The organism is Sphingomonas sp. BAUL-RG-20F-R05-02, from assembly GCF_022662305.1.
Taxonomy (GTDB): domain Bacteria; phylum Pseudomonadota; class Alphaproteobacteria; order Sphingomonadales; family Sphingomonadaceae; genus Sphingomonas.
In genome coordinates, this window is record NZ_JAKNQH010000006.1 from 115,343 (window position 1) to 173,013 (window position 57,671).

Here is a 57,671-nt window from a genome sequence, read left to right on the forward strand (position 1 = left end):
CTGTTGCCGGGGCAGTGCCATGCCGGCGGTGCCGGTCAGGTGTTCCGCACCAGCGCCTTGCGCGGCGCCGGCGGGTTCGATCCCACGCGCTGGAACATGGTGCTGGAGGATCATGAGATCATGCACCGCGTGCGCGATCACGGCCGGCTTGGCTATCACCCTGACCTGTGGTGCGCACCCGCCCCGCGTGACCGCGACCGCGCCAGCACGCGCTGGACGCTGGCCGAGCGGCTTTGCTACCACGCCACGACCGGCTGGGCAGGCGACTGGTTCTTCTACGGCTTCCTCGCCGATCGCCTCGCCGCGCGCCGCCTTTCGAGCGAACGGTTGCGCGAACGCGCCTATCAGGATTGCGCACCCGAAGCGCTGGCGGCTTGACCACGGCGGCGCGCCTTGTCCGGAACGGCTGCCTCGCCACGCTTGCAAGGCCGCGCGTTCGCGGACATGGCAAATGGCCATGGACTCAGGCCATTTCGGTTGACGCACGTGACGCAGGGCGGCGGACTGGCGGCGGCGTATCTGGAGCAGCGCCCCGCGCTGCTGCGGCTGTTGAGTGCCCGCCTCGGCTCGGTCAGCGAGGCCGAGGATGCGCTGCAGGACCTGTGGCTGAAGATCGAAGGCGGCACCACCGGCCCGGTCGAGCATCCCGCCGCCTATCTGTTCCGCATGGCCAGCAATCTTGCGACCGATCGGCGCGTGGCGGCGGTGCGGCGCGGCACGCTCGAAACCGCATGGGACGCGGTGCAGCCGCAACCGACCGAATTTCCCAACAGCGAACGCTTGCTGCTGTCGCGCGATGCGCTTGCCCATGTAGAGACGCGGATCGCGGCGATGCCGGAGCGGATGCAGGCCGCCTATCGCCTGTTCCGTATCGAGCAGGTGCCGCAGCGGGAGATCGCCACGCGGCTGGGGGTGAGCGTCAGCGCGGTCGAGAAGCTGCTGCACCGCGCCTATCTGCATCTGCACCGACCGGGAGGGTTGGACGATGACTGACCGATCTGTGCTCGAAACCGCCATCGACTGGCACCTGCGCCAGGAGACGATGGACGCGCATGACTGGCTGCGCTTCGTTGCGTGGCTGGAGGCCGATCCGTCGCATGCCGCCGCTTACGATCAGGTCAGCGTAGCCGACGTGCTGCGCCACGAAACCGCGCCGGAGGTGGTGGCGGCCAACGACAACCCGCCCCGGCCGCGGCGTTGGTGGCTCGGCGCCAGCGTGGCGGCCGCGGTGCTGGTGGCGGCGGTCTCGGCCCTGCACCCCTCGGGGCAGAGCCGCACGGTGGTGGCAGCGACGCCACAGTCGTTGCGGCTGGCCGACGGCAGCACGGTCGCGCTTGCCGCCAATACCCGGATGACGATCGGCACGGGCGGCCCGCGCGACGTGCGCCTCGATAGCGGTCGTGCGACCTTCCACGTCACGCACGACGCCGCGCACCCCTTTGCGGTTCAGGTCGGCCAATGGACGGTGCAGGATGTCGGCACCATCTTCACCGTCACGCACGCGAACGGCGGAGTCGATATCGCGGTGCGCGAGGGCGCGATCACCCTCGATCCGCAGGGCGCGGCGCTGCCGGTCCGCGCCGGGGAAGCGGTCTCGGTCGCCCGCGATGGCGCGACGCCGATCCGATCCGCCATCACGCAAAACGGCGAACGGACACTGCAAGTCGGCGGCGAGAACCTCGGCACCGTCGCCCGTACGGTCGCACTCGCGCTGAATGTGGGTATCGCCGTCTCGCCCGATGCCGCGCAGTCGCCCTTTATCGGCACGCTGCGATTGACGGGACGCGCGGCGAAGGACATTCCGCATCTCGCGGCGATGACAGGAATGCGCGCGACCAACGATGGGCGGACATGGACGATCGCTTCGGCGGAGACGGCGCGCTAGGCCGCTGATAACCGCGCTGGTTTGCCTTCTCGCCTGTCCTGCGGCAGCGATGGCGCAGCCGAAGCCACCGCACAGCAGGCCGTTGACCGGCGTCTTGCTCGACCTCGCTCAGCGGACCGGCACCGAGATTGTCAGCGTGGAGCCGGGCCTCGAAACCGTGCAGGTCACGCCTCCCAAGCCGACCGGATCGACCGAACAGATGCTGCGGCGCGTGTTGCGCGGCACCGGCTACCGCAGCGTTCGCGAAGGACCGCGCAGCTACCGCATCGTCCGCGCCGCCACGCCCCTGCCCCGCACGCAGCCCCACACCGCGCCGCCGCCGCTCCGGCAAGGCGGGGACATCATCGTCACCGCGTCCAAGCAACGCATCCCACTCGAACGTTTTCCAGGTACGATCACCACCCTTGCGCCGGACAGCGCCGTGCTCGGCCCGCCGGCCGGCCGCGACATGACCGCGATCGCCAGCGCGACGCCGGTGTTGCAGACCACGGCGCTCGGCAGCGGCCGCGACAAAGTCTTCATTCGCGGCATCGCCGACAGCAGTTTCAATGGCGCCACCCAATCGGCGACCAGTTACTATTTTGCCGACGTCCAGCTCGGCTATTCGACGCCAGAGCCGGCACTGGCGCTGGTCGACATGCAAAGCGTCGAGGTGATGGAGGGGCCGCAGGGCACGCTTTACGGCGCCGGTGCGATTGGCGGCGTGGTGCGGATGGTGCCTAATCCCGTCGACCTGAACCGCACCGGCGGCATGTTGTCCACCGCGATCGGCGCGACGGAACGCGGCCGCGCCAGCGATGCGCTCGCCGCCGCGCTCAATCTGCCGATCGTGTCGGGGGGAGCCGGTGTCCGAATGGTCGGCTATCAATCGCGTGACGGCGGGTATATCGATGCGCTTTCTCCACCCCGGCAGGCTATCAACGGCGTGACCCGGATCGGCGGCCGGCTGGCGGCGCGCTATGATCCGGGCGGTGGCTGGATGATCGACGCAAGCGCTCTCGCCCAGCGGATCACGGCGGACGACGGGCAATATGCCGATCGACTGTCCGGCGTGCTGATCCGCGACAGCCGGCTGACGCAACCGTATCGCAACAGCCTCGCGCTCGGCCGGTTGCTCGTCACCAAGCGGTGGGAGAGCGGGCTGGAACTGGTCTCAACCTCAAGCATCAGCCACTATACCGCCGAGGACACGTTCGACGCGAGCCGACGCCCGCCCGCACCGCTTGCCGAGTATCGCGATCACCGCTCCAACCGGTTGGTCACGCAGGAGGTGCGACTGTCGCACTCGCTGAGCCACGGCGCATCCTGGGTGGTCGGCGTCGCCGCGCTGAACAATCGCGATGCGCAGGACCGCACGTTTGGGCCGATCGCCAACCCCACCGACATCATCGCGGTCACCAACGTGTCGAGCAGCCAATCCGCGTTTGCCGAAATCACCGAACCGCTGTTCGCCAGGCTGTTCGTCACCGCCGGCGTACGCGCCACCTTCTCGCACGTCGACGGCACGCCATCGGTAAAGCCTCGCGCGGGCGATATCGTACGTGGCCGGCAGACCCACCGCGCCGACCCCACGGTTGCGATCGCCTGGGAGGTCGCACCAAGCGTATCGCTATACGCGCGCTACCAGTCCGGCTTTCGTACTGGCGGCCTCGCCGTCGCGCGCGGGATCGGACGGGTGGCGGAATTCGCGACCGACGATATCGGCATGGGCGAGGTGGGCTTACGCATGACCCGGCATGGCGCCACCGGCCTGTCGCTGTCGACGGCGGTATCCTATGCGCGCTGGACCGACATTCAGGCCGATCTCGTCGACCGGTCCGGCCAACCCTATACTGCCAACATCGGCGATGCGCAGATCCTTGCAGCCGAACTCAACGCCAACTGGGTGCCGGTCCCCGGCCTGACACTGAAGGGCGCCGCGCTGTATACCGACAACCGGGTCAGCGGCACGATCGCGGACAGCGCGCCGCGCGGCGACCGCCGTCTGCCCGATACGCCACCCTTCGCCGCACACGGCGGCGTGGACTATGGCTGGTCCGCCGGGCGCGACCGGCTGCGGGTCTCCGCAAGCATGGATTATGTCGGGCGCTCGGTCTTGGGCGTGGGCAACTACCTGGACATCGGACAAGGGCATTATGCGTGGGGATCGGCAGAGCTTGGCTGGCGCCGTGGCGCTTTGGACCTGTCGCTGACGATCGAGAACATCAGCGATACGCACGCAAACCGGTTCGCCTTCGGCAATCCGTTTTCACTCGCGAGCCGCGAGCAGATTACGCCGATGCGACCGCGAACGGTGCGCATCGGCGCGGGCATCAGTTTCTAATGAGTTGCGGCGTCACCAGTTGCCGCGATCGTCATCGCCGTTATCGTCGTCGTAGTTGTTGATCACCACATTTTCTTCCGGGCCGCCCATGAAGCCCTGACCGCCGCCGAATCCGCCACCCCGATGACCGCCGAACAGGTCCGACAACCCGCTGAACAGCATCTCGCCACCGGCGACACCCGCCGCCGTGGTCCCCGCCGTGCGCAGGAAGCTTCCCAGGCCACCACCGCCCGAGAAAATCCCCGGCCGCTCCTCGGGCGGTGGCGGCGCATAGGACGGCTGCGCCGCGCCGCCCCAAGGACCGGAACCGGGCGACAGAAAGCTGGTCGAGCTCTGCGGCTGGCTGACCTGCCGCTCCAGTTCGGCGATGCGCGCCTGCGCGGCGTGCAGCGACTGGTCCGCGACGATCGCGTGCTGGACGAGCAGATATATCGCATCAGGAGTGGCGGCGAGCGCCTGCCGGATCATGCCCTCCGCCTCGCCGTCCTTCGCGCCGCCGCGGGCGTTGGCCAGTTCGTTCAGGAAATTGGTAAGAAGGGCGCGTTCGTCGGGTGTCATGTCCGGTCCTCACGTTCAACGGCACCAGACATCGTTGGACGACCGCCCTGCTTCAAGCGGGTCACGCCTTCGTGACGGCAATTTCATGCGCGTGGCGTTCAACCGCCATGTCGGCGGAGGTGGCGGGCGTAGCAACGCGGATTTCACGGACGATCAAGGTTGCCGAAAGCGCCTGTCGTGCGGATCCCACCCCGCTCATTCCTCGGCCGATCCGAAATCCGATGGCGTCCGCCGCGCGGCGGTCTTGCCATGGTTGGCGAGTGCCTGTGCCACCCGGTTGAGCAGTTCATTGCGCCGGTACGGCTTGCCCAGTACGTCGCGGCCGTGGCGCTCCGGCCCCTCGGCGACGAGTTCCTCGTTATAACCGGTCGTCATCAGGATTGCGACGTTAGTGTCGAGCGCGGCGACCTCCTCGGCCAGTCGCAAGCCGTTCATGCTGCCGGGCATCACCAGATCGGTAAACACCAGATCCACCGGGTCGGTCGCGTGCAACCTCGTGAACGCCGCCAGGCCGGCATCGCCATCCTCGGCAGTCGAAACGCGGTAGCCGCTCGCTTCGAGGTTCTCGCGCGCCAAAGCGAGCACGTCGGGGCTGTCCTCCACCACCAGGATGTGCGCGGTGGGGGGCGGCGCCTGCGGTTCGCGTCGCGCTGGCGAGGTCGCCTCGTCCTCGACGTCAACGGCCGCAACCGGAAACAACATGCGCACCAGCGTACCTTGGCCGACGACGCTTTCGATCTCCAGCCGCCCGCGCGATTGCTGGACGAACCCGCTCGCCATCGCAAGGCCGAGCCCGGTGCCCTTGCCCGTACCCTTGGTCGTGAAGAACGGCTCGATCGCGCGCGCGATGACGTGGTCGGGCATTCCCTCACCCTCGTCCTTCAGTTCGATCGCGATATAGTCGCCAGAGGAAAGCTGTCGCGCCGCCGCATCGCCGTTGAGGTGAACCTTGGCGGTGGAGATCGTAAGCAGCCCCCCGTCCGCCATCGCGTCGCGCGCGTTGAGCGCGATGTTGAGCAGCGCCATCTCCAGTTGCTCGACATCCAGCACCGCCTTGGGGAGATTGCGCCGCAGCGACAGATGCAGCTCGACCTTTTTGCCGATTGAGCTTTCCAGCATCTCGGCGAACCCGTTGACACATTGGCTTACGTCGACCGCGCGGGGGTCGAGCCGCGTCTTGCGCGCGAAGGCGAGCAACTGCCCGGTCAGCCGCGCGCCGCGATCGGCGGCCCCGCGCGCGCGATCGAGATAGCGACGCTGACGCTCGTCGCCGATCTGCGACGCCAGCAGTTCGAGATTGCCGGTAACGACCTGCAGGAGGTTGTTGAAATCATGGGCGAGGCCGGCGGTCAGTTGCCCGATCGCCTCCATCTTCTGCGCCTGTTGCGAGGCCTGTTCGCTCTCGCGGCGCCGCGTCACGTCGAGCTGGCTTGCGAAGAAATAAACCAGCTTGCCGCTCGTGTCGTAAACCGGCCCGATGAACACCGCGTTCCAGAACGGTGTCCCATCGCGCTTGTAGTTCAAGATTTCGAGCGCGATCGACTCGCGCTCATGAACTGCCTCGCGAAGATCCGCGACCTGCTCGCGATCGGTCTGCGCGCCTTGCAGGAAGCGGCAGTTGCGGCCGAGGATCTCGCTCTCCTCATAACCGGTAAGATCGAGGAACGCCTTGTTGCCGAAGACGATTGGATTGTCGTCCTGATTGGGGTCAGTCAGGATCATCGGCATGCGCGTCATCTCGATCGCGGCGAAGTACACGTTGCCGCGATCCTCCAGACCGGGATTGGTGATCGTGCTTTCGCGCCAGTGCCGCCTGCCGACCTTGCCGAGCGGCTCGTGCCCCGGCGTTTCGGCGCGACCACCGGCGGGGATGCCTGAGCTTTGTCCGCCCTGTCCGACTTCGACGTCCTCCTCGTCCTGCCGCTTCACCCTCGGTTCGCTCCTAACATTCACCCTCCGCGTTCAACACGCGATTGCCGCAACGGTTGCCATGCCTCCCCCGGAACGGCGGTAGCTTACCCGGCGTGGCGAGTACACCGTTTGAGGACGGTCGCCGCTCCTGCCATAGGTGATGCGGTTCGACCAGTTCCGCCGCACATGCCGGGAGCATGGTTGCGCCCACGCCCGACAGAAGCAAGATCGTCAGACGCATGGACTGCGCGGCCGGTTCGACGAAGGTCGGCGAGCATGATATCTACCGCTCATGCTGACGACGTTCTCCACGACCGCGCCGCCGGTCGGCACGCACCGTGACGATGGCACCGCCCCCGATTTCCTCGTGATCGACGTAGAGACCGCCTGTTCCAACGTCAGCAGCATCTGCCAGATCGGCATTGTCGGCTTTCGGAACGGCGTGGAGGCGTTCGCCTACGAAACGCTGGTTGATCCATGCGATGATTTCTCACCGTTCAACATGCGCATCCATGGCATCAGCAGCGATCATGTCGCCGGCAAACCGACCTTTGCGCACGTCCACCCGGCAGTGGATGCGCATCTGTCAGGCAGGATCACCGTCGCGCACTCGGCATTCGACAAGGGTGCGCTCGCCGCCGCGTGCCGTGTGCATGACCGAACCGCGATCGCGACGACATGGCTCGACAGCGTTCGCGTCGCGCAGCGAGCATGGCCGGAACTGTCCAGCCACCGGCTCAACGTGCTCAGCAAGTTTCTTGGTTTCCGGCACAAGCATCATGATGCGCTGAGCGATGCACGCGCCGCCGGCATGGTGGTGGTCCGCGCGATCGATCACACCGGAATCGATCTCGCCGGCTGGCTCACCCCGCCGCTGCGGCGTGGCGGCAGCGCACCCAAACCGGCCAGCGACGGCCCCTTGAAGGGCGAGCGCATCTTCGTATTTGGCGCGCACCGCGACGGACCGCTCGCGTTGCGGCTTGCCAGTGCCGGCGGCCGCGTGGTGTCGTCGGTGGGGCGCACCACCACGATGCTCGTCGTCAGCCACGACCAGCCGTTCGGCCGCTACCCACAGTTCGCCCCCGCCTACCGCCGCGCCGAGGAACTCCGCCGCGACGGCGCGTCGATCACCATCCTCACCGAAGCGGAAATAGACGCCCGCCTCGTCGCGCCCGTCGGCTGATGTCGCCGCCACTGACGCCGGACCGCCGGTACATCGTCGTGCGCGGGCGGCTGTGGCGCGCGGCCAATCCGCACCTCACGCCCGAACGCCACGCGCAGTTGGTCGCCACGCTGATGGACGCGCGCCGCGCGGTCGGCCTAGCCAAACGCCGTGGCGACACCGCCGCAGAACAGACCGCCCACGCCGCGGTTGACGCTGCCAAGGTCGCGCTCGGGGAGCGGGGTGCGCCGTGGTGGTACGATGGCGCGCCCGATCTGAATCGTCATATGGTCAAAAACACGTCCTATGCGGTTTGGTACGACGCCCTGACGGCGGCCGAGACACGGTGCCGGATCGGCACTGCCGGCTGGTCGATCCCCAAGGCGGCGGCAGACGCTTTCCCCGCAGGAGCCTCGCACCTCGAACGCTATGCCGCCGTGCTGCCGGTGGCGGAGATCAATTCATCCTTTCATCGCCCGCACCGCCGCGCGACCTATGTGCGCTGGGCAGCAAGCGTGCCTGCCGCGTTCCGCTTCTCGGTCAAGCTGCCCAAGGAGATATCGCACACCCGCAAGCTGGTCGACTGCATCGAACCGCTCGATGCGTTTGTCGAACAGGCAGGCGGATTGGGTGACAAACTCGCCGTCGTTCTGGTGCAACTCCCGCCGAGCCTCGCGTTCGATCCCGTCGTCGCCTCGACCTTCTTCGCGATGGCCCGGCAGCGCCTCGGGCATGTCGTCGGCTTTGCGTGCGAACCGCGACACGCCACCTGGTTCGCGGCGGATGCGGACGCACTGCTTGTAGAACACCGCGTCGCCCGCGTGGCGACGGACCCGGTGCTCGCCCCCGGCGGCGAACGACCGGGCGGCTGGCCGGGGCTGCGCTATCGTCGGCTTCACGGTACGCCGCGCGTATATTACTCGTCCTATGAAGCCGATCGGCTTGGCGAGCTGGCGAAAACCCTTGCCGATGAGGACGACGGAGCGGCGCCCTCATGGTGCATTTTCGACAACACCGCATCAGGTGCGGCGACCCGTGACGCGGTGGACCTGCTTGCGCTGACATCCCCTGACGCTGCCTAGTCGGCGCAAGCGCGTGGCGACGACGCGGTCGCGGATGCCGCGTTCAACAATAATGCGGCCATCCGAGCCAGGCACTACAGCGGAATTTTTACCGAGCGGCGAGGACCGGCGACGTGCTAAACGAAGCGTCCGGCGCGACGGTCGCGTCCGGCGCGACGGTCGCGTCCGGCGTCAGCGTCGAATCGGGAAGCGGCACACCAGCTTCGGGCATATCGATCGGCGCGTCAGTTACGGTCACCTTCGCGCCGAGACGGGTCATGCCGAACAGCTTCTTGGCGAACGCCGTCGGCACACGCACGCAACCGTGCGACGCCGGATAGCCCGGATTGCGACCGGCATGAATGGCGATGCCGTCCCACGTCAGCCGCTGCATGAATGGCATCGGCGCATCGTTATAGAGGTTGGATTTATGCATCACCTGCTTTTGCAGGATGGTGAATTCCCCGGTCGGGGTATCGTGACCCGGCGCACCGGTGGACACCGCCGTGGCGCCGATCAACTGACCACCACGATAGACGAGCGCACGTTGTGACGCGATGCTCACCACGACGGTGATTCCGCCCGCCGGGGCGGCCGCATCGTCCCACACGAAGTGCCCTGGCGTCAGCGACTCCACCGCGTCCTCGGCGATCGCGCCCTTGGCAAACGCCGGCGGCGCGACACACGCCGCAAAGCCAAACATCGCGGCGCAGATCAGCGCCTGTTGACGAAGGTTTCGCATCGACATACCTCATCACCTTACGCACAACGGACAGAATCGCCCGGTTCGTCATCCTGTGAGACACAACGCACGACCCGCCGAGTTCGTGCCAGATTTTCAGCATCTTAACTTATGACGTTGTATCGCGCCCGATCGTGCATTGGTCGGGGTGAGATGATTGTTGCAACGGGAACCAAGGTGCTTTCGTAAGTCAACGTCAACCAAATGTCTGGTATACGGCCGATATTCCTTGTTACGGAGTGGTTCCGCCAGTGCATGAATTTCCGGACGTCACGCCTTCCCGGCGTGCTTTGTTGAAAACTTCGCTCGTAGCTGCCGGGGTCGCAGCGCTTCCCGCCACCACCTCCAAAGCGTTCGCGGTCGCTATGTCGCCGACGACATCGACGCGCGTGGTCCGTCCCGAACTGTTCCGTCAGGCGATGGCGGCACTGCATCGTCATGGCAATCAAATCGCGTTCAAGGATCGCATCGCGATCGCAGATTTCGCGGCGCCGTCTTCCCGGCAGCGTTTCTATCTGATCGATCTGGCGAGTGGCGCGACCAACAGCGTGCTGGTTGCACATGGCAGCGGCTCCGATCCGGCGCACACCGGGTTCCTGCAGCGCTTCTCCAACGCGGACGGCTCGAACGCGTCGAGTGAAGGTACGTTCATGACCGCAGATTATTATGTCGGCAAACATGGCAAGTCGCAGCGGCTGATGGGGCTTGATCCCACCAACAACATGGCGCTGGCCCGTGCCATCGTCATCCATTCGGCATGGTATTCCAACCCCGACATGCTGACGAAGCACGGCCAACTGGGCCGCAGCCAGGGCTGCTTCGCGGTCGGCCAGCGCGACCTCGATCAGGTATTCGCACGGCTTGGACCGGGCCGGATGCTCTACTCCGCCAAGATCTGACTGCCCGCCGGTCGCACGTCGCATCGACGTTCGACCGGCCGTTGCCTGCGACGATATCGGCAGGCCTCATAGTACCAGGTGTCGGTGCGCCTGAGCGGCGCCCTGCCTCACGACCTGCTCAGGCGTAGCTGCAGTAGCTCGGTGCTGCCCACTCCATTCTCAAATCAATCGTTCGCTGCGAAAGCGCTGATCCCGCACGTCCACGCTAGAAGCCATTGCATTTGATGGGACCGTGGATCATCATATGAAAATATGATCGGCAGCGGATCCATGAGACACCTGCTATGGGTAGTGGCAATCGCAGCAGTGTCGACGACGCCTGCGAACGCGCGGGCGCAGCGGATCGTGTTTGGTGACCCTGCCCAGAACCTACCCGCGCACCCGGCGCGTGGCAGCGATCCCGTCAAGTTCAGCTTTGCCGGCGAGATGCCGCGCATCGAAACGGGCGACGTACAAGGTGCGCGGCCATTCTTCGTGTCGATCGAAGAGGCGCCCGGCACCTACCGCGTTGCGGTCACGCTTGGGGGCACGTTGGCGAGCGACACCACCGTGAAGGCGGAACTGCGGCGGCTGATGCTGCTCGATGTCGGCGTCCCTGCGAACGGTCGTCGGACCGTCGACTTCCTCGTCAACGTCCGTACGCCGGAGATCGTCGGCGGCGGCAGCGTGCGGCTCAAGGCACCGCGCGAAACGACGGCGGAAGCGGTGGCGTGGGACCGCCGGCTGACGCTGGAATTCAACGGTCGCGATCCTGCCGTCCGGGACATCACGATCACGCCGGTGTCGGTACCGGTCATCTATCTGCTCGGCGACTCCACGGTCTGCGACCAGTCCGGCGAACCGTATGCGAGTTGGGGTCAGATGCTGACCGCGATGATCGGGCCGGAGGCCGTGGTGGCCAATCACGGCGAGACCGGCGAAACCGTCGCCGCTTCGAACGATCGCGGCCGCTTCGCGAAGATCCTTGGCGAAATCCGGCCGGGTGACCTGTTCGTCGTGCAGTTCGGCCATAACGACATGAAGGACAAGGCCAAGGACCCGCAAGCTGCGCTGAAATATCGCGACGGGCTCGTGGCGTGGGCGCGCGCGGTGCAGGCCAGAGGCGCGCGCGCGGTGATCGTCACGCCGATGAACCGCCACAGTTTCGTGGCGGGCCATGTCGTCAACACGCTGGAGGACTATCCCGAGATGGCGCGAGAGGCGGCGCGGCTCAGCGGCGCGCGGCTGATCGATCTCAACGCGCAGTCGAAGACGCTGTACGAGGCGTTCGGCGAACAACCCTCCCTCGCGCTGTTCAAGCACGATGCCGATGGCTCGAACGCCGACACCACCCACCACAGCCCGTTCGGCGCATGGGAACTTGCCCGGATCGTCGCAAGCGATCTCGCCGGTGCCGGATTGCCGGTGTCCGCTGCGGTGAAGCCCGCGTTCCGCAGCTTCGATCCCGCTCATCCTGATGCCTTGGCCGACTTCCACGTACCGCCCAGCCCGAACAGGCTGACCATGCGCCCGCTCGGCGACGATGCCTACAAAGGTCCGCTCTGAACTGCGCGCAACATGCCAGACGACACAAGATAAGGAACACGCCGTGGAATATCGTCCGACCCGCCGCCGCCTGCTCGAACATAGCGCGCTTGCGGGGGTGGGACTTGTGCTTGCCCCGCATCTCGCGAGGGCTGCGCGGGCAGCGGCGCCCTCGGCCCGGCTGACCTGGCTCGCCGGGACACCGCCACTGCCGACCGGGACCGCGTGGGGGGTGCCGTGGCCACGCGGCACCGTGCGGCGGTCCGACAGGGTCATCGTCCGGAATGGCGAGGCGGCGATCCCGGCGCAAACCTGGCCGATGGCCTATTGGCCGGACGGATCGGTGAAGTGGACCGGACTCGCCGTCGCCGCGGCCAGCGACATGGGCGACCTGACCGTCGGCATCGGCCACCAAAGCGGCCCACACCCGGCCACACCACTGGTGGTCGAGCAGAACGCACAAACCGTGATTATCCGCACCGGCGCGCTGACCGCGACGATCGATCGGGCGGGCGGCACACTGGTGCGCTCGCTCATCGTCGATGGCCGCGAAGTCGCCCGGGACGGGCGGCTGGTTGTGCTGCGCGAGGATCGTTCGCGAGAGGCGGCGGAGGGCGTGGTGCGCGAGGAACGGTTCGTCAGCCGCATCACGCGCGTCACCGTCGAGCAGGCCGGGCCGGTGCGCTCCGTGGTGCATATCGAGGGCACGCACAGCGGCGCCGGCGGTCGTTCATGGCTGCCTTTCTCGGTGCGGCTGTACTTCACCGCCGGGCTGAGCTCGATGCGGATGGTGCATTCGTTCGTATTCGACGGCGACCAGAAAACGGATTTCATCAAGGGCATCGGCGTGCGCTTCGCGGTGCCGTTCCGCGAAGAGACGCATAACCGCCACGTCCGCTTCGCGACCGACGGGGATCATGTCTTCGCTGAGCCGGTAGTGATGATTCCCGGCTATCGCCCATCCGCAATGAAGGACGCCGCCGCCGGGGAACGCGCGCAGTTGCTTGGGCAGCGGCTCCCCGCGCTTGCCCAGTTTACCGAGAAGGAGCGCGCCAATCTCGCCAGCACGGCGGTATGGGAAGACTTCAAGTTCAGCCAGCTCAGTGCCGATGGCTGGGACATGCACAAGCGCACCAACGCCGCGAGCGCGTGGTTGCAGGTGACCGGCGGGCAGCGTGCGGGCGGTGTCGCCTTCCTCGGCGACGTATCGGGCGGGTTCGCGATCGGTCAGCGCGACTTCTGGCAGAAATATCCCGCCGCGTTCGAGATTCTTGGCGCCGCCGGTGACGCGGGCACCCTCACCGCGTGGCTTTGGTCCCCCGATGCGGTGGCAATGGACCTGCGCCACTACGACACCAAGGGCCACGGCCTTACCGTCACCTACGAAGACTATGAGGAGGGTCATGCCGACGCCTATGGCTGCGCCAACACCTCCGAACTGATGCTGTGGGCGTGCGCCGACACGCCCGCGCCCGATACGATCGACGCAATGCGCCGCGTCACGCACAACCCGCCGCTGCCGATCTGCGCGCCCGAGCATTATCATGCCACCGAAACGCTCGGCTACTGGAGCCTGCCCGGCACCGCCGCGCCTGGCCTCACCGCCGCCGAGATCGCGTCAGCCGACACGCAGCTCGACCGCGCGTTCGGCTTTTATTCGGGCGAAGTCGAGCGACGCCGCTGGTATGGTTTCTGGGATTATGGCGATTATCGCCGCACCTACGATCCGATCCGCCATCAATGGATGTATGACATCGGCGGCCACGGCTGGAACGAGACCGAGTTGATGCCGAACGTGTGGCTGTGGTTCGCGTTTCTGCGAAGCGGCCGGGCCGACATCTTCCGCGCGGCCGAAGCGATGACGCGCAACAACAACGAAGTGGACGTGCATCACATCGGCCCCTTTGCCGGGCTGGGCTCGCGCCACAACGTCAGCCATTGGGGCGATGCCAAGGAAGCGCGTATCAACGAGGCGTTCATCAAGCGCTTCTTCTACTATCTCACCACCGACGAGCGCACCGGCGACCTGTTGCGCGAACCACTCGCCACCGTGGAGGCGTCGATCGCGCGCAATCCGCCGCTGCGCAAGATCGCGCCGCGCCCCGATGTGCCCGCGCCCCAGGCGTTCCTGCGGGTCGGGCCGGACTGGCTTGCGCTCGCCAGCAACTGGCTGGTCGAATGGGAGCGCACCGGCGACACCCGTTACCGCGATTATTGCCTGACCGGGATGCGCGATATCGGCGCGATGGGCGACACCTTCCTGAAGGACGATGCCTTCGCGTTCGATCCGGTCACCAAGCACCTGCGGTCGGTCGGTGCGCCCAACCAGAAGCCGAGCCAGTTCCTGTTCCTGTTCGCAGGGGACCAGATCGCCGTCGAGCTACAGGCGCTGATCCCCTGCCCGCCGTTCACGCAAGCCTGGGGCCGGCTGTGCGAACAGTTCACGCAGGGCAAGCGCGCCAACTGGTATTTCGAGCCGCGCATCACCGCCTATGCCGCCAATTTCACCGGATCGGCGGAGCTGGAGGCGAAAGCGTTGGCGCTGTACCGCGCGCTGCTGAAGTTTGGCGATGCCGACTATTTCCGCGCGACGCCGGAACGGTTCACCGGCCCGTCAACGGTGCAGGAAACGCTGGAGAACCCCGGCACCAGCACCTTCACGCCCGCGCTGGCGATCCCGGAGGTTTCGCAATGGGCGATCAACCTCATAACCGTGCCGGTATTGCTGCGGAAATTCGCCGCCACCTCAGGCTGAGCGCCGCGACGTCGGTCGCGGCCCGAGCGCGTCGAGCGCATCGGCATTGTCGCGGCCCCAGGCGTAGAGCATTTCTACCGGCTCGACAAAGCGGAGCCCGAGCGCCGTCAGCCGGTATTCGACGGCAGGCGGGATCGTGCCCTGCACGTGGCGCGAGACGAGGCCGCTCGTCTCCATGTCGCGCAGCGTCTGGGTCAGCATCTTCTTGGAGATGCCCGGCAGACTGCGCATCAGCACGCCATTACGCGCCACGCCGTCATGGCGGGCGTGCAGCGTATGCAGGATCATGCTCGTCCATTTGGTGACGAACAGCTCCATTACGCGGCGCGGCGCGCAATCCTCGCGCCAGCTATCGTCGGGTGAACCGGGTTGCATGGGTGGATACCTCCGGGTGCCTATGTCCCCAAAGGGTGCCGTCTAGAAGGTCGGCGTGGCCATGCCTAGCTGCGATGTGACAGACATTCAGGAGCATGATGATGGCCAAAACGGCATTGGTAGCGGGCGCAAGCGGGATCGTCGGCAGCGCGACGGCTGGTTTGCTGGCGGAACAGGGTTGGACCGTGCACGGCATTGCGCGACGCCCGGTCGAACAGGCGGGGGTTCAGCCGCTGGTCGCGGATCTTCAGGACGCCGCCGGCACCGCAGAGGCGCTGAAGGACGTGCAGCCCGACGCGGTGTTCATCACCACCTGGTTGCGGCAGGATAGCGAGGCGGAGAATATCCGCGTCAATTCCGCGATGGTGCGCAACCTGCTCGACGGCCTGCCCAAGCCGACTGGCCCGCGTCACGTCGCGCTGGTGACGGGCCTGAAGCATTACCTTGGGCCGTTCGAGGCGTACGGCAAGGGCAGCCTGCCGCAGACCCCGTTCCGCGAGGAACAGGGCCGGCTCGACCTTGAGAATTTCTATTACGCGCAGGAGGATGAGGTATTCGCCGCCGCCGCGCGCGATGGCTTCACCTGGAGTGTCCATCGCCCGCATAGCGTGATCGGCAAGGCTGTCGGCAACGCGATGAACATGGGCACCACGCTTGCCGTCTACGCCACGCTGTGCCGCGAGACAGGGCGGCCGTTCACCTTCCCCGGTTCGGCGGCGCAGTGGTCGGGCCTGACCGACATGACCGACGCCGGCCAGCTTGCGCGGCACCTGTTGTGGGCGACCGAAACCGAGGCTGCGCACAACGAGGCGTTCAACATCGTCAACGGCGACGTCTTTCGCTGGCAGTGGATGTGGAGCCGGATCGCGGAATGGTTCGGCATCGCGGCGGCACCGTTCGACGGCATCGTGCGCCCGCTCGAGACGCAGATGACGGACGATGCGGCAGTGTGGCGGGAAATCGCCGCGCGCGAAGGGCTGGCCGAGCCAGACCTCAGCCGTCTCGCATCCCCGTGGCATACCGATGCCGACCTTGGCCGACCGATTGAGGTGGTAACCGACATGTCGAAGAGCCGCCGCCTCGGCTTCACTGCGTACCAGCCGACCGATGATGCGTTCTTCGCCCTGTTCGAACGGCTGCGCGCCGATCGCCTCATCCCTTGACGAAGGTATGAGCCTAACAGCGGCGCCTGACCGCCGCCGCTGTTAGGCCTGCCATGCGAATGCTGCCGCTAAGCAGCGTCAGGCCCTCGATCCTGGGCGCAGCATCGCGTCAATCGTCTTGCGAGGGCGCGTTCTTCTGGTCACCGACCTTTTGATCGCCGAGTTGTCCCGAGCCGTGGTAGGCCTGCTTGGTCTGGCCGCCATGGCCGAGGAAATCACCCGGTGACGTGCCACCGCCATCCTTGCCAGTGTGCGGATTCGGATAAGCGCCACCAGCCGATTCACCGCCAGGCATCTCGCCCGAGGTCACGTCGCCGGCGTCACTATGGGGGTTCGGCGGCGCACCCGCGCCGTTCGCCTGCACCGGCTGCTTGCCGTCTTCGCTGTGTTGGGTTGGGTCCGCCATGTCGGTATCCTCTCAAGTCAAAAGCCCGTTCAGGCTACCGGGTCGAAACGCGCGGGCGGCCAAGACGATGCAATCACCCGCCGAATGCAGACGGCAACCCGCCAATTCCGGTGACCACCGCCATCATTCGCTGTAAGCGCCCGATGGACACCACATGGTAACCGGATCAGACTGGCTGCCCGCCGTTCCTGATCGAGCGCAGCCGCGCCTGTTCAAACGTCGTGGATCTTGACAGCGTCGTGGAAGTCGATCCGCTCAAGCACCGTGCCATCATCATCCGCAATATCCAGATACCCGCGCAGATCCACCTTCCCTTCAAGCACTTCGGCGCTGAGAAAAGAGCGGATTCCTGCGATTGCTTTGGCGCGTGCGATGCCGATATCGCTATACTCGCTACCCTCCTGGTCGAGCGTCTCGCCAGTGTAATTGTAGATATGAAGATGGTAGCGCGGCATGCCCAAAAAATGCTCCTGCCGCGCGGAGGTTTCAGTGGTTGATTTGCGTTAGCACGATTTTACGTGCGATCGTCCCGGGCCAGCTGGAGATACGCCGGGTCGAATTCCCCCAGATAAGCAAGCCGCTGAAAATCGAGAATCCGCACGGAGTTCGCCTCCTTGACCGCGATATTGTCCTCGCGCAGCCGCTTCAGTACGCGGTTGAGGTGGACGGGGGTCAATGCCACCGCATCGGCAAGATCCGCCTGCGTGATCGGGAACGGATATTCTTTTCCGCTGCCGAGCCCGTTAGCCTGGTGTCGCATCGCCATCTCGGCGAGCAGATGGGCGACGCTGGCGAGCGCATCCTTGCGGCCGATGTTGACGGTCCACTGCGCCAGGATGTTCGCGTCGGTAACCGTATCGCGCCAGAACGCCATGCCCAGCGCGGGATAGCGCTCGACCAGCTCCCGCAACGTGTGGTGCGGTATGCGCAAGATACGCGTCGGGCATAGCGCATGCAGCGCCCAGGTAACGTTGGGCTCGACGATGGAGAACAGGTCGGCCAGATCGCCTGGAATGTGCAGCGCGACGAAGCTGCGCGCGCCGTCCTGAATTTGCGCGAACCGCGCGACCATCCCGTCGACGACCAGACAGGCATGACTCAGCCGGTCGCCGACCCGCACGAAATCTCGCTCGACATCGTCGATCTCCGACACTTTGGCCAGATCCAGAATCGCCGCCCGTTCGGCATCGCCCAGCGACGACCGCAGAACAAGCCGGTTGAGAAACAGCGCGATCGCCTCGTTTGTCGTGCAACGGGCCATGCAGCGGCTCCTTTCGCGTTTAGATCAAGCCTTCTGACCGGCATCTCAGGCATGATCGTTCCACGCCGGCCATTGTTCCGGCCGCGGGACGTTCCCTTGCCAATCCACCCTGTCGGGTTAATGCCTTGCCCCGAAAACATGGGCGGCTTGGGCGAACGCCCAGTTGCGCTCGATACAGAGGGAGAATGACGATGGCGAAATGGGCTCGGCCGCTGCTGTTGGGCAGCGCGGCTTTGTTGGCTGCGCCGTGCGGCGCAGCCCCGACCCCGCCCGCGTTCGTGGCAACCAGGCACCGTATCGACATGGATGGCTACAGCTTCAAACTCGACGGCAAACGCGTCTACATCTGGTCGGGCGAGTTTCATCCCTATCGCCTCCCCAGCCCGGATCTGTGGCGGGACATTCTGCAGAAGATGAAGGCCGCCGGCTTCAACGCGACCTCGATCTATTTCTCCTGGGGCTATCACAGTCCGGCACAGGGTGTGTACGATTTCACCGGCGTCCGCGACATGGACCGTCTGCTCGACATCGCGGCGGAAGAAGGCGTGTACGTCATCGCCCGCCCCGGTCCGTACATCAACGCGGAGGTCGACAGCGGCGGCTTTCCCCTGTGGCTGACCCGCCACGCCGTCCGCAACCGCAGCGACGATCCGGCCTATCTTACGCTTGCCGACGAGTGGATGGCGAAGATCGACGCGATCATCGCCCGCCATCAATATTCCGATGGTCGCGGCAGTGTGATCGCCTACCAGGTCGAGAACGAATATTATCGCGGCGATCAGCCGAGCGCACGCGCCTATATGGAACATCTGAAGGCGCAGGCGACGGCGCACGGCATCACCGTGCCGTTTATCGGTAATCACGATGCCAATTTCGTCTCCGGCACCGGTGCGCTGAAGGTCGATGGTTGGGATTACTACCCGCAAGGTTTCGATTGTTCGCACCCGGACGTGTGGAAGCCGGTGCCCGACATGGCGATTAAACGCGTGCCCGACCAACCACTTATCACGCCTGAATTTCAGGGCGGCGCGTTCGATCCCTGGGGTGGTCCGGGCTATCCCAAATGCGCCACGCTCATCAACGACCGCTTCGCCAGCGTGTTCTACAAACAGAACATCGCCGCCGGCGCGACGCTCCAGAACTTCTATATGGTGTACGGCGGCACCAGTTGGGGCTGGCAGGCGATCCCGCAAAACTACACGTCCTACGACTACGGCGCGGCAATCACCGAAGGGCGCCAGTTCGACGCAAAATACGCTGAGGACAAGCGGATCGGCTATTTCACGCAGGCGGTTGCGCCGCTGACGATGACGGTCGGCGCACGCTCGGCGCGATTGGACAACAAGGCAGTCGTCGATATCGCGCGTCGCAATCCCGAAACCGATACCCAGTTCCATTATCTCCGCCACGCCGATTCAACGACGAACGCGGTCGACAACGTCCATCTCGACCTGTCGATCGCCGGGCGGCGGTACAAGCGCGTTCCGCAGGCGCCCGACACGGCGATCACCCTCAACGGGCGGCAGGGCAAGATCCTGCTCGCCGGCTATGCGCTCGGGCCGACGACATTGGTCTATTCCACGTCGGAGTTGATGACCCACGCATCGATCGCCGGACGGGAGGTCGCGCTGGTCTACGGCGATGCCGGCCAGCCGGGCGAGACGGTGCTGCGCGCCGCAACACGCCCCACAGTCGAGGTTCTGGACGGTACGGTGGCGCAGGACTGGTCGGATGGCGACCTGCGCCTCAACTACACGCACGGCGGTATTGCACGGGTCCGCGTTTCAGGCGCAGGCTTCACCCGGCCGCTGCTCCTGCTGATCGCCGACAAGGACGCTGCGGCGACGTTCTGGCGGCGCGACACGGCGGCAGGCGCGGTGCTGGTGCGCGGCACGCACCTGCTGCGCGGGGCTGTGCTTGCAGGCGGAACGCTGGATCTGTCGGGCGATACCGGCAGCGATGGCAGCTTCGAGGTTTTCGCCGACGCCGGCACGATCCGCTGGAACGGCGTGGCGATCCACGGTCGCACGACACCGAGCGGCAGCATCGCCGCGACGCTACCCATCGCGCAGCCGGTCAGATTGCCCGCGCTCGCCTGGCAGATGCACGAGGAAGCGCCGGAAATCGAGTTCGGCTTCGACGACAGCGGCTGGACCAGGGCCGACCGCACCGTCACCGCCAGCATCACCAAACCCGAGGCGCTGCCGGTGCTGTTCGCCGATGATTACGGCTTCCACACCGGCAACATCTGGTATCGCGGCCACTTTCAGGCGAATGGTGCGACCGGGATAACGTTGAAAGCGATCAGCGGCGGCAAGGCCGGCGCGGTCTCGGCATGGCTGAACGGGCAATTCCTCGGCAGCATTAAGGGCGAAACGCTGGAGAAGACCTTCGCCTTCCCGGCCGGCGCGGTGAAGGCGGGCGGTGACAACGTGCTGTCGGTGCTCACCGTCAACATGGGGCATGAGGAAGATTACGACGATGGCAGTGAAAACCGAACAGCACGTGGCCTGACCTTCGCCACGCTGAGCGGTGGCACCGGACCGATCATGTGGCGCTTGCAAGGTGTGCGCGGCGGTGAGGCTCTGGTCGACACCGTGCGCGGTCCTATGAACAACGGCGGCCTGTTTGGTGAGCGTTCGGGCTGGTCGCTCCCTGGCTTTCCGGATCGTGGCTGGCAGCCGGTGTCGCTACCCGCGTCCGCCACAAAGCCCGGTGTCACATGGTATCGCAGCACCGCGCGGCTGGCGCTGCCGAAGGGTCAGGACAGTTCGATCGCACTCGACATCACCGATGATGCCGCGCGACCGTACCGCGCCACGCTCTTCGTCAATGGCTGGCAAATGGGCAATTACGTCAGCCAACTCGGGCCGCAGCACCGCTTTCCGATCCCGACGGGTATCCTCAATTCCAACGGTGCCAATACCATCGCGATCGCGGTATGGAATACTGAGGCCGGTGGCGGCCTTGGCCGCGTGTCGCTGGTCGATCTCGGATCGTACAGATCGTCGCTGCGCGTGGCGATGGTGCCATCGCCCGGTTACAAAGCGGGCCGGTAAGACGTGGGCGCCGTCACCCACCGGGTGACGGCGCCCCTGCTCGCATCAGCCGCTGGCGGCGCTGGTGCGGATGTTGCCGTTGACACCGTTCGGGAAGAACCCGCCCGCTGCCAGCGACGATTTCGACAGATACACGATGTTCAGCACCTGGCCGGTCGTGCGGCTGTAGGCGATGCCGTTCGCATCCGTCGGCACGATGTTCGACACGCTGGCGTCCGCGCCCGAGATGCCCTGATCGTCGTCGCTCGACCCGTCGAGGCTGTCGCGCGCGTCAGAGATCTTGTCGGCAGATGTGCGAAGCGAAGGCGTCTGCAAGCCCTTGCTGTAGAGCACCGTCCGGATCAGACCGGCATGATAGGCTTCTGCGGCGAGGATACCGGCGGCAGCCTCAAGGTAGGTCTTGTTGGTGATGAGCGTCGAAGCACCCTTGTACGCGGTCACGCCGACATCCTCGAAGATGAACGCGCCGAGCAGGAAGTTCTCGTCGCTCGCATACGGATCGAACGTGTCATTCGCACCGATCAGACCGGCCGCACGTGCCGCCGCCGTGAACGCGCCCGTTGCGCCGCCGTCGATGTTGAGCGCCGGCTGCGCAACCGCAGCCGTGCCGAGCTGCGCGCGCAGGAAGTTGACGTGTGCAGCCTCGTCGGCCGCGATTTCACGCGCATATTGTGCGACGACCGGATCGGTGAAGGTAACCTTGCGTCCACCCGTTACCGTCCCCTGGGTCCCGGTGCCGCCGAGGTTCGCCGCCGAAAGGCCGGTACCGTAAACCGCCGTGACGTAAAACTGCGCCTCGAGATATTCGAGATTCAGCGCGAAGTTGAGCACGTCCGCGTCGGACACCGTGCCGGTTGAACCGGTCGGCGTGGGTGTGGGCGTCGGGGTCGGCGTGACGACGTTGGCGCCGTCACCGCTACATGCGGCGAGTAGCGACAGGCCACCGGCCGCAACCGTTGCGGAAGCGGCTGTGCGCATGAAGCGGCGGCGTTCCTCGCGACGTTTGTCGCCGGCGCGGAGAAGTTCGATCAATTGTTCTTGGTCGTTCATGGAATCTGCTCCTGAAGGCGTGGATCGGGTCAGTTCGCGGCGCTCGTGTTGAGCGTTCCGTTGACACCGGCGGGGAAGAAGCCGCCCATCGAAACTGCCTTGTTGTTGAGATAGACGATGTTGAGCACCTGTCCGGTCGACCGGCTGAACGCGATGCCGTTGCTGTCGAGCGGCACGATATTCGATGCTGGCGTATCGTTGATCATCGTCGACGAGATGCCCTGATCAAGGTCGCTCGACCCGTCCAGGCTGTCGCGCGCGTTCGAGATCGCGTCGGCGGAGGTGCGCAGCGACGGCGTCTGCACGCCCTTCGCGTACAACACGGTACGGACCAGCGAGGCGTGATACGCCTCGACCGCGAGAATGCCCGCCGCCGCTTCAAGGTAGGTCTTGTTGGTGATGAGCGGCGCCGCGCCCTTGTATGCGGTGACGCCAACATCCTCGAAGATGAACGCACCGAGCAGGAAATTCTCGTCATTCGCATAGGGATCGAACGACGCGCCGTCGCCGATCAGACCGGCCGCGCGCGCGGCGCTGCTGAAGGCGCCATTCGGATCGGTGCCGATGTCGATTGCCGGCATCGCCACGGCCGATGCGCCGAGTTGCGTGCGCAGGAATGCGACGTGCTGCGTCTCGTCCTGGGCGATTTCCTTGGCATAGGCGGCGACGATCGGATCGGTGAACGTCACCTTGCGACCGCCCGTGACAGTGCCCTGCTTGCCGGTGCCGGTCTGCTGGCTGGCTGGCAGGCCGGTGCCGAATACTGCGTAGCTGTAGAACTGCGCCTCAAGATATTCGAGGTTCAGCGCGAAGTTCAGAACGTCAGCGTCGGTCACGTCGGCGGCCTGCGCACGGCCCGGCAACGTCATCGCGGCAGCGCCCGCGCCTGCTACGGCAAGCGTACCCAGCGCCGATTTGAAGAAATCGCGGCGTTCGTTGCGGCGTTCGACCCGTCGGTCGAGAACCTCGATAGCATGTTTGGTTTCGTCAGTCATAATCTCGCGCTCCTGAAATTGTTGTTCGATCAGATACTTAACGTTTCAAACCAGACTCCATAGCAGTACTCCGTTGAGGGTGATGAGGATCGCCGCGACTGCCCATGCGATCAGGCCGACACAGCGGGAATTGACGAGGCCGCCCATCATCCCGCGGTCGTTCGTCATGCGGACGAGCGGCACCACCGCGAACGGCAGTTGCAGGCTGAGCACAACCTGACTGGCGATCAGCAACTTGGTCGCGCCAGCATCGCCAACCATGATGATGACCACTGCGGCCGGCACGATCGCGAGCATCCGCGTCGCCGATCTGCGCAGCCACGGCGGCAGCGTGAGACCGCCGAACCCTTCCGCGACGATCTGCCCGGCGAGCGTGCCCGTCACGGTCGAATTCTGTCCGGCGGCAAGCAGCGCCACTGCGAACAACACGCTGGCGGCGCCAGCGCCCAGCATTGGCGACAGGAGGTGGAACGCATCGCCAAGATCGGCGATGTCGTAGCGACCGGCCACGTGGAAGGTGGATGCGGCGAGGATCAGGATCGCCGCGTTGATAAACAGCGCGAGCGTCAGCGCGGTGGTGCTGTCGATCGTCGCCAGCTTGAACGCTTCACGCTTGCCGGCATCGGTGCGTTCGAACCGGCGTGTCTGCACGAGTGAGGAGTGAAGATACAGATTATGCGGCATCACGGTCGCGCCGAGGATGCCGATCGCCACGTACAGCATCGCCGGATCGCTGACGATGTGTGTCGACGGAACGAAGCCGTGCAGCACCGCCGCCATATCGGGCCTGGACAGCGCCAGTTCAAAAGCAAAGCAGCCGCCGATCACCACCAGCAAGGCGATGATGATCGCTTCCAGCTTGCGGAAACCGCGCTGCTGAAGGCCGAGGATCAGCAACACATCGAAGCCGGTCAGCAACACGCCGGCGACCAGCGGCAAACCGAACAGCAGCTTCAGCGCGATTGCGGTGCCGAGCACTTCGGCAAGGTCGCAGGCGATGATCGCCAGTTCGCACAAAACCCACAGGCCCATGTTGACGCCCGGCGAATAGGTGTCACGGCATGCCTGCGCGAGGTCGCGGCCGCTGGCGATGCCGAGCTTCGCCGACAGCGCCTGCAGGAACATCGCGAGGATGCTCGCGAAGAGAATGACCGACAGCAATGCATAGCCGAACGCCGACCCGCCGGCGATATCGGTAGCCCAGTTGCCCGGGTCCATATACCCGACCGCCACCAGATATCCCGGCCCCGCAAACGCGAACAGCTTCTTCCAGAACTGACCAACACCAGCCGGCACAGCGATCGAGCGATGCGCCGCGCCCAGCGAATTCATGCGACCGTCGATCGCAGCAGCCGGACGAACGGACTGTAATCCATAGGCCGCACCGCCTGCCTGATCAGTCATGTACGGCGGAGACATGGGCGGTTCCCTTTGGAAGCAGCACCGTGTTCAACCGTTCTGTCAGGTAAAGATACCGCTGACCCCGCCAATCGGGCAGATTAATCGACAAGCGTTAAAGGGCCTTAACGCCGGCGCAAAAAACTCACTTTCTGCGGATGTACTAGGGAACCGAAATGTAATTCAGGATATCGCGTGAGCCTGCGCCCGTCACCAACGATGCGACGCTCGCACGGCCGACAGGCGCGCCAACCATCGCGCCTTGATAATCAAGCAATCGGTAGTGCATCCGTAACCATGCCTGATCCGTTACTGAGGTATGCAACATGCCGCCGACAACGATCGGGCGGGGAGAGGGAGTAATCTGTGAATGTCCGCGAACAGCGTTTGGAACGGCCGAACCTCGATTGCATCCTGCACCGTCTGAAGCTCGATACGGCGCGCGACGCAGGCGAATCTACCACAATTCGTGGCCTGTGGCGTAGCGCGGAACATCATGTCTCGGGCTCGGTCGTGCGGCTGACCGCACCGCGCATCATCACTTCTGGCTGGGCGGCGTGGTGCCGGACGACCAGCGACCAGCGGCGCGTGATCTTTCTATTCCTGCTGCCCGGCGATGTTCTGACCCCGGCGATCGGTGGCGGCGGCAACGACTGCGATCTGATCGCGATGACGCGATTGTGCAGCGTGGACGCGACAACTCTGACCGCCGATGCCGCACCGATTGCGCACGCCTGGATCAATGCGGCCGATCACGAGTATCGCGCACGACTGCTCGATCATCTCGCCTGGCTGAACGATGGCTCGGCTCTGCGCAACCTGGCGCGCCTGCTGCTTGAACTGCGCGATCGCGTTGATGCGACCGGGCGCTGCGTGGCCGGCCGCTTCGACATGCCGATCGGGCAGCGCGTGCTGGCCCAGGCGCTCGGACTGAGCGCCGTGCAGGTCAACAAGATGATGCAGCAGCTACGTGACGCCAGTCTGGTCAGTGCGGAGCGTGGCTGGCTTTGCATCGACGATGAACCGGCGCTGCGCGACCTCGCGCATGGCAGCGTGAAGTCGCACCAGCGGCCGCGAAGCGCCACACCGTCCGCGATGTGCGCCGCAACCGCAACCGCTGAGTAACCGGGACGAGCACCTGAGCGCCCGCCCCTCACCCGTTACCAGTTTACGCCGATCCGGCCGTAAACGTAGCGCCCGTTGAAGCCGAACGGCGAATAATACGGGAAGCCGACGAGCCCGGTGCTGTTCAGCACCGTACCGCGTGACGAGGCGAGCTTCACGTAATCGGGATATTCGTCGAGCAGGTTGTTGGCGCCGACCGCGAGGTTCACCCGGTCGAGCAGCTTGTAGCGCAATTCAAGATCGAACAGCGTGTGCTTGCCGGTGTGGATATCATCCTCGGCGAAACCGGTGGTGCCCGGCTGCGTCACATCGCCGTAGTAGGACACGCGCGCGGTCGCGCCCAGCTTGTCGAGCGACCAGTCGATCGTGCCGACCACCTTCTCGCGCGGCGTGCCTTCCTCGAACGAAACGATACGCTGGCGGCTGAACACCGCGAGCGTGGTGCTGCCGGTCGACGAGGTGATCGTCGCGGCAGGCGGCGCCTTGGTGACCTTCACGTCGTTGAAGTTCGCCGCCGCGGTCAGGTCGAACGTGCCGAGGCTGTCGGTCGGCGCACGGTAATGCGCGACCACGTCGATACCCTTCGCGCGCGAGCGGATACCGTTCAGGAAATAGCGTGCCGCCGTGACGGTGGTGATTCCCTCGTCGCGCAGCCGCTGGATGACGACCGGGCCGCTGAGGTTTTCCGACAGCGCGATCTGGTCGCGGATCTTGATGTAATAGCCATCCACCGACAGGTCGAAGCCGCCCTTGCGGACGACGAAGCCTGCCGAATAGTTCACCGCCTTTTCCGGCTCCAGCGCCTTACCGCCAAGCGCCCGGCCGACCGCGCTGGTCGAGGGGAACAACCCGGTCTCGACGATCGTGCCGGTGGTCAGCACCGACGCGGTCGAGGTGTAATATTGCTGCTGGAGCGACGGCGCACGGAAGCCGGTTGAGACGGTGCCGCGCAGCGCCAGCCACGGCGTGAAGTCATAGCGCGCGGAGAGCTTGCCGTTCACGGTCGTGCCGAAATCCGAATAGCGTTCGAGCCGCCCCGCGGCGCCCAGCGTCAGGCCTTCGACCGGCTTGGCTTCGAGATCGAGGTAGCCCGACACGTTGTCACGGTGACGATTGACCTCGTTCGAGGGGAGGAAACCCGGGAAGCCCTGCGCGCCCGAGCCGACATTGCTGGGGGCACCCGGCGCCCGATCGTAGGAGGCATGTTCGCCGGCGCCGATCTGGAATCCCTCCCGCCGGTATTCACCACCGAAAGCGACGTTGAGCGTACCGCCGCCAAGCGGCAGTTCGCGCGACACGTCGAGGCCGCTGACGAGTTGATCGTAAGTGATCTTGCCATCGAAGAAGCTGGTCTGCGATGCCGCGCCATAGGTCGCGTTGCCGGAGTTCAGCGTCAGGAAATTGAGCTTGTTCTGGCCGTAGGAAACGCTGAGATCGACCTTCCAGTCGGAAATGTCACCGCGCAGGCCGGCGGTCGCGGTCAGATCCTCCGACCCCACCAGAATGAGCGGCAGGAAACCGTCCGGGTAGATCGCGGCGAGCGCGTCGGCACTGGCATTGGCGTTGGCACCGATACCGCCCGCAATACGCGGCGTGGCGGCGCTGACGCTGTCGCGATGCTGGTAGCCGCCGAAGCCGTACAGCGTGAAGCCGCTGTCGCCGAGCGGTTTGCCGGCGTTCGCATAGACGCTGTACTGCTTCACGTCCGGATCGCCGAAGCGCGAGCGCACGCGGAACGGACTTTTACGCGGATCGAAGTCGCCACGGCTGGTGGGATTGCGATCGAGATATTCGCCCGACAGCGTGAGGAATCCGTCCGAGCCGAGACCGACGCCCTGCCAGGCGCTGACGGTGACGGTTTCGCCGTCACTCTCGTGACGATCGCCGCGCGCGGTTCTCACGTCGGTGATCGACTGGCCGTAGGTGACCGTCGCGCCGCCGCCGCTGCGCGCCTCGCGCAGGCGCAGGTTGACGACGCCTGCGATCGCGTCCGAACCGTATTGCGCGGCCGCGCCGTCGCGCAGCACCTCGACTCGGTCGAGCGCAACGCTCGGGATCGTGTTGAGATCGACCGCCGCCGAGCCACGCCCGACCGAGCCGTTGGTGTTGAGCAGCGCCGAGGTGTGCGCGCGCACGCCGTTGATGAGCACCAGCGTCTGGTCCGGCGACAGACCGCGCAGCGTGGCGGGACGGATCGAGTCGGTGCCGTCCACCGCCGAGGAGCGCGGAAAGTCGATCGATGGCACAACGGCGGAGAGCGATGCGCCGAGTTCGGTGGTGCCCTGCCGCTGCAACGTCGCCGCGCTCAGCACGTCCACCGGCGACACGCTGTCGAGCCGCGAACGACCGGTGGTGCGCGTGCCAGTCACCACGATATCGCTCTGCCCGGGCGGTGCCGCGTCGGGTGCCGCAGGCACGTTGGCGCTTTCCGGAGCGGGAGTGCTTTCGGTGGCGGGCACGGTCTGCGCGCCCGCGCTGGTCGCGATGGCGAGCGCGAGGCTCGAAGCGGCAACGGCGAACAGCGGCCGGAGAGTGGTCATGAATGGAGTCCCTGTTTCATCTTTTTCTGTCACGATCCTGTAATCAGCGTGGGGCGCGCCGCGTAGCAAGAAAAATTACCGGGCCGCAAAGCCAGCGGCACGTCGACCCTATCGCGCGCCGCGGCATCGGAAAAACCCAAGCATCCGCCGGGAACCGCAGCCACGCTCAACCGCTGAAGCGGCTGACAATCAAGGAGTTACGCATGAGCGACCGCCTGACCATGCAGGATCCCCGCACGCAATATCCCGGCCCACCGTTCCCGCGTCAGCCGCAGCCCGTCCCCGGTCTCGCGAGCGAGATGGACCCCAAGCCTGACCACGGCGAAACCAGCTACGTCGGTGCCGGTCGGTTGAAAGGGCGCAAGGCGCTCATCACCGGCGGCGACAGCGGCATCGGCCGCGCGGTGGCGATCGCGTTCGCGCGCGAGGGCGCCGACGTCGCGATCTCGCACCTCGCCACCGAGCAACCCGATGCCACGGAAGTTATTCAGTTGATCGAGGCGGAGGGCCGCTCCGCGGTCGACCTGCCCGGTGACATCACCGACGAGGCGTGGTGCCGCGAGCTCGTCGCGCAAGCGGTCGAGAAGCTCGGCGGGCTCGACATTCTCGTCATTAATGCCGGCCGCCAGCAGAACCGGGAAGATATCTCCAAGGTGACGTCGGACGATTTCGACAAGACCATGAAGACTAACCTCTATGCGATGCACTGGATCGCGCAGGCCGCGGTGCCGCACCTGCCGGCGGGTGCTTCGGTGGTGACCACCGCGTCGATCCAGGCGTACGAACCCTCGGCGATCCTGCTCGACTATGCCACCACCAAGGCCGGCATCGTTGCCTATACGAAGGCGCTCGCCAAGCAGTTGCTGGAGAAGGGTATTCGCGCCAACGTCGTCGCGCCGGGACCGTTCTGGACCGCGTTGCAGTCCTCGGGCGGCCAGCCTCCGGAGGCGGTGGAGAAATTCGGCTCGGAAAGCAGCTACGGCCGCCCCGGCCAGCCGGTCGAGTTGGCGCCGGTCTACGTGCTGCTCGCCAGCCAGGAAGGCAGCTTCATCAACGGTGAGGTGTACGGCGTAACCGGCGGCGCCGGCATCGCCTGACGCGTTCGGTGGCACGGCGTACCCCGTGCCACCGCGCCAATCACCGGATCAGGCGGAAGGCGTCTCCGCCGCGTTGAAGTCGGCGGCGTCGTGACGCTCGCGCAGGAAAGCCCCCGGCCCGGCCACGCGGTTGACCATGCGCCCACGCCGCACTGCCTCCCGCCCGCCGACCAGTTCGGACCAGCGCGCGAGGTTGCTGTATTCCGTGACGTTCAGGAACGTCTTGGCATTGTACGCGCCGTTCAGCACCCCGCCATACCAGGGCCACACCGCCATATCGGCGATCGTATAGTCGTCCCCGGCAAGATACCGGTGCGCGGCGAGGTGGGTGTCCAGCACGTGAAGCTGGCGCTTCGTCTCCATCGCATAGCGGTCGATCGCATACTGGATCTTGAAGGGCGCATAGGCGTAGAAATGCCCGAAGCCGCCGCCGACGAACGGCGCGGAGCCCATCTGCCACATCAGCCAGTTGAGCGTCTCGGTACGGGCGGGTCCGGCCGTCGGCAGGAACGCGCCGAACTTCTCGGCTAGATAGATCAGGATTGATCCGCTTTCGAACACACGGGTCACCGGATCGGTGGAGTGGTCGGCGAGCGCGGGGATCTTCGAGTTGGGGTTGATCTCCACGAAGCCGCTGCCGAACTGATCGCCCTTGCCGATCTCGATCAGCCAGGCGTCGTACTCGGCACCGGCGTGACCGGCGGCGAGCAGTTCTTCGAGCAGGATCGTCACCTTCTGCCCGTTGGGCGTGCCCATCGAATAGAGTTGCAGCGGATGTTTACCAACCGGCAGCACCTTGTCGTGCGTCGCGCCCGATACCGGGCGGTTGATGCTGGCGAACTGCCCGCCGTTCGATGTGTCCCACGTCCAGATCTCCGGCGGGACATAGCCTTCGGGCTGGTTGCGGTTGTCGGTGTTATCGTCAGCCATGATCGTCTCGCTTGATGGAAAGGTGAGGTAGACGCGCGATCAGGTCTCGGCGAGGCCCGGCGCGGCGGGATCGGGCAGATCGGCGTCTTCGTGCGGCACGTATCGGATCGTCCATTTGGGGTAGCCGCCGGCGGTCAACTCGATATCGGGCAAGCCGATCGGATCATCGCCGGTTTCGATCCAGCCTTCGCCATAGCAACGGCCGCACGATGCCCGCTTGCAGCGGAAGCTGACCAGATCGATCTCGGTATTCCACTGGCCATGGCCCTTGCACACTGGGCACAGCGCATCGAGCGTACCGGTACGCGGCTGGAGCGGCACGATGTCAAATGCGTGCGGGCTATCCGGGCCGTCGCAGAGGACGATATTGCTGGCGTGGGGCATGCGATCCTAACTCGTTGCGACGCCTGTTCAACGTGCCCGACCCTGTCGGTATCCGCCAGCCCGGAACAGGCTACCGCAGGAACTTTGCCGGCTATCGTCGCTTTTGGCTTGGCAACGGCGTCCTGCCGATGAGGAGCACACCATCACCGATCTTTCCTGCGACGTCGCCGTCATCGGCGCGGGCACCGCCGGCCTCGCTGCGGAGCGGAGCGCGCGTAAGGCCGGCGCGACGACGCTGCTGATCGACGAGTCCTTTGGCGGCACGACCTGCGCCTCGGTCGGGTGCATGCCCTCCAAACTGCTGATCACCGCCGCCGCTGCCGCACATGGTGTCGCCAAGGCCGACGTGTTCGGCATCGTCGTGGGCGAGACCGGGGTCGATGGTGCTGCGGTGATGGCGCGGGTGCGGTCGATGCGAGACGCGTTCGTCGCCGCGACCTGCGAGACCATCGCCGCGCTGCCGGACGGCGTGCAGGTGCGGGCGCGTGCGACGTTCGAAGGCGCGACCACGCTGCGGCTCAGCGACGGTCGCCGCGTCACGGCCAAAGCGGTAGTGATCGCGACCGGCTCGCGGCCGAAGGTGCCGGAGATGTTCGCGAGCCTTGGCGATCTCGTGCTCACCAACGAAACCGTGTTCGAGCTTGAGGAGCTGCCGACGTCCTTGGCAGTGGTCGGCGCAGGCGCGCTCGGGCTGGAATTGGCGCAGGCGTTCGCGCGGCTGGGTGTCGCGGTGACGTTGCTCGACAAGGGCGAGACGCTGGCGGGGCTGAAGGATGAAAAGGTCGAGGCGGCGCTGCGCGAGATCATCCAGCGCGACATGGCGATGCACCTCGGCGTGGAGATCAGCGTCGCGCGCGAGGGCGATGCCGCAGTGCTGCGCTGGGACGGACCCGCTGCGGGCGAGGGACGGTTCGAGCGCGTGCTGGTTGCGACCGGGCGCCCGCCGAGCGTGGCGGACCTCGGGCTCGACACCACCGGCCTCGATCTTGACGATCATGGCGTGCCGACGTTCGATCCCGAAACGCTGCAATGCGGAACGTCGAGCGTGTTCATCGCCGGCGATGCCGATGCCATGGTGCCGGTGCTGCACGAAGCGTCCGACGAAGGCGCGATCGCCGGCGCCAATGCCGCGACCTGGCCCGAGGTAACGCGAGAGGAACGCTGCGCGCCGTTCGCGATCACCTTCACCGACCCGCCAGTGGCGGTGATCGGCGCGCCCGCCGAGGACGATAGCGTGATCGGTTGCGCATCCTTCGCGGATCAGGGCCGGGCCAAGATCGAGGCGCGGGCGGAGGGACTGGTGCGGCTGTATGCCGCACGCCCGGACGGGCGGTTGACCGGCGCGGAGATGGTGGGGCCGGGCATGGACCACCTTGGCCACCTGATCGCCTGGGCGGTGCAGCGCGGCGAGACGGCGACCGGCGTGCTGGAGCTGCCGTTTTATCACCCCACGCTGGAGGAAGGCCTGAAGACCGCGCTGCGTGAGATCTGCGCCACGATCCACGCGCCGCTGCCCAGCAACCGCGACCAGGGCAATCCACCCGGCGCCTGATGGCATATAAACGATACGCTCCGTTTCCGACTTATCACTGTTTTTGCAGCGCAGCATGCGCTACCGGCTTCACAGTTAGTTTCGGATCCACAACATGTATCACTTCCGCGATATGGCCGCACCCGCAGCAGGCGAACGCTCCGTTGATCCGGAGACGCCCGTGTTCAACGCGGAGGAGGCGCTCGTCCTGCAACTCGCCGCGCATGAAACGGTCAGCAGCGTGCGCGCGCCGGGCCGTTTCGCGCGGCTGATCGCATGGGCGTTCGCGGTGCGACCGGTCGCACCGCTCGCCAATGCCCGACTGGAGGCGTTGCGGCGGGCGGCGATCCTCGCCCGCGTCGAAGGCATGATCCCGGCGCCGGAGCGTGAGACGCTGATCGGTCATGGTTTCTCGCCCGCACAGGTCGCGCTGATCGGCTAACGCGCCCAGCCCTGCGCGGCCGGTTCCATCGCGTCGAGGAACGCCGCCGCACTATCGCGGTACGCCGCGCGCGCTTCCGGCTGCATCTTGTCCCAGGTGCCGTACATGTTGCTCATCCGTCGATTGCCACGGAAGCGGCGTTCGTGGCGCGCCAGGAAATCCCAGTACAGCGCGTTGAACGGACAGGCATCCGGCCCGGTCTTCTGCTTCACGTCGTAGCGGCAACGGCCACAATGGTCCGACATACGGTTGATGTACGCGCCGCCGCCGGCATAGGGCTTGGTCGCCATCCGGCCGCCATCGGCGTGCTGGCTCATGCCGATCACGTTGGGCAATTCGACCCATTCATAGGCGTCGGCATAGACGACGAGGAACCAGTCGGCGACCTCCTGTGGACGCACCCCGGCCAGCATCGCGAAGTTGCCGAGCACCATCAGCCGCTGGATATGATGCGCATAGCCATGATCGCGGGTGTTGCGCACCGCCTCGGCCATGCACAGCATGTCGGTATCGCCGGTCCAGTAGAATTCGGGCAGCGGGCGGGTCGCCTCCAGCGCGTTGGCGGTGGCGACGTCGGGCATCTCAAGCCAGTAATAGCCGCGCACATATTCCCGCCAGCCGATGATCTGGCGAACGAACCCCTCCACCGCGTTGAGCGGCGCTTCGCCCGCGGCATAAGCGTCGACGGCGGCCTGCGCGACCTCGAGCGGGGTGAGCAGCCCAAGGTTGAGCGCGGGGCTGAGCCATGAGTGGTACAGCCAGTCCTGCCCGGTCACCATCGCGTCCTGATAGGTGCCGAAATCGGGCAGAGCGGTGCGGATGAAGTGGGTCAGCGCCTGCCGCGCCTCGTGCGCGGTCACGGGGAGCGCGAACTTTTCCAGCCGCCCGAAGTGACCCGAGAAGCGGCTCGCCACCAGCGCGAGCACCTCGGCCGTAATCGCGTCGGGGGTGAAGTGCATCGGCTCGGGATAGTTGAGACCGCGCTTGGGCGGCGCGCGATTTTCCTTGTCGAGGTTCCACTGGCCGCCCTCGGGCTTGCCGTCCGGCTGCATGAGCAGCCCGGTCTTGCGGCGCATCTCCCGGTAGAAGAACTCCATCACCAGATCGCCCCGCGACTGTGCCCAGGTCTGGAATTCGAGGATGCCGCAGATGAAGCGGTCGTCGTTCAGGTCCTCGACCGGGATGCCGAAGCGTTTCGACCAGCCGTCGATCATCGCCTTCACCCGCCATTCGCCCGATTCGACGATGCGGATCGTGGTGGGCCGGTGCCGCTCGACCGCGCGGGCGACCTCGCCGGTGAAGCTGCCGGAGTTGTCGGGATCATCGAGCCGGACGTAATCGACCTGCCAGCCGGCCGCGCGCAGCTCCTCGGCGAAATGCCGCATGGCGGAAAAGATCAGTGCGATCTTGCGTTTGTGGTGGCGGACGTAGGTGGTTTCCTCCGCCACCTCCATCATCAGCACCACCGATTCGCCGCGCGGTACATCGCGGAGCGATGCGAGATCATGCGACACCTGGTCGCCGAGGACGGGAATGAGGATCGTCATGCGCGACCACCAACGCGTAAGGGTGCGCGGCGGGTGCAAGCGACCGCACGAGCGGCTAAGACAATAGGATGACCGACCTTCCCGTTTCTCAAAGCGACGCGCGTGCCGAGGCGCGTCTTGCCCTGCGCCAGTGGCTGGCGGCCGACGACGCCACGGTGCTGGCGCGGGTCGACGCGCTCGGTCGGCAGGCGATCGCAGCGGCGGCGGACGCGAGCGCGCGGCTGGATCGGGGCGTGACCGCAAGCCGCTCCGCGCAGGCGAGCCTGTCCGCGTTGCAGGCGCTGATCGCGCGCGTCGATGCGCCGCCGCCGCAACCGTCGTTCTTCCGTCGCCGAGTCCAGGCCGAGCCGCCGATCGACATCGCCACGCTGGTGGAGACGCTCGACCGGGAGCGCGATGCGGTGGCGCTGTCGCTGATCGGCCTCGACACCGATCTCAAGCGGCTGAGCGCGGCGGCGGCAGGGCTCGATGGTGCGCTCGCGCTGGTGCGCGCGTGTGGCGGCGCGGTGGAAGCCGCCGCGCGCGAGCTCGCGATCGACAGCCCGGAGCGCGCGCAGTTTCTGCGCGAGGCGGTGGCCGAGCGGTTGCTGGCGCGCGAACAGGATCTGCTCACGCAGGCCGCCGTCACACAGCAGGGCGTGTTGACGCTCGGGCTGATCGCGGAGAGCCAGCGGGCGCTCGCCGACACGCTGGCGCGGGCGCGCGACACCAGCGTCGCCGCGCTGCGCACCGCGATCGCCGCGCGGCAGGCGATCGCAGGCAGCCAGCGCCTTGCCGAGCAGACTGCCGCGCTAGACCGGACCGTCGACGCCGCGCGCGCGGCGGGCGGTGACGCCCGCGACGTTCGCCGTATCCTCGACGATGCGCTCGCGCAGGCGCAGGCGGCGATCGCGGCGGCGGAGGCGGGGCGGTCGCCGGGTTCGCGCTAACCCACGAAAACGGCTCTAGCGCGGCTCCGCCCCGATGCTCTACGACAGTTCGAGCGGGTTGACGTGAGTGTGCGGTGACAGGGTTTCTGGATAAACTGGCGGTGTGGCTGAACGGGCCGGCAAGTCCCGCGCCGGCACCGCCGCGCGCGGAGCCGCCGGCGCCCGCCGTGTCCGCTGACGATCCGCGCCTTCCCGACGCTTCCCGTCCGCTGGTGGCGCGGCTGCTCGCGCTGATAGCGGATATCGAGGCGCGCTCGCAGGGCGATGCGTTGATGGTATCGGCACTGACCGAGGTGCGGCAGATGCGCGACAGCCACCTGCCCCGCCTGATCGAAAGCTATGCCGAGATCCCGCCCGCGCACCGCGCCGAAATCTTCCGCCAGACCGGCCGATCCGCCAGCTACAACCTCAACCAAGGGTTCGAGCGGATGATCGAGCGGGTCGAGACGCTGTCGCGGACGCTCGCGCAGGGCGATCTCGACAGTTTCGCCGACAATCTGAAGTTCATCGAGACGCGCTACGGCAAGGACGACCCGCTGCGCTAGACGTTGACGCCGAACGACCGCGCGAGCGGGCCGAGGCCACCGGCGAAGCCCTGACCGATCGCCTTGAACTTCCATTCGCCATTGCTGCGGTACACCTCGCCGAAGATCATCGCCGTCTCGGTCGAGGCATCTTCCGACAGGTCGTAGCGGGCGATCTCGGCACCGCCCTCGGCATTTACCACGCGAATGAACGCGTTGGAGACCATGCCGAAGTTCTGCCGCCGCGCGTCCGCCTCGTGGATCGTCACCGCGAAGCTCAGCCGCTGGATCTGCGCGGGGATCTTGTCGAGCGACACCATCACCACCTCGTCGTCGCCATCGCCGGCGCCAGTGCGGTTATCACCCTGGTGGACGACCGCGCCGCCGCCGCCGCGCGCATTGTTGTAGAAGACGAAGTCTTCGTCCGACCCGACCTTGCCGCCCTCCCCCAGCAGGAACACGCTGGCGTCGAGATCGAAGTCGCTGCCGTCCGTCATGCGCGTATCCCAGCCGAGCCCGACGCTGACCGCGGTCAGCCCGGGGACTTCCTTGCTGAGGCTGACGTTGCCGCCCTTGGTGAGTGAAACTGCCATGTCGTGTCTCCCGTATCAGCCTCAAAACTCAACCGACGTGAACGCCGTAATTGCGCGCGAGCGGCCCGAGCCCACCCTTATACCCCTGCCCGACGGCACGAAACTTCCACTCAGCCCCCAGGCGGTACACCTCGCCGAAGATCATTGCCGTCTCGGTCGAGGCATCCTCGGCGAGATCGTAGCGTGAGATTTCGCGCCCCGTCGCGTCGTTGACGATGCGGATGAACGCGTTCGAGACCATGCCGAAACTCTGCCGACGCGCCTCGCCCTCGTGGATCGTCACGGTGACTGCGATCTTCTGCACGCCCGCCGGCACACGGGTGAGATCGACCTTGATCGCCTCATCATCGCCCTCGCCCGCGCCGGTGCGGTTGTCGCCGGTATGCTCGACCGCGCCGTCGCTGGAGCGCAGGTTGTTGTAGAAGATGAAGTCCTCATCGCCGCGCACCCGGTCGCCGGGGCCGAGCAGGAAGGCGCTGGCGTCCAGATCGAAGTCGGCGCCATCGCTCATCCGCGTGTCCCAGCCGAGGCCGATCAGGATGCTGGTAAGTCCCGGCTCTTCCTTCGACAGGCTGATATTGCCGCCCTTGCTGAGACTGACCGACATAGTGGCTCCTTAGCGATGAATATGGTCGCCGGTGGCGGTGACGACGTCGCACGCCTCCGCCCGATTGCTCCGCACCGAGGCGAGGAAGGCGAGACCGATGAACGCCGCGCCGATCAGCCCGGTAACGGTTTCCGGAATTTCGAAGCGAACCGACAGCAGCATGATCGCCGCCAACGCGACGATCGCATAAAAGGCTCCGTGTTCGAGGAAGCGATATTCGGTAAGCGTGCCGCGATCGACCAGCATCACCGTCATCGACCGCACGAACATCGCACCGATGCCGAGGCCAAGCGCGATGATGAACAGGTTGTTCGAGAGGGCGAACGCGCCGATCACGCCATCGAACGAGAAGCTGGCGTCGAGCACTTCGAGGTACAGGAACGCCGCCAGACCCGCCTTGGCGACGGCAGCGGTCGCGGCGGTCGCCCCATCCGAACCCTCTGCGTCGTCGTCGCTCTCCAGCACGGAGCCGATCGCCTGCACCGCGATGTACGCGACCAGTCCGAAGATGCCGGCGGCGATGAACGTCATCGCGTCCGCCGGCGCGATCAGCCGCGAGATGCCGTACAGCGCCAGCAGCACCAAGCCGATCGCCAGCCCCGAAATCTGCGACAATGCGCCGAGCGGCCGTTCGATCAGGCCGATCCAGTTCAGGTGCTTGTCCTCATCAAGGAAGAAGGTCAGCCCGACCATGCCGAGGAACGCGCCGCCGAACCCGGAAATGCCGACATGCGCGCCGGTGATGATGCGCTCGTAATTGACCGGGTCGGTCGCGGCGAGCTTGAGCGCGTCGATCGGCCCCAGGTGCGCGGCGATGCCGACGATCACCAGCGGGAACACGATCCGCATCCCGAACACGGCGATGATGATGCCCCAGGTAAGGAAACGTCGCCGCCACTTGGCATCCATGTCGCGCAGCACGGTCGCGTTGACGACGGCATTGTCGAACGACAGCGACGTCTCCAGCACGCCGAGCACGAGGATGATCCACAACACGCCGAGCGTACCGGCGATGTCATGCGTGATCTCCCAGCCGAGCCACGCGCCGATGGCGAGGCACAGCATTGTGAAGATCAGCGATCCCTTGAAATATTTGAACACGTCTACCCCCCGGTTTCGCCGCGTGACGCGGCCTTCAATCCTTGCGGCCATGGACCCATTGCAGCCCCCAGCCCAGCGTTTCGTCGAGCATACGCTGGTCGCGCATGTAATCGACGATGCGGGTCAGCCGCACGCGGCCACCGTCATTCTCGATCAGCACGACGCCACACAGCCGGTGATCGTTCCGCCCCTCCGTCAAGCGCAGCTCGATCGGCGGTTGGTCCGGCATCGTCACCAGCACCACGCCATCGGTCTGCTGCCAGTTGGGCACACCCGCATAGATCGTCGCAAACACCGCGACGCGGCGGATGTCCGGCCAGTGCGCGCCGTTGATGCGCAGCGTCTCGCCTTGCGACACGTCGCCGGTGCGATCGTCCCCCGACAGTGCGACGAAGGGCGCCTGTGCGAACGACCCGAACGCGCGGCCGACCGCCTGCACCGCGCCCCTGCGACCATCGGCAAGCTCGAACAGGCAGCCGAGATCGAGGTCAATCGCGCCGCCGCCGAACAGCCCGCGTCGCCCGCGCGACCAGTTGAGGTTGACGGTAATCTCGCCGAAACTTGCGCCGCGCTTTTCGAGACTGACGGTCTGGCCGCGCTTCTCCAGCGTCACCTTCGCAAGGTTGACCGTGCGCGGCGGCGGCGGCGGAACTGGCGTTGGGGCAGCAACGTCCGCCACGTCGATCCCGAACGAGCGCGCGAGTGGGGCTAGGCCGCCATCGAAACCCTGGCCGACCGCGCGGAACTTCCACTGGCCGGCGCGGCGGTACAGTTCGCCGAACACCATCGCCGCTTCGCTCGCATCGGCCAATGCCGGGCGGAACCGCACCGCGGGTACGGTGCCGGATGCGGCCACGGTGATCTCCGCGCCATCGATCCGCGCCAGCGTCAACCCACGCGCGCCGGCGGTGTCGATCGTCACGCAGAACACGATCCGCTCGACCATATCGGGGAGCGTTGCGGGTTCGACGGTGAACCGGCCCTGCCCTGCCGACGCGACGAAGCGCACCGCGCCACTCGCCCCTTCCGGCTGGTTGTAGAACACCATGTCGGCGTCACCCCGCACCCGGCCGACGGCGTCGAGCAGAAACGCGGAGACGTCGACCGCCACGCCCCCGGCCTGCGGCCACGCGAGCGTAACCGTCAGCGCCGACGCGGGCACGGGCACGGGCGCGTTGCCGCCGCGTTGCAGATCGCTCATGCGGCCGCCCTCCGGAGCATCGCGCGCCGCATCACAGCGTCGCGAGGATATTGCCCATCATGTCCTTGAAGGTGCGACCGGTGGTGCGCTCACCCAGCGCCTTCATCTCCCAGCCGCCGCCGGCGCGGGACAGCTTGGCCATCACCTGGCCGGTATGCGCGCCCGAGCCGGTCAGGTCATAGCGCGCGAGTTCCTTGCCCATCGTCGTATCGACCACGCGACAATAGGCGTTGGCGATCCGGTCGAAGCTGTCGCCGGTGAAGCTGTTGACGGTAAACACCAGCGTCTCCACCTTCGGCGGCAAACGCGTGAGATCGACGTTGATCGTCTCGTCATCGCCGTCGCCCGCGCCGGTGCGGTTGTCGCCACTGTGGACGATGCTGCCGTCATGGCTGGAAAGCTGCCGGAACCACACCTGATCGACCAGCGTGCGCTGCCCGTCGAACATCAGGCACGATGCGTCGAGATCGATATCGCCGCCACCGCCGCCGAACAGGCCGAGCAGACCCTTGGCCTTGCGCACGTCCCAGCCCAGACCCATCGCGACGTGCGTCAGCGTGCCGCCGCCCGATTTCTCCAGCCGTACCGACTGGCCTTTTTGCAGACTTACCAAGCGGCTTCTCCGTAAACGGCCGGCACGGTCGCCGGGTGTGTCACAGGACTATGGCAATGCCGCCGGGCTCGCAAGACGGTTCGGTCACGCGCGGGTCGCTACCGCACGAGCGGCACCACGTTGTTGAGCATCGTCACCTCCGGCGCATCCCCGGCCAGCGCCACCCGCACGGACAGCCCGCCCGCAGCTTGCGCCGGAATCGACAGCCGCACCGCCGCCGTCTTCGGCAGCAGATCGAGCGGCGCGGCGAGCGGCGGGATGGCCGCGCTCGCCAGCACGCGCCCGCTTGCATCGATCAGGCTGGCGGTGCCGCCCGGTACGGGCCGGGCACCAAGGCTGTGCACCGTGACGTTCACGCGCGCGCCCCGCACCGTTACGTCATCCACGCCGATGCCGAGATCGGCGCGCTCCGTCACTGGCGCACCGGGGCGGGTGAGCTGGAAATCATAGACGGTGGTGGTGCCGGGCGCGAACGCGACATCGACGCCGACGCTTCGCTCCAGCGTCAGCGAGGTGGACGGACCCGTCGCCAACAGCGTCTTGCCGGAGTCGACACTCGTCGCGCGGGTCATCGACCATGTGCCGGCGGTCACGTCCCAGCCGGTCATGCGTGCGTTTTGCACATGGTCGCTGCGGTTGTAGGCGAGCACGCGGAAGTGATCGGGCGTGGCGCCGGGCAGCAGGATCGCGACCTGTTCGGCCCCGCCGGCTTCCGCGAAGCGCCAGCTGACGGTGTGGCCGGGCCACTCCTGCCCGCGCACCAGCGCGATCCCGCCGAGCCGTTCGCGCTGGAGGATATCCATCGCCGATTCCACGCGGTCGGTCCACCAATGCCCCTCGGTCATCATGTAGAACCGCTGCGTCTTGGTGGTGATCGAGTCCGCGTGCAGCCGTTCGAGCGTGGCGAGATCGCCGTTCGCCTGCCAGCCGACATAGCGCGAATACGGATCGCTGCCGGCTTTGCCGAGGATAGTCTGCCGCCACGCCGCGCCCTGCGGCGCCAGCGCGAGCGCATCCTCGTTGATCGCGGCCAGCGTGCCGGTGCCGGTCTTGGCGACGCGCGCCACGATCGGGCGGAGGTACTTGGCGTCGCCGCTCAGGCGGAACGCGCCCCATGCGGTCTGCATCGGCGTTTCGATCCCGCCGCCATCGCCGACCCGCTCGGCATCGGTCTTCCAGTTGATCTCGTTAGGAAAGCTCCAGCCGCCATCCGCGCCCTGCTTGCCGTGGGCGAGCCAGCCGTCCATCACCCCGGTCACCTGCCTTTTGGCCGCCGGATTGCCGTTGTAGAGGCCGACCAGCATCGCCGGTTGCAGCATGTTGAACGCATAGGGCTTCTGCCACGACCACGGATCGTCGCGGTAGATCTTCCGCGCGCCGTACCAGCTCGATGCGAAATGCATGTGCCCGGCCGGGTTGACCAGCAGCACGTTGCGCATCGCGCGCACCGTATCCATCAGCCGCTCGACCGCTTTGGGTTCGCCCCAGTTGAGATAGAGCCGCTCGCCGTTGGAGTTGATCCCCTCCTCATAGGTGTGGAGTTCGTCGGTGGTGATATAGCCGAGGCCATCGACCATCATGCCGTTGCGGTACACCGCGTCAGACAGCGCGCGGAGCGAGGCGTTGATCTTGTCCGGCTCGACCCCCATCAGCGCGAGACCGGGCCATTGTTCGGTCAGGTCGGTATCGTCGGAAATGCCCCCGCCGAAATCCCCGTACGGAACTTGACGCTTGTCGATCCACCAATCAACGAACTGTTGGGACAGCTTGAGGTCCTCAAGTTGGCGGAACGCCCATAGCGGCGTGCCCGCCGGTGCCGCCGCCAGCGTGACCGGCGGCGCGTCCTCGGGGCGATAGTCGATGTCCGACCAATAGGTCCGCGCCAGCGCATTGTCGGGATCGACGCGCAACAGGTCGCTGATGTCCGCGAACACGCGCGCATACAGCCCCTCGCGTTTGGAGGCGGTATGTTCCTCGACGAGGAAGCCCCAATTGTCCTTCACCTGGTTGAACCGATCGGCGACATGCTCGGCCAGCGCCTCGGCACGCGGTTTGAAGACGAGGCGAAGCTTGGCGCCCGACAGGCTATGCGCGTCGAAATCCTGTGCGGCGGAGGCGATGCTGAGCCAAAGGCTGTTCTTCGGCAGGATACGATCGCGCAGATCGAGCCACAGCGTGCGCGCCTCGCCCGGACGCACCGATACCGACACGTCGATCATGTCGCGCCCCGGCCACAGCGGGTCCTTCACGCGGATGTTGAGCGGCACGAGACCATGCGCATCGGGCGTGAGCTTCATCGCCGGCAGGTCGATGGCGATACCGTCGAGCCCATCATGCAGGTTCTGCCAGCCGTAGTCCCACGCGCGGGCGAGCGGTTTGTCGGGATCGGCATCGGCGAAGTTGGACGGGATGAGGATGTGGACGATCGGCATCGCGTGCGCCCCGCGCTGCACCGTCCCGCTGGCACCGGCGGCACCGGCGCCGATCGCCGCCTTCACGCCCGCGCTCGGCAGCGCGAGCACGGTCGAGCGCTCGTCGGGTGCGAACCGGCCGGCGATGAACGCGTTGAGCGGGGCGAGCGCGGCGAGATCGGGTGCGGCGTCGGCATTGATCGTGTAGGAGAGCTTGAAGCTGCCGGTGGGTTCCGTGCCCGCACCGACGTCATAGGCCCAGAGTTCCTGAATCGGCTGTTCCTGCATCTGGTTGATGAAGGACAGCGTGCCGCCAGTGCGGGGCGCGAAACTGTCGACACTGCGCACGACACCCTTGGCCCGGGTGGCGAGCGTCTTGCCGGACCATTCCAGCGTGCCATACGCGGCGCCCCGGATCTCGACGCGGTTGACGGTTTCGCCCGGCGGCACGGTTAGGTCGTAGCGCTTGCCGCCCTCGACATAAACGTTCCAGTCGGGCAGCTCGAAATAATCGTCGCGACCAGGCAGCCGCGAGCGGTTGTAGACGCCGGGCCATGTCGTTTCGGCGATGCCGTCGACGCCCTTCCACATCCACTCCTTCAAGTCCTTGGCGTCGGCGAACTCGACCTTGCGGATGCGCGTGACCGGATCGACCAGCGGCGGCGGGGCGGCGTGGTCCCAGCCATAGCGGTGCAACCATGCCGTGCGGCGCAGGCGTGTATCGTCAGCGGGATCAACAGGCGGCTCACCCTTGGCGGCGAGCGCGGCGATGCCGGCGTCGCCCAGCATGTGATCGTAGACGCGGATCTCGTCGAGATCGCTGCCGCGCATGAAGTTATAGCGGCTCTGCACCTGATGCGGCGACATGACGCGCCCGGCCAGCCCGAACTGGTCGAGCCCCGCGTCGAGATCGGACACCTGATCCTTGCGCGCGACCGGCTTGCCGTCGACATACAGCCGCACGCCCGCCGTCTCGTCCCATGCGAAGGCGATGTGGTGCCAAGCATCCGCTGCGGGCAGGTCCGGCATTCGCCACGAGACGCGCACGCGCGACAGATTGGCGTCGGTAACGAAGGCGTCGAAACCATGGCCGTTCCAATCGATCCGCAGGAACGCCATGTCCCAACTGCTATGATCTGCGAAACCGGTGCGGAAGATCACGAACGGCGCCTCTCCCACCGGCTGCCGCGCGCGCCAGAAGAAGCTGAGCGTGCCGCGCGCCGCGCGCATGTTGCCGGGCGCGCGCCATGCGACATAGCCGTCATCCGCCCAGCGCGCCGCACCGCCGATCGCGCCATCGGGCACGACCGTGACGCCGCTGCGGAAATTGGGCACGGGATCGCCCGCCGCGACATCGGCGGTCATGCTCTTGTCTGCGGAAACGCGGAACAGCAACCCGGTGGGATCTGCCGCGCGCGCCTGCGCGGCGGCCGGCATGGCGGCGATGACGAGCAGACTGGCGCACGCCGACAGGGCCGTGCGACTGGTCGCGCGCAATGGCTGCGGACCCTTGCCTCCGATGGTTTTCACGGGCCTCTCCCCTCGCTTTATAGAGAGCGACGACACCGCTGCGTCTGGCGAACCCTATATGGTTTGCCGGACCGTGTGGCTGGCACCCTCTCCTGTTCTGCCACCATCATGCCCAAATTTGGAAACCGGTGTCAACACAGCGAGTGGCGATCTGGTTGTAGCGCGAGTCACGGTTGCCAAACTCGTTGACACCGGTCACCATAGGGTCAGGCCGGCAACACGGCGCGAGAGGAAAATGGCTATGGCGGGCACCGCAACCGAACGTCTCGACATAGCGGTCGGGCGCCGCGCACTGATCGGCGGCGGGGCTGGCGCGGCGGCCCTCGCGCTGTTGCCGCGCGCCGCGCGTGCGGTGACGCCGGCGGCGCGGATCGTCGCCGCATCCGGCATTTTCACCGGTGAAGCGCAGAGCGCGGGCGTGGCGCATCCGGTATGGAGCTTTCGTGGCATCCGCTACGGCACCGCCGAACGTTTTCGCGCGCCGCGTGCTTACGCCACACCGGGCAAGCCGCGCCTCGCCACCGTCTTCGGCCCGGTGTGCCCGCAGACTGGTCGATATCGGCCACAGTCCGAGGATTGCCTCTATCTCAACGTCTGGACGCCGCAGCGTGCGCCAGGCGCGAAGCTGCCGGTGATGCTCTACATCCACGGCGGCGCCTATGCGAACGGCAGCGTTACCGATCCACTTAACGACGGCGCGGCGCTCGCTGGCCGTGGCGACGTGGTGGTGGTGACGGTGAACCACCGGCTCAACGCGTTCGGCTACCTCTATCTCGCACGGTTCGATCCGCGCTTCGCGGACAGCGGCAACGCCGGACAGCTCGATCTGATCTGCGCGCTGCAATGGGTCCGCGACAACATCGCCGCGTTCGGGGGTGATCCGGGTCGCGTCATGCTGTTCGGCCAGTCGGGCGGCGGCGCCAAGATCGCCACGCTGACCGGTATGCCCGCCGCGACCGGTCTGTTCCACCGTGCCGCGACGATGAGCGGACAGCAGGTAACAGCGCAGGGGCCGCTCCACGCGACCGAGCGTGCCCGCGCCTATCTCGATGCGCTGGGCGTAAAGCCTGGCAGTCTCCAGCCGCTGCTCGACATGCCTGCGGAGAGGCTGGTCGAGGCGCTGGCGACGCGCGATCCGGTGATGGCGGGCGGGCTGTCGTTCGCGCCGGTGCTCGACATGACGTGGCTGGTGCGACACCCGTTCTGGCCGGATGCCAACCCGATCGGGCTGCCGATCCCGCTGATCCTTGGCAACGTGCATGACGAGACGCGCGCGTTCGTGTCGCCCGACACGCTCGGCGGCGTGACATGGGATACGCTGCCCGACCGGCTCGCGCCCGAATTGCGGATCGACGTGCTGCCGGAATGGGTGGTCGGCGAATATCGCAGGCACTTCCCAAAATGGTCGCCGGCCGATGTGTTCTACGCCGCCTCCACCGCCGGGCGCAGCTGGCGCGGACAGGTGATCGAGGCGGAGGAGCGCGCGCACGCCGGTGCTCCGGCTTGGGTGTATCAGGTCGACTTCGGCTCCCGCACGGACCCGCGGCGTGGCGCTTTCCACACGATGGATATCCCGCTGGTGTTCGGCACGCTCGGCGCGAAGGGCTCGCAGACCGGCACGGGCGCGGATGCGCGCCCGGCCTCGGCGGCGATGCAGGACAGCTTCGTCGCGTTCGCGAAGACCGGCGATCCCAACCACGCCGGTCTCGCCGCATGGCCGAGATACGACATGCCGACGCGTGCGACGATGGTGTTCGATGTGACCAGCCGCGTCGAGAACGACCCGCGCCGCTGGCAGCGCGAGCTGTTCGCGCGCATCCCCTACATCCAACCCGGAACCTGAGCGGCGGGCGAGCCCGCACGGGGTCTCAAGCAAGGCACTGGATACGGCAAGATACTATTGGCGTGGAAAAACGAGATGCAAGGAACGCTGCAAACGCTCCGCCACACCGGCACGCAGCGTGGTGGTCAGGAGGAGGCATGATGCGCAGGCGAGACGTGGTGATGGGCGCGATCCCGATGGCAGCGCTGTCCGCCGGACTGCTCCCCGCTGTGGCGCGGGCGCGGCATGGCGCGGCGGGCGCATTATGGCGGTTCGACACGTTGCGCCACATCGGCGGACGCACACCCGAGCTGGTCGGTGCGCCCACGCTCACCACCAGCCCGTGGGGGCAAGCGACGCTGTTCGACGGTGTCGACGATGGCCTGTTGATCGATCACCATCCGCTCGCCGGCGCGCGGACCTTCACGATCGAGGCGCTGTTTCGCCCGGACGGCGGCGCCTTCGAGCAGCGCTGGCTCCACCTCGAGACGGAGGATGGCTCGGCGCCCGGCCTCAGCAAGACGCGCATCCTGTTCGAGATCCGCGTGGTCGATGACGGCTGGTATCTCGACGCCTTCACCACCGATGGCCACGCCAAGCAGACGCTGATCGTGCCGGCCAACCGCTTCCCGATCGGTCGCTGGTATCACGTCGCGCAGAGCTACGACGGCAGCATCTACCGCTCCTATGTGGATGGGGTGGAGCAGATGGCGGTTCCGGTGCGCTTCGATCCGCAGGGGCCGGGCCGTGCCGCGATCGGCATGCGGATGAACCGGGTGAACTTCTTTCACGGTGCGGTGCGGGCGGCGTTCTTCGCGCGCAGTGCGCTGGCGCCGGCGGACTTCGTGCTGCCGCAGGCGCGGAACGGATAAGCCCTGGCGCGACGTTACCGGCGCGCGGTCACGTCATCCTGCCAGCCACCGCCGAGCGCCTGGATCAACGCCACCGCCGTCGTCTGCCGGTCCGACTGAATCTGGATCAGCGCACGCCGCGCCGACAGCGCGGTGGCCTGTGCGCTCACCACGTCGGTGAAGACGACGATGCCGGATTGATACTGGAACCGCACCGACGCCTCGCTGCGATCCGCCGCGATCGACGCCTCACGCAGCAGCGCCTCCTGCCGGGCGAGGATCGCGGTGGCGGCGAGATTGTCCTGCACGTCCTGGAATGCGGTGAGCGTCACCTGCCGGTAATTGGCGACCGCCGCGTCATAGGCGGCGCGGGCCGCCGCCACCCGCGCGCGGCGCGCGCCCGCATCGAAGATCGTCTGGGCAAGCGATGCGCCGACCGACCACAAGGATGCAGCCGAGCTGAACAGCCCGGACAGGCTGTCGTTGTTGAACCCGCCGTTGCCGGACAGGTTCAGCACCGGGAAGAATGCGGCGCGTTCCACGCCGATCTGCGCGTTGGCGGCCGCGACCTGCCGCTCCGCCGCGGCGATGTCGGGGCGGCGTTCGAGCAGGGTCGACGGCACCGCGACCGGTACGGCGAGCGTCGCCGGCGTCCACTGCGCCGCCGCCGGCAGCGCGAAGGCGGCGGCGTTCTCGCCCACCAGCGTGGCGATCGCATCCTCGAACTGCGCGCGCGTGCGCTTCTGCCCCTCAAGGTCCGATCGAGCGGAGGCGAGTTGCGACTGGCCCTGGAACACGTCGCTGTGCGGGGCGATGCCGGCATTGTAGCGATTGGTGGCGATGGTGAGCGAGCGTTGGTAGGCGGTGACGGTCGCGGCGAGGCTGGCGATCTGCGCATCGCTCGCCCGCAAGCCCAGGTAATCGGTGGCGAGTTCACCGTCGATGGCGAGCTGCGCGGAGGCGAGATCGGCACGGCGCGCCTGCTCGGTCGCGCGGGCGTTGTTCACCGTGTTGGTGATCTGGCCAAACAGATCGGGTTGCCAGCTACCGCTCAGCGCGGCGCTATACGTGGTTTGCGCGCGTCCGCCGGCCGAGGACGCGACGCCGTTGGTGACGATGGTGCGCGATCCGCCGCTCTCCGAATGGGTGACCGATCCGGTGGCGGACACGGTCGGGAACAGGCTGGCACGCGCCTCGCGCGTGGCGGCGCGAGCCTGGCGGTAGGTGGCGGCGGCCTGCGCGATGGTCTGGTTGTGCGCGTGGGCGCGCACGATCAGGTCGTCGAGCGTGGCATCGCCGAAGCCGCTCCACCAGTCGGCGCGCGGCGCCTGATCGGACGGGTTGGCGGGTTGCCAGCCGTCGACCGGCTTCCACGCGGCGGACGAGGCGACGTCCGGCCGCGTGTAATGCGGCGCGAGCGAGCAGCCGGCGAGCGCCAACAGCGGCAGGAGGGCGAAACGGACGGACTTGGTCATGCGGGTTGCTCGCTGAGTTTCGAGCGCCGGGCGTGCGCGCGGCGCGACGTCAGGCGGTCGAGATAGACATAGACGACGGGCGTGGTGAGCAATGTCAGCAACTGGCTGCCGATCAGCCCGCCGATGATCGCGACCCCAAGCGGCTGGCGCAGTTCCGCCCCCTCCCCAAAGCCGATCGCGAGCGGCACCGCACCGAGCGCGGCGGCGATCGTCGTCATCAGGATCGGACGGAAGCGCAGCAGGCTCGCCTCGCGCGCGGCGGCCTCCGCGCTGATCCCGCGGGTGCGCTGCGCGTGGATGGCGAAGTCGATGATGAGGATCGCGTTCTTCTTGACGATGCCGAGCAGCAGGAACACGCCGATCAGCGCGATGATGGAGAAGTCCATCCCGAACAGCATCAGCGCCAGCACCGCGCCGACCCCGGCGGCAGGCAGCGTCGACAGCACGGTCAGCGGGTGGACCAGGCTTTCGTAGAGAATGCCGAGCACGATGTAGATCGTCACCAGCGCCGCAAGGATCAGCAACGGCTGCTGCCCCTGCGTCTGTTGCGAGGTCGCCGCTTGCCCGGCGAAGCGGCCGTGCACCGTCGTCGGCATCGCGATGTCCGCCTCGGTCGCGGTGATCGCGGCTTGCGCGGTGGAAAGCGCGACGCCGGGCGCGGTGTCGAACGAGATGGTGGTCGAAACCTCGGTACCGTCGTGGTTGACGCTGGCGGCAGTCGCGGCCTGACCGAACGCGGCGATCGCGTCGAGCGGCACCATCGTCCGCGGCGTGTTGCTCAGCGCCGATCCGGTCGACGGGCTGCGCAGCGCCGGGTTGGTCGGCACCGCCGCGCTCGCCTGCGATGCCGACTTGCCGGTAGTGTTGGTCGTGGCGGAGGTGCCGGTCAGCGTCGTCGCTGTGGTCGCGGTGGTGGTAGTATTGTTGGTGGCGGTCGCATTGGGGCCGGTCGCGATCACCGCGTCGGCATGCGCGGGCACGCGCACGTCGGGCAGCACCTGCGGGCCGCTCGCCATGCCCTCCGGCCAGCCGAGGATGACGCTGTACTGGTTCACATCCTCGTAGATGTTGGCGACGGAGCGCTGGCCGAACGCGTCGTACAGCGCGTTATCGACATCGAGCGAGGTGATGCCGAGCCGCGCGGCGGTGTCGCGATCGACGGTGAGGAAACTCTCGACGCCGTTTTCGGAAAAGTCGCTGTCGACGTTCTTGAGTTCCTTGCGCTTGCCAAGCGCGGTGGCGAGCTTCTGCGACCATTCCTTCAACGCGGCGGTGCTGTCGGCGACAAGCGTGTACTGATAGGTCGAGTTCGACTGCCGCGCGCCGATCCGCAGATCCTGCGTCGGTGCAAGGAAGATGCGGATGCCCGCGACCGGTTGCAGCTTGCCCTGGAGGCGGGTGATGATGTCCGGCTCCTTGGCGCCGTGACGCTGCCCGACCGGTTTCAGCGAGATCAGGATGAAGGCGCTGCCCGCGCGGTTGCCGCCGGTGAAGCCGACCACATTCAGCACTGCCGGATCGTGATGCAGGATGCCGACGACCTGCTTCAGCTTGCGCTGCATATCCTGGAACGACACGCTCTGATCGGCGCGTACGCCCGCGAACAGCAACGGCGATTGCTGCTGCGGGAAGAAGCCCTTGGGCACCACTATGTACAGCCACGCGGTCAGCGCCACGACGCCGAGCAGCAGCAGCAATACCAGCGGTTTCATCGCCAGCGCCCAGTCCAGCGCACGTTCGTAGCCGCGTTCGACCCGCTGATAGCCGCGCTCCAGCGTGCGCGAAACGCGGCCGGGCTCGCGATCATGCTCGGGCGGGCGCAGGAACCACGCGCACAGCATCGGCGTGGTGGTGAGCGACAGCACGAGGCTGATCAGCACCGCCGCCGACAGCGTGACGGCGAATTCGCGGAACAGCCGACCGACGATGCCGCCCATGAACAGCAGGGGTATGAACACCGCGACCAGACTGACGCTGATCGACAGCACGGTGAAGCCGACCTCCGACGCGCCCTTCAGCGCCGCTTCAAACCGGTTCATGCCCTGTTCGAGATGACGCGTGGTGTTCTCCAGCACGACGATCGCGTCGTCCACCACGAAGCCGGTCGCCACCGTAATCGCCATCAGCGACAGGTTGTTGAGGCTGAAGCCGAGGAAATACATCACCCCGAACGTGCCGAGCAGCGAAATCACCGTCGCCGCCGCCGGGATCATCGTCGCGCGGAAGTCGCGCAGGAAGGCGAACACCACGACGATGACGAGGATCAGCGCGACCAGCACGGTGATCTCGATCTCGCGCAGCGATGCGCGGATCGAGCTGGTGCGGTCCATCGCCACGTCGAGCCGGATGTCGGGCGGGAGCTGTTGGCGCAAGGCGGGCAGTTCGGCCCTGATCTGGTTGACCATGCGGATCAGGTTCGCGCCCGGCTGCTGCGTGATGTTGACGACGATCGCACGCTTGCCGTTGAACAGCCCGAGCGTGCGCGTGTCCGCCACGCTGTCGGTGACGGTGGCGATGTCACCCAGCCGCACCGCCGCCGAACCGCGCCACGCCACCACCAGCGGGCGGTAATCGGCGGCGCCCTTGCCGGCGGCGTTGGTGTAGATCTGCCAGGAGCGGCCGTTCTTGCCCTCTACCAAACCCTTTGGGCGGTTGGCGTTGGACGCCTCAATCGCGGCGCGCACGTCCTCCATGGCGATGCCGTAGGCGTTGAGCTGGTACGGGTTGACCGCAACCCGCACCGCCGGCAGCGAGCCGCCGCCGAGTTCGACGTCGCCGACGCCGGGGATCTGCGACATGCGCTGCTGGATGATGTTCGACACCGCATCGTAGATTTGCCCCGCCGTCTTGGTGTCGGAGGTGAGCGCGAGCGTGATGACCGGCTGGTTGGCGGGATTCACCTTGCGATAGGTCGGGTTCTGCCGGAGCGTGGCGGGCAGATCGACGCGTGAGGCGTTGATCGCCGCCTGCACCTCGCGCGCGGCGGCGTCGATGTTCTTCGACAGATCGAATTGCAAGGTGATCCGCGTCGAGCCGAGCGAGCTGGACGAGGTCATCTCGTTGACGCCGGCGATCGTGGAGAGGCGGCGTTCGAGCGGCGTCGCAATGCTTTGCGCCATCACGTCCGGGCTGGCGCCGGCGAGGCTTGCCGAGACGCTGATGACCGGAAAATCGACCTGCGGCAGCGGCGCCACCGGCAGCGAGAAGAACGCGGCGATCCCCGCGAGCGCGATGCCGATGGTCAGCAGCATCGTCGCGATCGGTCGCCGGATGAAGGGTGCCGACAGGTTCACGGGCGCGCTTCCGGCCCGACCTCTGGCGCCCGCGCACCCCAGCCCCGCCGCGCCAGCGATTGCTGCGCACGGTCGAAATAGAGGTAGACGACCGGGGTGGTGAAGATCGTCAGCAACTGACTGACCATGAGGCCGCCGAAGATCGCGATGCCGAGCGGGCGGCGCAGTTCGGCACCCTCGCCCATGCCGATCATCAGCGGGATCGCGGCGAACAGCGCGGCGAGCGTCGTCATCAGGATCGGGCGGAAGCGCAGGATTGCCGCCTGCCGGATCGCCTCCAGCGGCGGCAGCCCTTCGTCACGTTCGGCGGCGATCGCGAAGTCGATCATCATGATCGCGTTCTTTTTGACGATGCCGATCAGCAGCACGATGCCGATGATGCCGATCACGTCGAGATCGTGGCCCGTGATCCACAGCGCGAACAGCGCGCCGACCGCCGCCGATGGCAACGTCGACAGGATTGTGATCGGGTGGATGAAGCTCTCGTACAGCACCCCGAGCACGATGTAGACGCACACGATCGCAGCGAGGATCAGATAGAGCAGGTTCGTGAGCGAACTGGCGAATGCACCCGCCGCGCCGAGGAAGGTGGTGGAGATGCCGCGCTTGAGGTTCAGCGTCGCGACCTTGGCCTTGATCGCGTCGACCGCGCTGCCCAGCGATACGCCCGGGGCGGTATCGAACCCGATCGTCGCCGCCGGGAACTGCGCGACGTGCGTGACCTGGAGCGGCGAACTGCCTTCGCGGATCGTCGCGATCGCATTCAGCGGCGTTGCGCCTCCGGATGCTTGCAGGTGAAGCAGCCCCAGCGACTGCGGATCGGTGAGCAAGCCGGGTGCCGCTTCGAGGATGACGCGATACTGCGTGGTTTCGGTGAAGATCGTCGAGACGATGCGCTGGCCGAATGCGGAATAGAGCGCATCGTCCACGCTCGACGCGGTGATGTTGAGCCGCGCGGCGGTATCGCGGTCGATGTTGATGAACGCGGCCGAGCCTTGCGAGCCGGCATCGGTGGTGACGTTGCGCACCTTCGACACCGATTGCAGCGCGGCGGCGATGCGCTTCGCCTCGGCGTTGACGTCGGCGGTGTTCGATCCTTCGATCGACATGCGATATTGCGTTGGGCCGCTCTCGGCATCGATCGTGAGATCCTGCGTGGGTTGCAGATAGAGCTGCACGCCGGGGATCTTGTCGACCGCCTGGGTCAGTCGACGCATCACGTCGGCCTGATTGCCGTGACTTTCCTTCAAATTGACGAACATGCTGCCCGAGTTGAGCGTGGCATTGTCCGATCCGTCCACACCGACGAAGGACGACAGCGATTGTACGTCGCCATCCTGAAGGATAGCCTTCGCCGCCTGCGCCTGAAGAGCCGCCATCTTGTCGTAGGATACGCTGGTCGAGGCGACGAGCCGCGCCTGCAGCTGGCCGGTATCCTGCGTTGGGAACAACCCCTTGGGGATGACGAGATACAGCAGCACCGTCAGCGCAAGTGTGCCGATCGCCACCAGCAACGTAGCGAAGCGGCGGTCGAGCACGAAGCCGAGCGCGCGTTCGTAACGCCGCTCGACCGCGCCGAACAGCGCGGCGGAGCGCTGCGCCACCCGGCTCGGCTTTTCGTCCGCGGGCGCCTTCAGCCAGCGGGCGGACAGCATCGGCGTCAGGGTGAGCGACACCACTGCCGAGATCAGGATCGTGATCGCCAGCGTAACCGCAAATTCGCGGAACAGGCGCCCGACGATATCGCCCATGAACAGCAGCGGGATCAGCACCGCGATCAGCGAAACGGTCAGCGAGATGATCGTGAAGCCGATTTCCGCCGCGCCCTTCAGCGCCGCTTCGAAAGGCGGCACGCCCTCCTCGATATGGCGCTGGATGTTCTCGATCATCACGATCGCATCATCGACCACGAAGCCGGTGGCGATGGTCAGCGCCATCAGTGACAGGTTATCGAGGCTGTAGTTCAGCAGGTACATCACGCCGAACGTGCCGATCAGCGAGATCGGCACCGCCAGCCCCGCCACCAGCGTCGCGCGTGCGGAATGCAGGAAGAAGAAGATCACCAGCACGACCAGCGCGACCGCCAGCACCAGCTCGAACTCGACATCGCTGACCGAGGCGCGGATACCGGTGGTGCGGTCGGCGATCACCTTCGCGTCGAGGCCGGCGGGCAGGCTCTTGAGCAGTTCCGGCAACTGCGTTTTGATCGCGTCGGTGGTCTGGATGACATTCGCGCCGGGCTGGCGCTGCACGTTGAGGATGATCGCCGGCGTGGTGCCGGAGAGTGCGCCGAGGCGGGTGTTCTCCGCGCCTTCGATCACCTGTGCGACCTGCGAGAGCCGGACCGGTGCGGCGTTCGAATAGCTGACGATCAGGTTCTTGTAATCATCGACGGATTCAAGCTGATCGTTGGCGTTGATCTGGTACGATCGGTTCGGCCCGTCGAAACTGCCCTTGGCGCTGTTGGCATTGGCATTGTCGATCGCGGTGCGCAGTTGCGACAGCGACAGGCCGTAGCTCGCCAGTGCCTGCGTATCGGCGCGAATTCGCATCGCAGGCTTCTGCCCGCCCGCCAACGAGACAAGCCCGACGCCGCTGATCTGGCTGATCTTCTGCGCCAGCCGCGTGTCGACGATCGATTGCACCTGCGTCAGCGGGATCGTCTTCGAGCTTATCGCGATGGTCAGCACCGGCGCATCGGCCGGATTGACCTTGGCATAGACCGGCGGCGCGGGCAGATCAGCCGGCAGCAGCGCGGACGAGGCGTTGATCGCCGCCTGCACCTCCTGCTCGGCCACGTCGAGGCCCTCGCTCAACCCGAATTGTAGCGTGATCACCGACGCACCCGCCGAACTGGTCGACGCCATTCGCGTCAAGCCCGGCATCTCGCCGAACTGGCGTTCCAGCGGCGCGGTGACGGTCTGGCTCATCACGTCGGGGCTGCCGCCGGGGTAGAGCGTGGTCACCTCGATCGTCGGGTAATCGACCTCGGGCAACGCCGACAGCGACAGCATGCGGAAGCCGACGAGGCCGGCCAGCACGATGCCGACCATCAGCAACGCGGTCGCGACCGGCCGCAGGATGAAGATGCGCGAGGGGCTCATGGGTGGTGCCGATCAGCCGCGCTGGTGGCGGCGACGCCCACCGCCCGCGCCCGCCGCCGGCTTGTCACCGGGCAGCGCGACCTTGGCGCCTTCGTTCAACCGGTCGCCACCATCGGTGATGACGATATCGCCGACGTTGAGGCCGCTCACCACCTGCACCTTGTCGGCGGTGGTGATACCGGTCTTGATCTTGCGCTGTGTTACCGTCTTGTCGGGCTTGAGCAGCCAGACGAAGCTCGAATCCTGACCGGAACGCACGGCGGCGGGCGGGATTGTCACGGCCCCCACGATCGTATCGACGGTGAGCCGAACGTTGACGAACTGGCTAGGGTAAAGCTGGCCGCCTGCGTTGGCGAACCGCGCCTTGCCCTTGATCGTACCGGTGGTGGTGTCGACCTGGTTGTTGAGCGTCGAGAACCGCCCCTGGTCCAGCGTCTGCGTGCGGGTCCGGTCGAGTGCCGTCGCCGGGATCTCCGCGCCTTGCGCGACACGCTTGCCGATCGCGGGCGCCTGATCCTGCGGCACCGCGAACTCGACGTCGATCGGCTGGAGCGTGGTGACCACGACGATGCCGTTGGCATCGCCCGCACCGATGTAATTGCCGACATCGACCACCTTCAGGCCGGCGCGACCGTTAACCGGCGATATGACCCGCGTGTAGCCGAGGTTGATCTGCGCCTGCTGCACCTGCCCGCGGTCGATCGCGATCGTGCCTTCGAGCTGCTTGGCGGTGGCCGCCTGCGTATCGACATCCTGCCGCGCGATCGAATCCTGCCCGAGCAGCGTCTGGTAGCGGCTGAGCTGGACGCGCGCGTTGGCAAGCTGCGCCTGATCCCGGATCAGCGCGCCGCGTGCCTGCAACAGCGCCGCCTGATACGGACGCGGATCGATGATCGCCAGCGTCTGCCCCTTCCGCACGAGCTGCCCCTCGCGGTAGAGCAATTGCGTGATCGTGCCCGACACCTGCGGCCGCACCGTCACCGTCGCCGCCGGCGTGACCGTGCCGAGCGCCTCCACCACGATCGGCAGGTCGGCGCGCACCGCCTTGACGGTGCCGACCGTCGTCGGCTGCGCGCCACCACGACCGCCACCCCCGCCGCCGCGTCGACCGCCGCCGCCCGGCCCGCCATGCTGGTTGCTCGAACTCGCATGCGAGAGCCACACCGCGCCCAGTACGAGCAGCGCCAGCGCGGCAAGCCCGCCGATCCAGCTCAACACGCGCCCGCGCCGGCCGATCGGACGCGGCGCATCGGCCACGGTATCGTCCCGGTAGGCTGGGGAGGTAGGCTCGGCCTCGATCATGGTGTTTCCGCAGGTAGCTTTCGTTGCCGCTACCGTCTCGGAACGGGCCTTCCTGTCAATCATACAATTGTCGCAGAGTGTCGCGGGGTACCGGTTTCGGGCGGCTTTTCCCGGCTGCGCGCCAGCGTCGCGGCTCAGGAAGAAGCGGCGTCGTTCCAGGTATCGAGCACGTCGATCATCTGCGGCGTGATCCACTCGAAATGGTAATTGAGCAGGAACAGCCCCCACAGCACGGTGCCGACGATCAGCACGCGGATGATGGTGCGAAGCGGCCGGAACTCATGCGGTGCGCTTTCGGCCTGGCCCGGTACCGGCGCGACGCCCGCCTCCTCGGCGGTGCGCACACCGAAGGGAAGCACGAAAAACACCGACAGCGCGCAGAACAGGAACCAGATCGCGAACGCCGATGTCCACCGCATCTTCTGGTCCCTCTTTCCTTCCGCGCGCCGGCAGCGTGGTTACGCCTCGATCAGCAGCACGTCCACGATCGGCTTCTTGCCGGTCCACCGCGTCGCCACCTTGCGCGTGGCGAGACGGATCGCCTCACGCAACTTCTCGCGATCCTTGGGCGGCTGCTTGGTGGCGGCAATCACCGCGTCGACAGTCTCCTCGAGGAACGGCACGCGATCCTCTTCGACCGGCAGGCCGTTGTAGCGCACCTGCGGCGTGCCGATCAGCCCGCGACCGCCGATCGCCACCGCGACCGACATCTGTCCGTTGATGCTGAGCTTGCGCCGTTCGTTGATCGTCCCGCCATCCCCAGGCAACAGCACGTCGCCATCGAGCACCAGCCGGCCGATCGGCGCATGGCCTATCTTCTGCGGATTGCCCGGCGCCAGCCGCACGATCTCGCCATTCGACTGGACCAATGCCTGCGGCACCCCTTCGGAGAGGGCAAAGCGCGCCTGCTCCATCAGGTGCCGCATCTCGCCATGCACCGGCATCAGGATCTCGGGGCGCAACCACTTGTACATCTGCGCGAGTTCGGGCCGGCCCGGGTGACCGGAAACGTGGACGTGCGCCTGTCGGTCGGTGATCATCACGATCCCCTTGGCAGCCAGCTGGTTCTGGATGCGACCGATCGCGACCTCGTTGCCGGGGATCTGCTTGGAGGAGAACACCACCGTGTCGCCCGCATCGAGCTTGATCGGGTGGCTGCCGAACGCGACCCGCGACAAGGCCGCGCGATCCTCGCCCTGGCCGCCGGTTGCGACGATCATCACCTTGTCGCGCGGCAGCCGCATCGCCGCCTCCGGATCGACCGTGGCCGGGAAATCCTTGAGATAGCCGGTCGCCTTGGCAACCTTCAGGATGCGGTCGAGCGAACGCCCCGCCACGCACAGCGCGCGGCCAGTCTGCTTCGCCACCTCACCCAAGGTATGCAGCCGCGCCGCATTCGACGCGAAGGTCGTCACCAGGACGCGGCCCTTGGCCTTGGCAACCACCTCCGTGATGCCGGCACGCACGTCCGCTTCCGATCCCGAGGGATCGTTGTTGAACACATTGGTCGAATCGCACACCAGCGCGAGCACACCGCCGTCGCCGATCGCGCTCAATTGCTCCGGCGCGGCCGGCTTGCCAATCACCGGCGAGGCGTCGAGCTTCCAGTCGCCGGTGTGGAACACGCGGCCATACGGCGTGGCGATCGACAGCCCGCTCATCTCCGGGATCGAATGCGACAGCGGGATGAAATCCACGCCGAACGGCCCGAGCTGCAAGGTCTTTGTCGTGTCGACGACGTTGAGCTTGACGCGCTTTGCGTTGCCTTCCTCTTCCAGCTTGCCGCGGATCAGCCCTGCAGTGAAGGCGGTCGCATAGAGCGGAACGCCGAGATCCTCGGCGAGGTACGGCAGCGCGCCGATATGGTCCTCATGCCCATGCGTCAGCACGATGCCGAGCAGATCGTCGGCACGCTCTTCGATGAACTGCAGGTCCGGCAGGATCAGTTCGATGCCCGGATAGGCAGGATCGGCAAAGGTGATGCCGCAATCGACCATCAGCCATTTGCCCTGGCAGCCATAAAGATTGACGTTCATGCCAATTTCGCCGGAGCCACCGAGCGCCACGAAAAGCAGTTCGTTCTTGGGGGTCGTCACTAAGGTTCTGTTCTTTCAGTTGAGGCGGCATATGCCGCAAGAATTACGGGTCAGGGCCGGATCGGGCATCCCGCCACCGCCATGTGCTCAGCAGAC

General features: G+C 66.5%; 45 protein-coding genes (1 of these 45 cut by a window edge). 19 read left to right on the top strand and 26 right to left on the bottom strand.

Translation table 11 applies throughout. The features are described 5' to 3' along the window. The 4 genes from L8F97_RS14445 to L8F97_RS14460 all read left to right on the top strand — a co-directional run. Nucleotides 1-378: the 3' portion of a glycosyltransferase family 2 protein gene (locus L8F97_RS14445; protein ID WP_242151525.1), read on the top strand. It extends 483 nt beyond the left edge of the window; the window shows 378 of its 861 coding nt (coding positions 484-861); the start codon falls outside the window, past its left edge; it ends in the stop codon at nt 376-378. A 108-nt stretch (nt 379-486) separates the two neighbouring features. Further along, nucleotides 487-993, top strand: a complete 507-nt coding sequence (locus L8F97_RS14450) for an RNA polymerase sigma factor (protein WP_242151768.1) — start codon at nt 487-489, stop codon at nt 991-993. Further along, a complete protein-coding gene (locus L8F97_RS14455) occupies nt 986-1,885 on the top strand; it encodes a FecR family protein (protein ID WP_242151527.1) in 900 nt (299 codons plus the stop codon). Before L8F97_RS14450 ends, L8F97_RS14455 begins: the two co-directional genes overlap by 8 nt. Before the next feature lie 82 nt (nt 1,886-1,967). Next, nucleotides 1,968-4,208: a TonB-dependent receptor gene (locus L8F97_RS14460; RefSeq protein ID WP_242151530.1), complete on the top strand. Its 2,241-nt coding sequence runs from the start codon at nt 1,968-1,970 to the stop codon at nt 4,206-4,208. Between the two features lie 12 nt (nt 4,209-4,220). On the opposite strand, the gene L8F97_RS14465 is transcribed toward L8F97_RS14460, so the two are convergent. Next, nucleotides 4,221-4,766: a DUF2076 domain-containing protein gene (locus L8F97_RS14465; RefSeq protein WP_242151533.1), complete on the bottom strand. Its 546-nt coding sequence runs from the start codon at nt 4,764-4,766 to the stop codon at nt 4,221-4,223. Nucleotides 4,767-4,961: 195 nt separating this feature from the next. Then, complete coding sequence (locus L8F97_RS14470; RefSeq protein WP_242151538.1) at nt 4,962-6,695, bottom strand: PAS domain-containing protein; 1,734 nt, start codon at nt 6,693-6,695, stop codon at nt 4,962-4,964. A 274-nt stretch (nt 6,696-6,969) separates the two neighbouring features. Here L8F97_RS14470 and L8F97_RS14475 point away from each other — a divergent pair, with 274 nt between their 5' ends. Both L8F97_RS14475 and L8F97_RS14480 read left to right on the top strand, forming a co-directional pair. Beyond that, entirely contained in the window at nt 6,970-7,860 is an 891-nt protein-coding gene (locus L8F97_RS14475; RefSeq protein ID WP_242151541.1) for an exonuclease domain-containing protein, read from the top strand. Then, nucleotides 7,860-8,921, top strand: a complete 1,062-nt coding sequence (locus tag L8F97_RS14480) for a DUF72 domain-containing protein (protein WP_242151544.1) — start codon at nt 7,860-7,862, stop codon at nt 8,919-8,921. The genes L8F97_RS14475 and L8F97_RS14480 overlap by 1 nt, the downstream gene beginning before the upstream one ends. 88 nt (nt 8,922-9,009) lie before the next feature. On the opposite strand, the gene L8F97_RS14485 is transcribed toward L8F97_RS14480, so the two are convergent. Beyond that, nucleotides 9,010-9,642: a L,D-transpeptidase family protein gene (locus tag L8F97_RS14485; RefSeq protein WP_242151547.1), complete on the bottom strand. Its 633-nt coding sequence runs from the start codon at nt 9,640-9,642 to the stop codon at nt 9,010-9,012. Nucleotides 9,643-9,935: 293 nt separating this feature from the next. Here L8F97_RS14485 and L8F97_RS14490 point away from each other — a divergent pair, with 293 nt between their 5' ends. The 3 genes from L8F97_RS14490 (at nt 9,936) to L8F97_RS14500 (ending at nt 14,820) form a co-directional block, all read left to right on the top strand. Next, a complete protein-coding gene (locus tag L8F97_RS14490) occupies nt 9,936-10,541 on the top strand; it encodes a murein L,D-transpeptidase catalytic domain family protein (protein WP_242151550.1) in 606 nt (201 codons plus the stop codon). 270 nt (nt 10,542-10,811) lie between these two features. After that, a complete protein-coding gene (locus L8F97_RS14495; RefSeq protein ID WP_242151553.1) occupies nt 10,812-12,086 on the top strand; it encodes a GDSL-type esterase/lipase family protein in 1,275 nt (424 codons plus the stop codon). Nucleotides 12,087-12,129: 43 nt separating this feature from the next. Continuing rightward, complete coding sequence (locus L8F97_RS14500) at nt 12,130-14,820, top strand: Tat pathway signal sequence domain protein (RefSeq protein WP_242151555.1); 2,691 nt, start codon at nt 12,130-12,132, stop codon at nt 14,818-14,820. On the opposite strand, the gene L8F97_RS14505 is transcribed toward L8F97_RS14500, so the two are convergent. Further along, the gene (locus L8F97_RS14505; RefSeq protein WP_242151557.1) at nt 14,812-15,195 is read right to left on the bottom strand and encodes a winged helix-turn-helix transcriptional regulator; all 384 of its coding nucleotides are present in this window, start codon (nt 15,193-15,195) and stop codon (nt 14,812-14,814) included. The two genes, L8F97_RS14500 and L8F97_RS14505, sit on opposite strands and share 9 nt — an antisense overlap. Nucleotides 15,196-15,296: 101 nt before the next feature. Between L8F97_RS14505 and L8F97_RS14510 the strand changes: the two genes are divergently transcribed. After that, nucleotides 15,297-16,358: an SDR family oxidoreductase gene (locus L8F97_RS14510; protein WP_242151560.1), complete on the top strand. Its 1,062-nt coding sequence runs from the start codon at nt 15,297-15,299 to the stop codon at nt 16,356-16,358. A 109-nt stretch (nt 16,359-16,467) separates the two neighbouring features. On the opposite strand, the gene L8F97_RS14515 is transcribed toward L8F97_RS14510, so the two are convergent. The 3 genes from L8F97_RS14515 to L8F97_RS14525 all read right to left on the bottom strand — a co-directional run bounded on the left by L8F97_RS14515 (nt 16,468) and on the right by L8F97_RS14525 (nt 18,025). Continuing rightward, nucleotides 16,468-16,764: a hypothetical protein gene (locus L8F97_RS14515; protein ID WP_242151563.1), complete on the bottom strand. Its 297-nt coding sequence runs from the start codon at nt 16,762-16,764 to the stop codon at nt 16,468-16,470. 212 nt (nt 16,765-16,976) lie between these two features. Beyond that, nucleotides 16,977-17,219, bottom strand: coding sequence for a DUF6894 family protein (locus L8F97_RS14520; protein ID WP_409929049.1), 243 nt, complete (start codon nt 17,217-17,219; stop codon nt 16,977-16,979). A 59-nt stretch (nt 17,220-17,278) separates the two neighbouring features. Beyond that, the gene (locus L8F97_RS14525) at nt 17,279-18,025 is read right to left on the bottom strand and encodes a Crp/Fnr family transcriptional regulator (RefSeq protein ID WP_242151569.1); all 747 of its coding nucleotides are present in this window, start codon (nt 18,023-18,025) and stop codon (nt 17,279-17,281) included. 191 nt (nt 18,026-18,216) lie between these two features. Between L8F97_RS14525 and L8F97_RS14530 the strand changes: the two genes are divergently transcribed. Beyond that, nucleotides 18,217-21,084, top strand: coding sequence for a beta-galactosidase (locus L8F97_RS14530; protein WP_242151572.1), 2,868 nt, complete (start codon nt 18,217-18,219; stop codon nt 21,082-21,084). 45 nt (nt 21,085-21,129) lie between these two features. On the opposite strand, the gene L8F97_RS14535 is transcribed toward L8F97_RS14530, so the two are convergent. Genes L8F97_RS14535 through L8F97_RS14545 form a run of 3 tightly spaced genes read right to left on the bottom strand, consistent with a single transcriptional unit; the run spans nt 21,130 to nt 24,533 of the window. Further along, nucleotides 21,130-22,134 (bottom strand): ferritin-like domain-containing protein, encoded by a 1,005-nt coding sequence (locus L8F97_RS14535; protein WP_242151575.1) that lies wholly within the window; start codon nt 22,132-22,134, stop codon nt 21,130-21,132. 29 nt (nt 22,135-22,163) lie between these two features. Continuing rightward, nucleotides 22,164-23,129: a ferritin-like domain-containing protein gene (locus L8F97_RS14540; protein WP_242151578.1), complete on the bottom strand. Its 966-nt coding sequence runs from the start codon at nt 23,127-23,129 to the stop codon at nt 22,164-22,166. Nucleotides 23,130-23,174: 45 nt separating this feature from the next. After that, complete coding sequence (locus tag L8F97_RS14545) at nt 23,175-24,533, bottom strand: Nramp family divalent metal transporter (protein ID WP_242151580.1); 1,359 nt, start codon at nt 24,531-24,533, stop codon at nt 23,175-23,177. Between the two features lie 360 nt (nt 24,534-24,893). On the opposite strand from L8F97_RS14545, the gene L8F97_RS22850 reads away from it, so the two are divergent. After that, nucleotides 24,894-25,652: a Crp/Fnr family transcriptional regulator gene (locus L8F97_RS22850; protein WP_242151583.1), complete on the top strand. Its 759-nt coding sequence runs from the start codon at nt 24,894-24,896 to the stop codon at nt 25,650-25,652. Between the two features lie 35 nt (nt 25,653-25,687). On the opposite strand, the gene L8F97_RS14555 is transcribed toward L8F97_RS22850, so the two are convergent. Next, the gene (locus tag L8F97_RS14555) at nt 25,688-28,192 is read right to left on the bottom strand and encodes a TonB-dependent receptor plug domain-containing protein (protein ID WP_242151586.1); all 2,505 of its coding nucleotides are present in this window, start codon (nt 28,190-28,192) and stop codon (nt 25,688-25,690) included. A 203-nt stretch (nt 28,193-28,395) separates the two neighbouring features. Here L8F97_RS14555 and L8F97_RS14560 point away from each other — a divergent pair, with 203 nt between their 5' ends. Beyond that, the gene (locus L8F97_RS14560; protein ID WP_242151590.1) at nt 28,396-29,289 is read left to right on the top strand and encodes an SDR family oxidoreductase; all 894 of its coding nucleotides are present in this window, start codon (nt 28,396-28,398) and stop codon (nt 29,287-29,289) included. A gap of 48 nt (nt 29,290-29,337) precedes the next feature. Here the strand turns inward: L8F97_RS14560 and yghU are convergent, their stop codons facing one another. Both yghU and L8F97_RS14570 read right to left on the bottom strand, forming a co-directional pair. Next, entirely contained in the window at nt 29,338-30,219 is an 882-nt protein-coding gene (gene yghU / locus L8F97_RS14565; protein ID WP_242151592.1) for a glutathione-dependent disulfide-bond oxidoreductase, read from the bottom strand. Between the two features lie 39 nt (nt 30,220-30,258). Then, the gene (locus tag L8F97_RS14570) at nt 30,259-30,603 is read right to left on the bottom strand and encodes a hypothetical protein (RefSeq protein WP_242151594.1); all 345 of its coding nucleotides are present in this window, start codon (nt 30,601-30,603) and stop codon (nt 30,259-30,261) included. A 103-nt stretch (nt 30,604-30,706) separates the two neighbouring features. Between L8F97_RS14570 and L8F97_RS14575 the strand changes: the two genes are divergently transcribed. Beyond that, complete coding sequence (locus L8F97_RS14575) at nt 30,707-32,155, top strand: dihydrolipoyl dehydrogenase (protein ID WP_242151596.1); 1,449 nt, start codon at nt 30,707-30,709, stop codon at nt 32,153-32,155. A gap of 94 nt (nt 32,156-32,249) precedes the next feature. After that, complete coding sequence (locus L8F97_RS14580; protein WP_242151598.1) at nt 32,250-32,576, top strand: hypothetical protein; 327 nt, start codon at nt 32,250-32,252, stop codon at nt 32,574-32,576. Here the strand turns inward: L8F97_RS14580 and L8F97_RS14585 are convergent. Continuing rightward, nucleotides 32,573-34,123, bottom strand: coding sequence for a cryptochrome/photolyase family protein (locus L8F97_RS14585; protein WP_242151600.1), 1,551 nt, complete (start codon nt 34,121-34,123; stop codon nt 32,573-32,575). The genes L8F97_RS14580 and L8F97_RS14585 overlap by 4 nt on opposite strands. 68 nt (nt 34,124-34,191) lie before the next feature. Here L8F97_RS14585 and L8F97_RS14590 point away from each other — a divergent pair, with 68 nt between their 5' ends. Together L8F97_RS14590 and L8F97_RS14595 are read left to right on the top strand one after the other, a co-directional pair. After that, on the top strand, nt 34,192-35,052 hold the full coding sequence (locus tag L8F97_RS14590) for a toxic anion resistance protein (protein ID WP_242151603.1): 861 nt from the start codon (nt 34,192-34,194) through the stop codon (nt 35,050-35,052). A gap of 74 nt (nt 35,053-35,126) precedes the next feature. Next, the gene (locus tag L8F97_RS14595) at nt 35,127-35,597 is read left to right on the top strand and encodes a hypothetical protein (RefSeq protein ID WP_242151605.1); all 471 of its coding nucleotides are present in this window, start codon (nt 35,127-35,129) and stop codon (nt 35,595-35,597) included. On the opposite strand, the gene L8F97_RS14600 is transcribed toward L8F97_RS14595, so the two are convergent. The 6 genes from L8F97_RS14600 to L8F97_RS14625 form a co-directional block, all read right to left on the bottom strand. Further along, nucleotides 35,594-36,169 (bottom strand): TerD family protein, encoded by a 576-nt coding sequence (locus L8F97_RS14600; RefSeq protein WP_242151609.1) that lies wholly within the window; start codon nt 36,167-36,169, stop codon nt 35,594-35,596. The genes L8F97_RS14595 and L8F97_RS14600 overlap by 4 nt on opposite strands. Nucleotides 36,170-36,197: 28 nt before the next feature. Next, nucleotides 36,198-36,776 carry a TerD family protein gene (locus tag L8F97_RS14605; RefSeq protein ID WP_242151612.1) on the bottom strand — a complete coding sequence of 193 codons (579 nt, stop codon included), beginning with the start codon at nt 36,774-36,776 and terminating at the stop codon, nt 36,198-36,200. A gap of 9 nt (nt 36,777-36,785) precedes the next feature. Beyond that, on the bottom strand, nt 36,786-37,928 hold the full coding sequence (locus L8F97_RS14610; RefSeq protein ID WP_242151614.1) for a DUF475 domain-containing protein: 1,143 nt from the start codon (nt 37,926-37,928) through the stop codon (nt 36,786-36,788). After that, nucleotides 37,912-39,078: a TerD family protein gene (locus L8F97_RS14615; RefSeq protein ID WP_242151617.1), complete on the bottom strand. Its 1,167-nt coding sequence runs from the start codon at nt 39,076-39,078 to the stop codon at nt 37,912-37,914. The genes L8F97_RS14610 and L8F97_RS14615 overlap by 17 nt, the downstream gene beginning before the upstream one ends. Before the next feature lie 31 nt (nt 39,079-39,109). Next, nucleotides 39,110-39,691, bottom strand: coding sequence for a TerD family protein (locus tag L8F97_RS14620; protein WP_242151621.1), 582 nt, complete (start codon nt 39,689-39,691; stop codon nt 39,110-39,112). A gap of 98 nt (nt 39,692-39,789) precedes the next feature. Then, complete coding sequence (locus L8F97_RS14625) at nt 39,790-43,539, bottom strand: LamG domain-containing protein (RefSeq protein ID WP_242151771.1); 3,750 nt, start codon at nt 43,537-43,539, stop codon at nt 39,790-39,792. A gap of 334 nt (nt 43,540-43,873) precedes the next feature. On the opposite strand from L8F97_RS14625, the gene L8F97_RS14630 reads away from it, so the two are divergent. After that, on the top strand, nt 43,874-45,475 hold the full coding sequence (locus L8F97_RS14630; RefSeq protein WP_242151624.1) for a carboxylesterase/lipase family protein: 1,602 nt from the start codon (nt 43,874-43,876) through the stop codon (nt 45,473-45,475). Between the two features lie 137 nt (nt 45,476-45,612). Further along, a complete protein-coding gene (locus L8F97_RS14635; protein ID WP_242151627.1) occupies nt 45,613-46,326 on the top strand; it encodes a LamG domain-containing protein in 714 nt (237 codons plus the stop codon). Between the two features lie 14 nt (nt 46,327-46,340). On the opposite strand, the gene L8F97_RS14640 is transcribed toward L8F97_RS14635, so the two are convergent. From L8F97_RS14640 to L8F97_RS14665, 6 genes are all read right to left on the bottom strand, one after another. Next, nucleotides 46,341-47,780 (bottom strand): efflux transporter outer membrane subunit, encoded by a 1,440-nt coding sequence (locus L8F97_RS14640; protein WP_242151630.1) that lies wholly within the window; start codon nt 47,778-47,780, stop codon nt 46,341-46,343. Then, nucleotides 47,777-51,073: an efflux RND transporter permease subunit gene (locus tag L8F97_RS14645; protein WP_242151634.1), complete on the bottom strand. Its 3,297-nt coding sequence runs from the start codon at nt 51,071-51,073 to the stop codon at nt 47,777-47,779. Before L8F97_RS14645 ends, L8F97_RS14640 begins: the two co-directional genes overlap by 4 nt. Next, the gene (locus tag L8F97_RS14650) at nt 51,070-54,177 is read right to left on the bottom strand and encodes an efflux RND transporter permease subunit (RefSeq protein WP_242151637.1); all 3,108 of its coding nucleotides are present in this window, start codon (nt 54,175-54,177) and stop codon (nt 51,070-51,072) included. The genes L8F97_RS14645 and L8F97_RS14650 overlap by 4 nt, the downstream gene beginning before the upstream one ends. A gap of 12 nt (nt 54,178-54,189) precedes the next feature. Then, the gene (locus L8F97_RS14655) at nt 54,190-55,479 is read right to left on the bottom strand and encodes an efflux RND transporter periplasmic adaptor subunit (RefSeq protein ID WP_242151640.1); all 1,290 of its coding nucleotides are present in this window, start codon (nt 55,477-55,479) and stop codon (nt 54,190-54,192) included. A gap of 134 nt (nt 55,480-55,613) precedes the next feature. Next, nucleotides 55,614-55,898: a DUF1467 family protein gene (locus L8F97_RS14660; protein WP_242151642.1), complete on the bottom strand. Its 285-nt coding sequence runs from the start codon at nt 55,896-55,898 to the stop codon at nt 55,614-55,616. Between the two features lie 39 nt (nt 55,899-55,937). Beyond that, on the bottom strand, nt 55,938-57,515 hold the full coding sequence (locus tag L8F97_RS14665) for a ribonuclease J (protein WP_242151774.1): 1,578 nt from the start codon (nt 57,513-57,515) through the stop codon (nt 55,938-55,940). Between the last annotated feature and the right edge of the window lie 156 nt (nt 57,516-57,671).

Bases quoted from the DNA above. Each gene is read 5' to 3' on its own strand.
- L8F97_RS14455 (WP_242151527.1), top strand. From the start codon at position 986: ATGACTGACCGATCTGTGCTCGAAACCGCCATCGACTGGCACCTGCGC.
- L8F97_RS14465 (WP_242151533.1), bottom strand. From the start codon at position 4,766: ATGACACCCGACGAACGCGCCCTTCTTACCAATTTCCTGAACGAACTG.
- L8F97_RS14475 (WP_242151541.1), top strand. From the start codon at position 6,970: ATGCTGACGACGTTCTCCACGACCGCGCCGCCGGTCGGCACGCACCGT.
- L8F97_RS14480 (WP_242151544.1), top strand. From the start codon at position 7,860: ATGTCGCCGCCACTGACGCCGGACCGCCGGTACATCGTCGTGCGCGGG.
- L8F97_RS14485 (WP_242151547.1), bottom strand. From the start codon at position 9,642: ATGCGAAACCTTCGTCAACAGGCGCTGATCTGCGCCGCGATGTTTGGC.
- L8F97_RS14495 (WP_242151553.1), top strand. From the start codon at position 10,812: ATGAGACACCTGCTATGGGTAGTGGCAATCGCAGCAGTGTCGACGACG.
- L8F97_RS14505 (WP_242151557.1), bottom strand. From the start codon at position 15,195: ATGCAACCCGGTTCACCCGACGATAGCTGGCGCGAGGATTGCGCGCCG.
- L8F97_RS14510 (WP_242151560.1), top strand. From the start codon at position 15,297: ATGGCCAAAACGGCATTGGTAGCGGGCGCAAGCGGGATCGTCGGCAGC.
- L8F97_RS14515 (WP_242151563.1), bottom strand. From the start codon at position 16,764: ATGGCGGACCCAACCCAACACAGCGAAGACGGCAAGCAGCCGGTGCAG.
- L8F97_RS14520 (WP_409929049.1), bottom strand. From the start codon at position 17,219: ATGCCGCGCTACCATCTTCATATCTACAATTACACTGGCGAGACGCTC.
- L8F97_RS14525 (WP_242151569.1), bottom strand. From the start codon at position 18,025: ATGGCCCGTTGCACGACAAACGAGGCGATCGCGCTGTTTCTCAACCGG.
- L8F97_RS14530 (WP_242151572.1), top strand. From the start codon at position 18,217: ATGGCGAAATGGGCTCGGCCGCTGCTGTTGGGCAGCGCGGCTTTGTTG.
- L8F97_RS14535 (WP_242151575.1), bottom strand. From the start codon at position 22,134: ATGAACGACCAAGAACAATTGATCGAACTTCTCCGCGCCGGCGACAAA.
- L8F97_RS14540 (WP_242151578.1), bottom strand. From the start codon at position 23,129: ATGACTGACGAAACCAAACATGCTATCGAGGTTCTCGACCGACGGGTC.
- L8F97_RS14545 (WP_242151580.1), bottom strand. From the start codon at position 24,533: ATGACTGATCAGGCAGGCGGTGCGGCCTATGGATTACAGTCCGTTCGT.
- L8F97_RS14555 (WP_242151586.1), bottom strand. From the start codon at position 28,192: ATGACCACTCTCCGGCCGCTGTTCGCCGTTGCCGCTTCGAGCCTCGCG.
- L8F97_RS14560 (WP_242151590.1), top strand. From the start codon at position 28,396: ATGAGCGACCGCCTGACCATGCAGGATCCCCGCACGCAATATCCCGGC.
- yghU (WP_242151592.1), bottom strand. From the start codon at position 30,219: ATGGCTGACGATAACACCGACAACCGCAACCAGCCCGAAGGCTATGTC.
- L8F97_RS14570 (WP_242151594.1), bottom strand. From the start codon at position 30,603: ATGCCCCACGCCAGCAATATCGTCCTCTGCGACGGCCCGGATAGCCCG.
- L8F97_RS14580 (WP_242151598.1), top strand. From the start codon at position 32,250: ATGTATCACTTCCGCGATATGGCCGCACCCGCAGCAGGCGAACGCTCC.
- L8F97_RS14585 (WP_242151600.1), bottom strand. From the start codon at position 34,123: ATGACGATCCTCATTCCCGTCCTCGGCGACCAGGTGTCGCATGATCTC.
- L8F97_RS14590 (WP_242151603.1), top strand. From the start codon at position 34,192: ATGACCGACCTTCCCGTTTCTCAAAGCGACGCGCGTGCCGAGGCGCGT.
- L8F97_RS14600 (WP_242151609.1), bottom strand. From the start codon at position 36,169: ATGGCAGTTTCACTCACCAAGGGCGGCAACGTCAGCCTCAGCAAGGAA.
- L8F97_RS14605 (WP_242151612.1), bottom strand. From the start codon at position 36,776: ATGTCGGTCAGTCTCAGCAAGGGCGGCAATATCAGCCTGTCGAAGGAA.
- L8F97_RS14610 (WP_242151614.1), bottom strand. From the start codon at position 37,928: ATGGCCGCAAGGATTGAAGGCCGCGTCACGCGGCGAAACCGGGGGGTA.
- L8F97_RS14615 (WP_242151617.1), bottom strand. From the start codon at position 39,078: ATGAGCGATCTGCAACGCGGCGGCAACGCGCCCGTGCCCGTGCCCGCG.
- L8F97_RS14625 (WP_242151771.1), bottom strand. From the start codon at position 43,539: ATGCCGGCCGCCGCGCAGGCGCGCGCGGCAGATCCCACCGGGTTGCTG.
- L8F97_RS14630 (WP_242151624.1), top strand. From the start codon at position 43,874: ATGGCGGGCACCGCAACCGAACGTCTCGACATAGCGGTCGGGCGCCGC.
- L8F97_RS14635 (WP_242151627.1), top strand. From the start codon at position 45,613: ATGATGCGCAGGCGAGACGTGGTGATGGGCGCGATCCCGATGGCAGCG.
- L8F97_RS14640 (WP_242151630.1), bottom strand. From the start codon at position 47,780: ATGACCAAGTCCGTCCGTTTCGCCCTCCTGCCGCTGTTGGCGCTCGCC.
- L8F97_RS14650 (WP_242151637.1), bottom strand. From the start codon at position 54,177: ATGAGCCCCTCGCGCATCTTCATCCTGCGGCCGGTCGCGACCGCGTTG.
- L8F97_RS14655 (WP_242151640.1), bottom strand. From the start codon at position 55,479: ATGATCGAGGCCGAGCCTACCTCCCCAGCCTACCGGGACGATACCGTG.
- L8F97_RS14660 (WP_242151642.1), bottom strand. From the start codon at position 55,898: ATGCGGTGGACATCGGCGTTCGCGATCTGGTTCCTGTTCTGCGCGCTG.
- L8F97_RS14665 (WP_242151774.1), bottom strand. From the start codon at position 57,515: ATGAACGTCAATCTTTATGGCTGCCAGGGCAAATGGCTGATGGTCGAT.